Origin of the sequence: Paraburkholderia phenoliruptrix (genome assembly GCF_019511605.1) — a bacterium.
In the GTDB taxonomy this organism is placed as follows: Bacteria; Pseudomonadota; Gammaproteobacteria; order Burkholderiales; family Burkholderiaceae; genus Paraburkholderia; species Paraburkholderia phenoliruptrix_A.
The window spans coordinates 57672-115342 of the sequence record NZ_JAEUAV010000012.1 but is presented as its reverse complement, the minus strand read 5'-3'; the positions used below and the strand labels follow the sequence as shown (position 1 = coordinate 115342).

The 57671-nt window shown below is 63.8% G+C and carries 50 protein-coding genes and 1 pseudogene (2 of these 51 cut by a window edge); 31 read left to right on the top strand and 20 right to left on the bottom strand.

The features are described from left to right. From JNB89_RS17035 to dld, 6 genes are all read left to right on the top strand, one after another. Positions 1-26, top strand: the 3' portion of a protein-coding gene (locus JNB89_RS17035; RefSeq protein ID WP_220363037.1) for a TRAP transporter substrate-binding protein. Its footprint begins 994 nt before the window's first position; the window shows 26 of its 1020 coding nt (coding positions 995-1020); the start codon falls outside the window, past its left edge; it ends in the stop codon at positions 24-26. Between the two features lie 5 nt (positions 27-31). Then, on the top strand, positions 32-1912 hold the full coding sequence (locus JNB89_RS17030) for a TRAP transporter large permease subunit (RefSeq protein ID WP_220363087.1): 1881 nt from the start codon (positions 32-34) through the stop codon (positions 1910-1912). Positions 1913-2036: 124 nt separating this feature from the next. Continuing rightward, positions 2037-2837: an SDR family NAD(P)-dependent oxidoreductase gene (locus JNB89_RS17025; protein WP_218741447.1), complete on the top strand. Its 801-nt coding sequence runs from the start codon at positions 2037-2039 to the stop codon at positions 2835-2837. Positions 2838-3155: 318 nt separating this feature from the next. Further along, entirely contained in the window at positions 3156-3926 is a 771-nt protein-coding gene (gene glcC, locus JNB89_RS17020) for a transcriptional regulator GlcC (protein WP_013343373.1), read from the top strand. Positions 3927-4075: 149 nt separating this feature from the next. Next, positions 4076-5404, top strand: a complete 1329-nt coding sequence (locus JNB89_RS17015; protein WP_220363036.1) for an MFS transporter — start codon at positions 4076-4078, stop codon at positions 5402-5404. A gap of 64 nt (positions 5405-5468) precedes the next feature. Further along, on the top strand, positions 5469-7244 hold the full coding sequence (gene dld / locus JNB89_RS17010) for a D-lactate dehydrogenase (RefSeq protein WP_220363035.1): 1776 nt from the start codon (positions 5469-5471) through the stop codon (positions 7242-7244). A 111-nt stretch (positions 7245-7355) separates the two neighbouring features. Here dld and JNB89_RS17005 read toward each other — a convergent pair whose 3' ends face one another. The 9 genes from JNB89_RS17005 to JNB89_RS16965 all read right to left on the bottom strand — a co-directional run bounded on the left by JNB89_RS17005 (position 7356) and on the right by JNB89_RS16965 (position 18325). Then, positions 7356-8375, bottom strand: coding sequence for an ABC transporter substrate-binding protein (locus tag JNB89_RS17005; RefSeq protein ID WP_220363034.1), 1020 nt, complete (start codon positions 8373-8375; stop codon positions 7356-7358). A 40-nt stretch (positions 8376-8415) separates the two neighbouring features. After that, positions 8416-9324, bottom strand: a complete 909-nt coding sequence (locus JNB89_RS17000) for an SMP-30/gluconolactonase/LRE family protein (RefSeq protein WP_220363033.1) — start codon at positions 9322-9324, stop codon at positions 8416-8418. A gap of 47 nt (positions 9325-9371) precedes the next feature. Further along, the gene (locus JNB89_RS16995; RefSeq protein WP_013343368.1) at positions 9372-10358 is read right to left on the bottom strand and encodes an ABC transporter permease; all 987 of its coding nucleotides are present in this window, start codon (positions 10356-10358) and stop codon (positions 9372-9374) included. Beyond that, positions 10355-11305, bottom strand: a complete 951-nt coding sequence (locus JNB89_RS16990) for an ABC transporter permease (RefSeq protein WP_220363032.1) — start codon at positions 11303-11305, stop codon at positions 10355-10357. The genes JNB89_RS16995 and JNB89_RS16990 overlap by 4 nt, the downstream gene beginning before the upstream one ends. Further along, the gene (locus tag JNB89_RS16985) at positions 11302-12783 is read right to left on the bottom strand and encodes a sugar ABC transporter ATP-binding protein (RefSeq protein ID WP_220363031.1); all 1482 of its coding nucleotides are present in this window, start codon (positions 12781-12783) and stop codon (positions 11302-11304) included. The genes JNB89_RS16990 and JNB89_RS16985 overlap by 4 nt, the downstream gene beginning before the upstream one ends. Positions 12784-12867: 84 nt before the next feature. Further along, positions 12868-13902: an ABC transporter substrate-binding protein gene (locus JNB89_RS16980; RefSeq protein ID WP_220363030.1), complete on the bottom strand. Its 1035-nt coding sequence runs from the start codon at positions 13900-13902 to the stop codon at positions 12868-12870. 249 nt (positions 13903-14151) lie between these two features. After that, a complete protein-coding gene (locus JNB89_RS16975) occupies positions 14152-15387 on the bottom strand; it encodes an alpha-hydroxy acid oxidase (protein WP_220363029.1) in 1236 nt (411 codons plus the stop codon). Between the two features lie 58 nt (positions 15388-15445). Continuing rightward, complete coding sequence (locus tag JNB89_RS16970; RefSeq protein WP_220363028.1) at positions 15446-16993, bottom strand: UxaA family hydrolase; 1548 nt, start codon at positions 16991-16993, stop codon at positions 15446-15448. A gap of 45 nt (positions 16994-17038) precedes the next feature. Beyond that, positions 17039-18325, bottom strand: a complete 1287-nt coding sequence (locus JNB89_RS16965) for an MFS transporter (RefSeq protein ID WP_220363086.1) — start codon at positions 18323-18325, stop codon at positions 17039-17041. Between the two features lie 450 nt (positions 18326-18775). On the opposite strand from JNB89_RS16965, the gene JNB89_RS16960 reads away from it, so the two are divergent. After that, positions 18776-19492, top strand: a complete 717-nt coding sequence (locus JNB89_RS16960) for a FadR/GntR family transcriptional regulator (RefSeq protein ID WP_220363027.1) — start codon at positions 18776-18778, stop codon at positions 19490-19492. Positions 19493-19592: 100 nt separating this feature from the next. On the opposite strand, the gene JNB89_RS16955 is transcribed toward JNB89_RS16960, so the two are convergent. The 3 genes from JNB89_RS16955 to JNB89_RS16945 form a co-directional block, all read right to left on the bottom strand. After that, the gene (locus JNB89_RS16955; protein ID WP_220363026.1) at positions 19593-20783 is read right to left on the bottom strand and encodes a fumarylacetoacetate hydrolase family protein; all 1191 of its coding nucleotides are present in this window, start codon (positions 20781-20783) and stop codon (positions 19593-19595) included. Between the two features lie 23 nt (positions 20784-20806). After that, positions 20807-22591: an IlvD/Edd family dehydratase gene (locus JNB89_RS16950; protein ID WP_218741436.1), complete on the bottom strand. Its 1785-nt coding sequence runs from the start codon at positions 22589-22591 to the stop codon at positions 20807-20809. 247 nt (positions 22592-22838) lie between these two features. After that, positions 22839-23831, bottom strand: a complete 993-nt coding sequence (locus tag JNB89_RS16945; protein ID WP_041729775.1) for a LacI family DNA-binding transcriptional regulator — start codon at positions 23829-23831, stop codon at positions 22839-22841. Between the two features lie 436 nt (positions 23832-24267). Between JNB89_RS16945 and JNB89_RS16940 the strand changes: the two genes are divergently transcribed. From JNB89_RS16940 to JNB89_RS16920, 5 genes are all read left to right on the top strand, one after another. After that, on the top strand, positions 24268-25611 hold the full coding sequence (locus JNB89_RS16940) for an MFS transporter (RefSeq protein WP_220363025.1): 1344 nt from the start codon (positions 24268-24270) through the stop codon (positions 25609-25611). A 606-nt stretch (positions 25612-26217) separates the two neighbouring features. Continuing rightward, positions 26218-26805, top strand: a complete 588-nt coding sequence (locus tag JNB89_RS16935) for an RNA polymerase sigma factor (RefSeq protein ID WP_220363024.1) — start codon at positions 26218-26220, stop codon at positions 26803-26805. A gap of 12 nt (positions 26806-26817) precedes the next feature. After that, on the top strand, positions 26818-27126 hold the full coding sequence (locus JNB89_RS16930; RefSeq protein WP_220363023.1) for a hypothetical protein: 309 nt from the start codon (positions 26818-26820) through the stop codon (positions 27124-27126). Positions 27127-27128: 2 nt separating this feature from the next. Beyond that, positions 27129-27425: a 4Fe-4S dicluster domain-containing protein gene (locus tag JNB89_RS16925; protein ID WP_220363022.1), complete on the top strand. Its 297-nt coding sequence runs from the start codon at positions 27129-27131 to the stop codon at positions 27423-27425. A gap of 104 nt (positions 27426-27529) precedes the next feature. Next, positions 27530-28246 (top strand): O-methyltransferase, encoded by a 717-nt coding sequence (locus tag JNB89_RS16920; protein WP_220363021.1) that lies wholly within the window; start codon positions 27530-27532, stop codon positions 28244-28246. Positions 28247-28295: 49 nt separating this feature from the next. On the opposite strand, the gene JNB89_RS16915 is transcribed toward JNB89_RS16920, so the two are convergent. The 4 genes from JNB89_RS16915 to JNB89_RS16900 form a co-directional block, all read right to left on the bottom strand. After that, positions 28296-29642 (bottom strand): MFS transporter, encoded by a 1347-nt coding sequence (locus JNB89_RS16915; protein WP_220363020.1) that lies wholly within the window; start codon positions 29640-29642, stop codon positions 28296-28298. A gap of 122 nt (positions 29643-29764) precedes the next feature. Then, positions 29765-31393: a methyl-accepting chemotaxis protein gene (locus tag JNB89_RS16910; RefSeq protein WP_220363019.1), complete on the bottom strand. Its 1629-nt coding sequence runs from the start codon at positions 31391-31393 to the stop codon at positions 29765-29767. A 208-nt stretch (positions 31394-31601) separates the two neighbouring features. Continuing rightward, positions 31602-32999, bottom strand: a complete 1398-nt coding sequence (locus tag JNB89_RS16905) for an MFS transporter (protein ID WP_220363018.1) — start codon at positions 32997-32999, stop codon at positions 31602-31604. A 231-nt stretch (positions 33000-33230) separates the two neighbouring features. After that, a complete protein-coding gene (locus tag JNB89_RS16900) occupies positions 33231-34319 on the bottom strand; it encodes a porin (RefSeq protein WP_013343348.1) in 1089 nt (362 codons plus the stop codon). Positions 34320-34614: 295 nt separating this feature from the next. Here JNB89_RS16900 and JNB89_RS16895 point away from each other — a divergent pair, with 295 nt between their 5' ends. The 14 genes and pseudogenes from JNB89_RS16895 to JNB89_RS16830 all read left to right on the top strand — a co-directional run bounded on the left by JNB89_RS16895 (position 34615) and on the right by JNB89_RS16830 (position 50107). Then, positions 34615-35193 (top strand): UbiX family flavin prenyltransferase, encoded by a 579-nt coding sequence (locus JNB89_RS16895; protein ID WP_013343347.1) that lies wholly within the window; start codon positions 34615-34617, stop codon positions 35191-35193. A 183-nt stretch (positions 35194-35376) separates the two neighbouring features. After that, on the top strand, positions 35377-36564 hold the full coding sequence (locus tag JNB89_RS16890; RefSeq protein WP_220363017.1) for an FAD-dependent monooxygenase: 1188 nt from the start codon (positions 35377-35379) through the stop codon (positions 36562-36564). A 39-nt stretch (positions 36565-36603) separates the two neighbouring features. After that, positions 36604-37137 carry a VOC family protein gene (locus JNB89_RS16885; protein WP_013343345.1) on the top strand — a complete coding sequence of 178 codons (534 nt, stop codon included), beginning with the start codon at positions 36604-36606 and terminating at the stop codon, positions 37135-37137. Then, the gene (gene fahA, locus JNB89_RS16880; protein ID WP_220363016.1) at positions 37134-38492 is read left to right on the top strand and encodes a fumarylacetoacetase; all 1359 of its coding nucleotides are present in this window, start codon (positions 37134-37136) and stop codon (positions 38490-38492) included. The genes JNB89_RS16885 and fahA overlap by 4 nt, the downstream gene beginning before the upstream one ends. Beyond that, positions 38489-39256, top strand: a complete 768-nt coding sequence (locus JNB89_RS16875) for an alpha/beta fold hydrolase (RefSeq protein ID WP_220363015.1) — start codon at positions 38489-38491, stop codon at positions 39254-39256. Before fahA ends, JNB89_RS16875 begins: the two co-directional genes overlap by 4 nt. 13 nt (positions 39257-39269) lie before the next feature. Beyond that, entirely contained in the window at positions 39270-40088 is an 819-nt protein-coding gene (locus JNB89_RS16870; RefSeq protein ID WP_220363014.1) for an FAD binding domain-containing protein, read from the top strand. Between the two features lie 29 nt (positions 40089-40117). Continuing rightward, positions 40118-40585: an SRPBCC family protein gene (locus JNB89_RS16865; protein ID WP_220363013.1), complete on the top strand. Its 468-nt coding sequence runs from the start codon at positions 40118-40120 to the stop codon at positions 40583-40585. 67 nt (positions 40586-40652) lie between these two features. Continuing rightward, positions 40653-41174, top strand: a complete 522-nt coding sequence (locus JNB89_RS16860) for a (2Fe-2S)-binding protein (RefSeq protein ID WP_013343340.1) — start codon at positions 40653-40655, stop codon at positions 41172-41174. After that, positions 41171-43507 carry a xanthine dehydrogenase family protein molybdopterin-binding subunit gene (locus JNB89_RS16855; protein WP_220363012.1) on the top strand — a complete coding sequence of 779 codons (2337 nt, stop codon included), beginning with the start codon at positions 41171-41173 and terminating at the stop codon, positions 43505-43507. Before JNB89_RS16860 ends, JNB89_RS16855 begins: the two co-directional genes overlap by 4 nt. Before the next feature lie 40 nt (positions 43508-43547). Next, positions 43548-44273, top strand: a complete 726-nt coding sequence (locus tag JNB89_RS16850) for an enoyl-CoA hydratase/isomerase family protein (RefSeq protein WP_220363011.1) — start codon at positions 43548-43550, stop codon at positions 44271-44273. A 111-nt stretch (positions 44274-44384) separates the two neighbouring features. Beyond that, positions 44385-45905, top strand: coding sequence for a UbiD family decarboxylase (locus JNB89_RS16845; RefSeq protein ID WP_223216789.1), 1521 nt, complete (start codon positions 44385-44387; stop codon positions 45903-45905). Positions 45906-46032: 127 nt separating this feature from the next. Beyond that, the gene (locus tag JNB89_RS16840; protein WP_135894578.1) at positions 46033-46971 is read left to right on the top strand and encodes a LysR family transcriptional regulator; all 939 of its coding nucleotides are present in this window, start codon (positions 46033-46035) and stop codon (positions 46969-46971) included. Next, positions 46955-47290: pseudogene (locus JNB89_RS31375) on the top strand (amino acid permease); the annotation flags it as partial. The gene JNB89_RS16840 and the pseudogene JNB89_RS31375, both read left to right, overlap by 17 nt. 351 nt (positions 47291-47641) lie before the next feature. After that, positions 47642-50107, top strand: a complete 2466-nt coding sequence (locus JNB89_RS16830; protein WP_220363085.1) for a cation-translocating P-type ATPase — start codon at positions 47642-47644, stop codon at positions 50105-50107. A gap of 104 nt (positions 50108-50211) precedes the next feature. Here JNB89_RS16830 and JNB89_RS16825 read toward each other — a convergent pair whose 3' ends face one another. Continuing rightward, positions 50212-50757, bottom strand: coding sequence for a hypothetical protein (locus JNB89_RS16825; RefSeq protein ID WP_223216787.1), 546 nt, complete (start codon positions 50755-50757; stop codon positions 50212-50214). 196 nt (positions 50758-50953) lie between these two features. On the opposite strand from JNB89_RS16825, the gene JNB89_RS16820 reads away from it, so the two are divergent. Both JNB89_RS16820 and JNB89_RS16815 read left to right on the top strand, forming a co-directional pair. Beyond that, complete coding sequence (locus tag JNB89_RS16820) at positions 50954-51181, top strand: hypothetical protein (protein ID WP_220363009.1); 228 nt, start codon at positions 50954-50956, stop codon at positions 51179-51181. A gap of 49 nt (positions 51182-51230) precedes the next feature. Further along, positions 51231-52703 carry an MBL fold metallo-hydrolase RNA specificity domain-containing protein gene (locus JNB89_RS16815; RefSeq protein ID WP_220363008.1) on the top strand — a complete coding sequence of 491 codons (1473 nt, stop codon included), beginning with the start codon at positions 51231-51233 and terminating at the stop codon, positions 52701-52703. 39 nt (positions 52704-52742) lie between these two features. Here the strand turns inward: JNB89_RS16815 and JNB89_RS16810 are convergent, their stop codons facing one another. Continuing rightward, positions 52743-53804: a DMT family transporter gene (locus JNB89_RS16810; RefSeq protein WP_135894575.1), complete on the bottom strand. Its 1062-nt coding sequence runs from the start codon at positions 53802-53804 to the stop codon at positions 52743-52745. A 109-nt stretch (positions 53805-53913) separates the two neighbouring features. On the opposite strand from JNB89_RS16810, the gene JNB89_RS31070 reads away from it, so the two are divergent. The 3 genes from JNB89_RS31070 to JNB89_RS16795 all read left to right on the top strand — a co-directional run bounded on the left by JNB89_RS31070 (position 53914) and on the right by JNB89_RS16795 (position 56414). Next, complete coding sequence (locus JNB89_RS31070) at positions 53914-54192, top strand: metal/formaldehyde-sensitive transcriptional repressor (protein ID WP_013343329.1); 279 nt, start codon at positions 53914-53916, stop codon at positions 54190-54192. Between the two features lie 27 nt (positions 54193-54219). Further along, positions 54220-55140 (top strand): LysR family transcriptional regulator, encoded by a 921-nt coding sequence (locus tag JNB89_RS16800; protein WP_220363007.1) that lies wholly within the window; start codon positions 54220-54222, stop codon positions 55138-55140. Positions 55141-55283: 143 nt separating this feature from the next. After that, complete coding sequence (locus JNB89_RS16795; protein ID WP_220363006.1) at positions 55284-56414, top strand: DSD1 family PLP-dependent enzyme; 1131 nt, start codon at positions 55284-55286, stop codon at positions 56412-56414. A 101-nt stretch (positions 56415-56515) separates the two neighbouring features. Here the strand turns inward: JNB89_RS16795 and JNB89_RS16790 are convergent, their stop codons facing one another. Next, the gene (locus JNB89_RS16790) at positions 56516-57370 is read right to left on the bottom strand and encodes a PA4780 family RIO1-like protein kinase (protein WP_220363005.1); all 855 of its coding nucleotides are present in this window, start codon (positions 57368-57370) and stop codon (positions 56516-56518) included. 279 nt (positions 57371-57649) lie between these two features. Then, a protein-coding gene (locus JNB89_RS16785) for a LysR family transcriptional regulator (RefSeq protein ID WP_220363004.1) crosses the window boundary here: on the bottom strand, positions 57650-57671 show its final stretch. 920 nt of this gene lie beyond the right edge of the window; only the last 22 of its 942 coding nucleotides appear in the window; the start codon falls outside the window, past its right edge; the stop codon is at positions 57650-57652.

Below are 57671 nucleotides of genomic sequence, written 5' to 3'. Positions count from 1 at the left end.
AAAAATACACCGGCAAGCTCGCCTGACGCTCATGCACCTCACCTTGACGAAGAAACTGGAAAACGACGGCTGGCTTCCGCGCGGCGTTGCGCTGGCAGTCGATTGGGTAATGCACGGGGTCGGCGCGGTCGCGGCCTGCCTCGTGGTCGCGGAGACGGTGATCCTGCTGTGCGGCGTGATCTTTCGCTACGGGCTGAACCGGCCTCTCATCTGGTCCGACGAACTCGCGTCAATTCTGTTCAGCTGGCTCGCGATGCTCGGCGCCGTGCTCGCGTTGCACCGCGGCGAACACATGCGGCTCACGGCCATCGTCACGCGCTTGCCCGACAAATGGCGAGGCTGGCTGGAAGCGGTCAGCGCGTTGACGGTGTGCGCGTTCGTCGGTCTCATCATCGCGCCGGCGGTCGAACACATGAACCTGCAGATGCCCGTCAGCACGCCCGCGCTGCAATTGCCGGACGGCTGGCGCTGTGCCGCCCTGCCCGTGGGCGCGGTGCTGATGCTGATGGCCGCAATCGCCCGTATCGCCCGCAATGTGACGCCCGCGCAGTTCGGCGGCGCGCTCCTCGCCGCAGGATCGATCGCCGCTGTGCTGTGGTTCGCGCAGCCGGCCCTGCTCGGGCTCGGCAATCTGAACCTGATCGTGTTCTTTGTCGTGCTGGTGGGTCTGTGCGTGGCGGGCGGCGTGCCAATTGCGTTCAGCTTCGGCACGGCGACGCTTGCGTATCTCGTTCTGATGACGCACGCGCCGCTCGGTATCGTGGTGAGCCGCATGGACGAAGGCATGGCGAATCTCGTGCTGCTGTCCGTGCCGCTTTTCGTGCTGCTCGGCGCGCTGCTGGAGTTGAGCGGACTCGCGCGCTGCCTGATCGATTTCATGGCCGCGTTGCTCGGTCACGTGCGCGGCGGCCTGCAATACGTGCTGCTCGGCGCGATGTTTCTGGTGTCGGGCATTTCCGGCGCGAAAGCGGCGGACATGGCCGCCATCGCGCCCGCGCTCTTTCCCGAGATGCAGCGGCGCGGGGCAAAGCCGGAAGAACTGGTCGCGCTCCTCTCTTCGACCGGCGCAATGACCGAAACGATTCCGCCGAGTCTCGTGCTGATCACCATTGGCGCGGTATGCGGCGTATCGATTACCGCGTTGTTTGTCGGCGGCATCATGCCCGCGGTGGTTGCCACTGTCGCGATCGGCTTCGTGTGCTGGCGCCGCGCGCGGCACGAGCCTGCCGGCAGCACGACACGCGCGCCTCTGCGTACGATTCTGAGGACTTTCGTGATTGCGCTTCCTGCACTCGCGCTGCCTATGCTGATCCGCGCAGTGGTGATCGAAGGCACCGCCACGGCGACCGAAGTGTCCACCATCGGCATTGCATACACGCTGATTGCAGGGGTGATGCTGCATCTGTTCGGACGACGGATCAAATGGCAGCGCCTCTACTCGCTGCTGCTCGATACCGCGAGTCTGTCCGGCGCCATCCTGCTGATCATCGGCCTTGCCACCGCGATGGCATGGGCGCTCACGCAATCGGGTTTCTCCGCGTCGCTCGTGACGGCGATGGAACACATGCCGGGTGGTCCGCACGCGTTTCTCGCCGTGTCGATCGTGGTGTTCGTCGTGCTCGGCAGCGTGCTCGAAGGAATACCCGCGATCGTGCTGTTCGGCCCGCTGCTTTTTCCGGTGGCGCGGGCGCTCGGCATCCATGACGTGCACTACGCGATGGTCGTGATTCTTTCGATGGGACTCGGCCTCTTCGCACCGCCGATGGGCGTCGGTTTCTACGCCGCCTGCGCGATCGGCAAGGTGTCTCCGGACCGAGTCGTGAGCCGCGTGTGGGGCTATCTCGGCGCGCTGCTTATCGCGCTCGTAGTGGTCGCGTTCGTGCCCTGGCTGTCGATCGGGTTCCTGAAGTGAAGCAATAGAGCGCCGACGCGAACGGCAACCAGGCCAACGGTGCCATACAGCGTCGTGTCCGGCGTTCCGATCATCTGTCTTCAGTCATTCCTTTTGTTTCCAATCATTCATTCGAGAGTGCGCAGTGAATCAGAATATCGAAAGCTTCCGCCGTGACCGCTCCCTTCCCGCCCATCCGCGCGTCGCGCTCGTGACCGGCGGCGGCGCCGGCATCGGCGCGGCGATCTCGCAACAACTCGCCGACGCCGGGCACATTGTCTTCGTCGGCGATATCAACACTCATTCGGCGAACGATCTGGCGGGCTCCCTTTGCGCGGCCGGCCGCGAGGCGTACGCGGTGCGGCTCGACGTCTCGGATGCGTCGTCGATCGACGAGGCATTCAGCGCGATTGACGCGCAGTTTGGCCGCTGCGACATTCTCGTGAACAACGCGGGCATTGCGAAGACGTTTCCGTTCATCGATTATCCGGTCGAGCATTGGCGCAAGGTATTCGACGTCAATGTGACCGGGCCCATGCTGTGCGGTCAGCGTGCCGCCCGACTCATGCGCCGGGCCGGTTGGGGACGCATCGTGAACATTGCGTCCGTCAGCGGACTGCGCGCGAGCATGGGGCGTACCGCGTATGGCACGTCGAAAGCAGCGGTAATCGGTCTCACGCGGCAGATGGCCATTGAACTCGCCGAGTACGGCATTACGACCAACGGCATTGCCCCGGGCCCGGTCGACACGCCGATGACGCTCGATCTTCATTCGCAGGTAGCGCGCGACAACTACACGCGCGCAGTGCCCGCCGGACGCTACGGCGTGCCGGACGAGATCGCCTCGGTGGTCGCCTTTCTGTGCTCGGAACGGGCTTCATATGTGAACGGACAGACGCTGCCGGTAGACGGCGGATTTATGGCGGCGGGAGTGTTGGAGATTTGAGCGCTGCGGCGAGCAGGTACTGCACCGTTCGCGCCGCGCGGCTCTGCGCAGGCGGGCGGTGAAGGCGTCGTTGTTGGAACGCCCGCGGCGCACACCTTCTCTCCCGAACCCACGTGAGCGTCGCGCCAAGCGTCCCATTGCAGTCCGGTCGGCGCTTTTACGCAGGACGCGGCGAAGCGGCCGTTACATCGATCCGTGGACGGCGAGCGCCGCCCCCACGCGGACCGGTTTGCCCAAACCTCCTTGCGCCCTGCCTTGCCATCGCGCTTCGTCGCGCGTTAGTATGGCCGGACAGTGGTCCGACCAGTAGAGAGGCGCATGGAAAGGGACGATATGGAATCCGGCTCGCAGGTGGCCGACGTGGTGGCCGGGCGCATCGAAAGTCTGATCGTCGACGGCGTGCTCAAGCCCGGTCAGGCGCTGCCATCCGAGCGCCGGCTGACCGTCAAGCTCGGTGTATCGCGCTCCGCGCTGCGCGAGGGGCTGAAGGTGCTGCGGGCGCGCAAGATTATCGAAACGTCGCACGGGCGCGGCTCGTTCGTCGCGGCGCTCACCTCGCAACCGGCGCTTTCGCCGATGATGCACCTGCTCGGATCGCAGCCGCGCACGCTCTACGACATCTTCGAAGTGCGCGAGATGCTGGAGGCCGAATCCGCACGGCTCGCGGCGCTGCGCGGCACCCAGGCCGACTACGCGCTGATCACCCGGCGCTATGAAGAGATGCTCGCGGCGAACAACAGCCCCGACATCGGCGAAACCAAGCGGGCGCGACTCGACTACGCGTTCCATCTCGCGATCTGCGAGGCCTCGCACAATCCGGTGCTGGTGCATACCCTGACATCCCTTACGGACCTGCTGCTGAGTTCGGTCTTCGCATCGGTCAACAACCTCTACCACCGCACGGCGGAAAAGCGCGTGATCGACCGCCAGCATGCGCGGCTCTACAAGGCCGTGACCGGCAAACAGCCCGAGCAGGCGCGGCGCGCGGCGAGCGCGCACATCGCCACGACCACCGCCTGTCTGCGCGAAATAGACGGAGAAGAGCAGCGTCTCGTGCGGGCCACCCTGCGCCTGAACGGCTGGGAATAGTACTTTCGTCAGTTGTTTGGCAGGCTGGCACGGCAACACAAACTGGTAGGACCAGTGCTTCTGCATATCGACAGTTTCCCGCTGACGCGGAACAATGCGCGACATTCAGTCAGTAGCGGCAACAGGCCGCACGCATCAGGAGACAGTCGATGAACCCGCCCCTCAGCCCGGCATCCTCCGCCGGTTTGGAGAACGCCACGTACGCGAAAGTGACCTGGCGTCTGCTGCCGTTCCTTTTCATCTGCTATGTCGCGGCTTATCTGGACCGCGTCAACGTCGGTTTCGCGAAGCTGCAGATGCTAAGCGACCTCAAGTTCAGCGAGTCCGTGTACGGCTTGGGCGCAGGCATTTTCTTCATCGGCTATTTCGTGTTCGAGGTGCCGAGCAATGTGCTTTTGCATCGCGTGGGCGCGCGGGTGTGGATCAGCCGGATCATGATGACGTGGGCGGTGGTGTCGGCGGCGTCGCTCTTCGTCAAAACACCCGCCATGTTCTATCTCGTGCGCTTTTTGCTGGGCGTGGCGGAAGCGGGTTTCTTCCCCGGCATCGTGCTGTATCTGACCTACTGGTATCCGTCAAGCCGGCGCGGCCGCATGAACGCGCTATTCATGATCGGCATTCCGGTGGCGGGCGTCGTGGGCGGCCCGCTGTCGGGCTGGATCATGCAGGCGTTCAACGGCGTGCATGGCATGTCGAACTGGCAATGGCTCTATCTGATCGAGGCGGCGCCATCGCTCGTGCTCGGCATTCTCGTGCTGTTTTTGCTGCCTAACGGCATTCGGGCTGCATCGTGGCTCGACGAATCGCAGAAGCAGCTACTCGAAGCCAATCTCGCCCGCGATGGCAACGTGAACGCCGATCATTCGCTGAAGGCCGTGGTCTCGAATGCTCGCGTGTGGCACCTGGCGGCGATCTACTTCTGCTGCATGATGGGCCTCTACGGCGTGAGCTTCTATCTGCCGACGCTCGTCAAGGCCGCGGGCGTGAAGGACGCATTCGCTGTCGGGCTGCTCACCGCGGTGCCGTATGCGGTCGCCATCGTGTCGATGGTGCTGGTCGCGAAGAGTTCGGACGAGCGCCGCGAGCGGCGCTGGCATCTGGCGACGGCTGCCATTGCCGCGTCAATCGGCTTCTATGCGAGCACGCTGTACACGGACAACCTCGTGCTGGTGCTGATTACGCTGTCGGCCGCAACCGCCGGCGTCCTTTCGATGATGCCCGTCTTCTGGACCTATCCGAGCAGCGTGCTGTCTGGAACGGCTGCGGCCGCGGGCATCGCAATGATCAACTCAATCGGCAATCTCGCCGGCTTCGTGAGCCCGTCGATCATCGGCTGGATGAAGGATGTCACGCACAGCACGAATGCGGGTCTGGTGTTCGTCGCGTTCGCGCTGTTCATGGGCGCGGTTCTCACGCTGATGCAGCGAGGCGTCGCGCGTTCCGCGCCGCCGACGCCGACGCAGCAAAGCCGCGTTTAGGTTGCCCATAAGTTGCACACAGCCGTATAAGTCGCGTGCGAGTCACCCAAGGTTCGAGGTCATCATGTCCGACACTGCTTTGCTTGCGTCACTGCGTGAGATCGTAGGCGCGAGCCACGTGCTGACCGGCGATGCGCGAACGCGCCGCTATCGCACGGGTTATCGCTTCGGCACGGGGCGCGTGCTGGCCGTGGTTCGTCCGGGCACCTTGTACGAGCAATGGCAGGCGCTGACCGCATGCGTCGCGGCGGGCGTCATTGTCATTACGCAAGCCTCGAATACGGGGCTGACCGGCGGTTCGACGCCCGCAGGAGATGACTACGATCGGGATATCGTCATCGTCAGCACGACTCGCATCAAGCGCATTCATCTGCTCGACGGCGGCAGGCAGGTCGTGTGCATCGGCGGGACGACGCTCGATCAGCTAGAGCGCACGTTAAAGCCGCTCGGGCGCGAGCCGCATTCGGTGATCGGCTCATCATGCATCGGCGCATCGGTGCTGGGCGGTATCAGCAACAACTCGGGCGGCTCGCTCGTGCATCGCGGGCCGGCTTACACGGAGATGGCGCTGTTCGCCGCGGTCGATGCGACGGGCACTGTGCGGCTCGTGAATCATCTCGGCATTGAACTGGGCGAGTCGCCTGAAGACGTGCTGACACGCATCGAAAACGGCACGTTCGCCCCCCGCGACGTCAGCGAGGGCGCAGCAGCTTCCGACCGCGAATACGCGATCCACGTGCGCGATGTCGATGCCTCGACACCCGCGCGCTTCAATGCCGATCCGCGCCGTCTGTTCGAGGCGTCCGGTTCCGCGGGCAAGGTCATGACTTTCGCGGTGCGTCTCGACACGTTCGCTGCGCAAAGCGGCGCCAAGGTTTTCTACATCGGCACGAACGATACGGGCGTGCTCACCGATATTCGCCGCCACGCGCTCGCGAACTTCGAGTATCTGCCCATTGCCGGCGAATACATGCACCGCGATGCATTCGATGTAGCGAAGAAGTACGGCAAGGATCTGTTTGTCATCATTGACCGGTTCGGCACCGAACGGTTGCCGATGTTCTTCAGCCTGAAAACGCGTTGCGACACGTGGTTCGAGCGCCTGAGCTTCATGCCGAAGCATTTCACCGACCGCATGCTGCAATGGCTAAGCGAGTTGCTGCCAGATCATCTGCCTGCGCGCTTGAAGGAGTATCGGGACCGCTACGAGCATCATCTGATGCTTAAAGTGCCGGCTGCGGGCATTGACGAGGCACGCGCCTTTCTCGCCGAACGTTTCGCCGCTGCAAACGGCGCGTATTTCGAATGCACGGACGAAGAAGGCCGAAAAGCGTTCTTGCATCGCTTCGCGGCGGCGAGTGCGGCGGTGCGGTATCGCGCGGTGCATCACCGCGAGGTCGAAGATATCGTTGCGCTGGACATTGCGCTAAGGAGAAACGATCGCGACTGGTTCGAGCGTTTGCCGCAGAAAATCGAACAGGCCATTACGCTGAAGCTGTATTACGGCCACTTTCTGTGTCACGTGTTCCATCAGGACTACATTGTCAGGAAGGGGCACGACTGTGTGGCGCTCGAACACGAAATGCTGGAACTGCTCGACGCTCGCGGCGCCGAATATCCGGCGGAGCATAACGTGGGGCATCTGTACGAGGCGAAGCCCGAGCTTGCCGCGTTCTATCAGAAGCTCGATCCGTGCAATTGCTTCAATCCGGGCATCGGCAAGACCTCGAAGTTCGCGGCTTATCGGGAGCCCGAAGGGGGATCGGGAGGCGGGTCACGAGGCGAGCTGCACGGTAACTCGCAAGGCAACTCACAAGCGGTGCGCGAACCGGTCGCTTAAGTACCTCGCGACCTTGGGCGCGGCCCCTCAGGCGCTACGACCCGCTATTAGCCGGTTCGCGCGACTCACTGTCGCTCACCGCTCGCCCCTCACCTCACGTTCGCCAGGCCCTCACTTCTTCCCATCGACTACCGCGACCACTTCATCGCGCGTGTACTCCTTGTTGGCAAGCGCACCCGCCGGTGTCCTGGCGAGCACGGCATCGAGTTCATCTGCCTTGACCTCGAGCACCGGCATGCGGATATCGTGCGGCACCTTCTTGCCCGCCAGAATCTGCTGCGTGACCCAGAACGCGAACGTCGACGCGCCCGGCGGAATCGTCACCGACATCGTCTCGTAGCCGCTCTTCTTCTGATCGGCCCACCATGCAAGCTCTTCCTGACGGTTGCCGAGAATGATGATCGGCGTCGGCCGTCCGGCAGCCTTGATTGCCTGCGCGGCGCCGAAGCCGTCGCCACCCTGGGTGAGAACGCCGTCGATCTTCGGCAACGTCGGCAAAATGCCCGCCACCTGTTTTTGCGCGACGGTCTGCGTCCAGTCGCCATGTACCGAGCCGACGATCTTCAGCCCCGGATATTTCTTCAGCTGGTCCACGATGCCCTGATGAATCTCGTCGTCCACCGAGACGCCCGCGAGCCCGCGGATCTCCAGCAGGTTGCCCTTGCCGTTCAAACGCTTCGCGAGGTAATCGACCTGCATGCGCCCCATGCCCTGAAAGTCGACCGCGATGCGGTATGCGCAGGGCTCGGTCGCGATCCCGTCGAACGACACGACTGTCACGCCCGCGCCGCACGCCTGCTTGATGACACCGTTGAGCGCGGTGGGCGAGACCGCATCGACTGCAATCGCCTTGTAGCCTTGCAGCACCAGGTTCTGGATCTGCTGGACCTGCTCGGTGGCCTGGCTTTCGGCGGTCGTGAAACTCGGTGCGGCCGCAACGATCTTCTGTTTCACCGCCGGATCCGCGACGTTCGACCAGCTCTTGAGCATCTGCTGCCGCCAGCTGTTGCCCGCATAGTTGTTCGACAGCGCGATCTTCATCGACGACGTATCGCCGGTTGCAACCTGCGCCGAAGCGCCCACCGATGCCGTGGCGACGCACAGCGCCACCGCGATTGCTGTCATCTTCATGTTTCGTCTCCGGATTTTGATGTTGTGATGTTGTGCTGTTTCAGCGCCCCGCGCCGCGCACGCCGACGTGAAGCGAATAGACCGACGAGGTCGCCGCGATAAACAGCCGATTGCGGTTAATGCCGCCAAACGTGAGATTCGCGACCACCTCCGGAATCAGGATCTTGCCGAGCAGAGTCCCGTCCGGCGCATAGCAATGCACGCCGTCTTCGGCGCTCGTCCACACGTTGCCGTGCTCGTCGACGCGCATGCCGTCCGGCACGCCGCTTCGCATCTCGATGAAAAGGCGCCCGTTGCGCAAACGGCCCTCGCCCGCAACGTCGAACACGCGGATATGACGCGGCGCCGTGTCGTCGTGCGACGCGCCGGAATCCGCGATATAGAGGCGCGACTCGTCCGGCGAGAACGCAAGACCGTTGGGCTTCACGAAGTCGTCGGCGACCAGTTCTACCCGCGTGCTGTCCGGTGCAATGCGGTACACGTTGCAGCGGCCAATCTCGCTTTCCGCGCGATACCCTTCGTAGTCGCTGAGAATTCCGTAGTTGGGGTCCGTGAACCAGATGCCGCCGTTCGAATCGACGATCACATCGTTCGGCGAATTCAGTCGCTTGCCCTCGAAGTGCGACGCGAGCACGGTTACGCTGCCGTCGTGTTCGGTGCGCGTTACGCGCCGCCCGCCATGCTCGCAGGTGACGAGCCGGCCTTCGCGATCGCGCGTGTTGCCGTTGCTGTAGTTCGACGGCGCGCGGAATACTCCGACGCCCATTCCCGGCGCCCAGCGCAGCATGCGGTTGTTCGGTATGTCGCTCCAGATCAGCAGGTCTGTTGCCGGAAAATAGACGGGCCCTTCGGCCCACAGGCATTCGTCTGTCAGGCGGCTCAGGAATGCATTGGGCTGAAGCAGCAGCCTGAAACGCGGATCATGCACTTCATAGTCGCTGGATTTCATGTCCCCTCTCGTTCTTCATGTGAATCGGAACTGCGCTCGGCACTTCTTCACCGCACGGTCTTGCCACCGGCCGCAACCGTCACCGCGATAATGAGCACGCCATAGACGATAGAGCGCACGCCTGCATCGGCGCCGAGCGCGTTGAGCGCGGCGTTCGTGAGAAACAGAAACATCGACGCGCCCCACACGCCGACAATCGTCGCCTTGCCGCCGGCGACCAGCGTGCCGCCGATCACCACCACGGCAATCGAAATCAGCATGTACTCCACGCCCATATCGAGCGAGGCGCCGCCCGAGGTCGCCGCGAGCAGAAGTGCGGTGAGCGCGGCGATCATCGAGCACAGCAGGTACGCGACGCAGCGCGTGCGATGCACGTCGACGCCCGCGAGCCACGCCGCCCGCGCGTTCTGTCCGATCGCCGACAGCTTGCGGCCGTACACCGCCCGATGCAGCAACACAGCCAGCGCGGCCGACAGCGCGAATGCAAGAAGCGCGATATACGGCACGTTCAGAAACCGGCTGGTCGCGAAGGCGCCGAGCGCGGGCGGCGGTGGTGGAAGCTGCCGCCCTTGCGTGATAGCGATCGACTGAATGATGAAACTGGAGGACAGCGTCGCGATGATCGGCGGAATGCGCAGCAGTCTGATCAGCATGTAGTTCGCGAGGCCCACCGCGATACCGACGCCAAGCGCGGCGGCGACGCCCAGCACGATCCGCCCGTTCGCTCCGCCCATTACGTGCATGCCGATCACGCCTGCAAGCGCGATGGTCGACGGCACCGACAGGTCGATGTTGCCAACGCCCGACGTAATCACGAGCATCTGCCCAAGCCCGACGAGCACCATGAACACGCCATAGGTGAGCGCCGTCTGTGCGACATTGCTGGCAATGCCGAAGCCGAACACACCGACAATGCCGAACCACACCAGCACCGCGCCGACGAACGACCACGCCCACGGCGCCTGCACGCTGCGCAAGCGCGACCACATGGTTGCGTCTGCACCCATTGCCCTACCGGAAGTTTGCGATTTCATTGGCGCTCCCCGCGTTGCAACAGCACACGCAGCGACAGCACGACGACCAGAATCGCGCCCTGCATGCCGACCTGCCAGTCCGCCGGGATATTGAGGAAGGCGAGGAACGACGCCGCGAGCGTCAGCGTAATGGCACCGAGCACGGCGCCGATCACCGACACGCGCCCGCCGATGAATTCGCCGCCGCCCAATATCACCGCCGCGATGGACAGCAGCGTGTAGCGCAGCGCGAGATTCGCGTCGGCAGAAGTCGTGAGGCCGAGCAGCGACAGACCCGACAGCACGCCGAAAATGCCCGCGATGCCATACAGTGTCGCCTTGCTGCGCACCAGCGACCAGCCGAAGCGGCGCATCGCGCGCGGATTGCCGCCCGCGCCGCGTATCCGCACGCCGGCCGAGGTGCGCATCAGCAGCACGTGCCCGACGATCGCGACCAGCACCGACCACACGATCGGCGCCGCGACGAGCGGCGTCTGATAGTTCATTGCCGTGCCGAGCCAGCCGGGACTCGTGCCGCCGGGCGAAGGCAGCAGCACGATCGCAAGTCCGCTCCATACGAAGGACAGACCGAGCGTGACGACAATCGACGGAATCTGCCGCAGCTCGATCAGCGCGCCGACTGCCGCATAGGCGAGCACGCAGCCGATCAGCGCGAGCACGCCGAGCCACGGCTGCCTGACGAGCAGCGTCGCGCCGATGCACGCCACCAGACTGACGAAGGAACCGATCGACAGGTCGAGGTCGTTCACGGTGATGATTGCGAGCTGCGCGAGCGTCGCAAGCACGATGGGCACCGCCAGGTTGAGCAGCAGACTCGAGCCGAAATAGCTCATCACCGCGGGCTGCATGATGAGAATCGGCACGAGCACCGCGATCAGCGAGATGGCGGGAAGCAACGCGCGCAGGCGAGCCTGCACGCTCTGGATGGACGAGCGCGCGGGCGTCATGCGGCCTGCTCCTCGAAGCTTGCTGCAAGCAGTGCTTCTTCGGTGCATTCGTCGGCCTTGAGCACGCGCGTAACGGCGGCCGAGCGGAATACATAGGTGCGGTCGCAATGTGACAGTTCTTCGTTTTCTGTCGTATACCAGATGAAAGTGCGGCCCTTTTGCGCTTCGTCGTGCACGAGCTGGTAGATGTCGCGCTTCGTGCCGACATCCACGCCGCGCGTGGGATCGTCCATCAGGATCAGCGCTGCGTCCGACGCGAGCGCGCGTGCGAACAGCACTTTCTGCTGATTGCCGCCGGACAGCGACAGAATGCCCGCGCTCATCGGGGCGCCGCGTATGCCGATCTTCGCGCGCCATGCTTCGACGAGCGCGCGCGCGGCCGAGCGATCGACGAGGCCGCGCCGCGACTTCGCTCCGCCGAACAGCCAGCGCACGTCGAGGTTCTGCGCGATAGACCAGACCGGAAACACGCCGTCGCGGCCACGGTCGCCGGCGACGAAAGCGACCTTCGTGCGCCCTGCTCCGTGCCGCGTGGCGGCCTCGTAGATCGACAGCAATGCTTCCGTTTGACCCTGGCCTGCGAGCCCTGCAAAGCCGACAATCTCGCCACGCGACGCTTCGACCAAAGTCCGCTTATGCGGGCCCACATGCCAGCGAAAAGCGCGCTCGTCACCGCTTGCGTCGCGCACGCGCGCGGCAGAAGGCGTCTTCTCAGCTTCGAGCTGCTGACCCATTGCCTGGATGATCGCCGAGCGACTCGCCGCCTCGCGCGGCAGCACGCCGACAATTGCGCCGTCGCGCATGACGACCACGCGATCCGCGACGCGCTCTATTTCACCCAGCATGTGTGTGATCAGCACGCATGTGATTCCGGATTGCGCCGCGCGCCGCACGAATGCGAGCAGTTGCTCGGCTGTATGCGCGTCGAGCGACGAAGTGGGCTCGTCGAGAATCACGAGGCGCACCGGCGCATCGGTCACGGTAAAGCCGCGCGCGATTTCCACCATCTGCTGTTGCGTGAGCGTCAGATCGGAAACCAGTTCGTTGCCCTTGAGTCCATTGCCGGGAAAGATTTCTTCCAGCTTCTCGCGCATCAGCGCGGTTGCCTTGCGGCGCCAGCCGCGCCCGCGCAATTGCGGATGCACGACCGCCATGTTTTCGGCGACCGTCAGGTTCGCGCACAGCGACAACTCCTGGAACACGCACCGCACGCCCGCATCGCGCGCGGCGTTCGCGTCGTAATGCGGCGCCGCTTGTCCGTCCACGGCAATGCGGCCCTGCGTCGGCGCATACACGCCCGCCAGCACCGCCATCAGCGTCGATTTGCCCGCGCCGTTGTGTCCTGCAATGCCGACGCATTCTCCGCGCATGAACGCGAAGTCGACGTCGGTCAGCGCACGTACCCGGCCGAACGTCTTGCCGATGCCTTCAAAGCGAATCAATGCGTCCGGCTGGCCGCTGCTTGATGTTGCGCCCATTCACATGCCTCCATGCGTGGCGTCGTACACGCGCCCGATCGCGCCCGATTGCGCCCGATCGCGCAGGACCGGGCCTGCGCGTGCTTACTTTTTGTCGAGCAAGGCCACGGTCTGCGGCAACGTGTAGGTGACGTCGGCAAGTCCGCCCTTAGGCGTTGCGGCGAGCTTCGCCGGCAACTCCTGCTGCGAGATCGCCAGCAGCGGCACGTTGATGGTCACGTCCTTCGGGATATGCTTGCCCGCGAGCACCTGCTGCGCGACCCAGAACGCGAACGAGACCGCGCCCGGCGGGTTCGACAGCGAGCGCGACTGATAGCCGGTTTTGGCCTGCTCACTCCACCATTCGAGTTCCGGATAGGTGCTGCCGATGATCATGGGCGGCGTGGGACGATTGGCCGCCTTGAACGCCTGCGCGATGCCAAACGACATCTCGCCTTCGGTCGCGACGCCGTCGACTTGCGGCAGCGTCGGAAGAATGCCGGCGACGGCCTTTTGCGCGACCGACTGCGTCCAGTCGCCGTTCACCGACCCGACGAGCTTCAGGCCCGGATGTTTCTTCAGCCCCTCGAGCACGCCTTCATGCATCAGGTTGTCGACAGAAATGCCGGCCACGCCGCGCACTTCGAGAATGTTGCCTTTGCCGTTCAACCGGGTCGCCAGATAATCGACGCCCTGCTCGGCCCAGCCCTTGAAGTCGAAGTTCACGCGATACGCGCACGGTTCGTCGACGACACCGTCGAACGACACGACGACAATGCCCGCCGCACATGCCTTCTTGATCGTACCGTTGAGCGCGGTGGGCGATACGGCGTCGATCACGATCGCGTTATAGCCTTGCAGGATCAGGTTCTGCACCTGCTGCGCCTGTTCGGTAACCTGGTTTTCCGCGGTGGTGAACGCGGGCGCGGCGGCTATCTTCTTGTCGCTCACCGCCTGTTGCGCCACCGCGTTCCAGCTCTTGAGCATCGACTGCCGCCAGGCATTGCCGGCAAAACTGTTCGACAACGCGATCTTCTTTTGCGACGTGTCGCCGGTTGCGACCTGCGCGTGCGCCGCGCTGCCCGCCATGCACGCGGCGAGCGCGACCGCGGCCCTGACCTTCATTCCTTTACGGAACATCCTGTCATCTCCTTTCGTTTTTATTCGCGCGCCGTGACTTGATCGACAACGCGCCGTTTGCCAGTCTGCGTTGATTCGTGCTGCGGTCAGGCCAATCGGTTTTGGTCAGGCCACCGATCGCGGAGCCAGTATAACGACTGGGGCTGGCGTGTGCAATTCGGATTCGTTACCGGTAACGAAAGGGCGCGCGACACGTATTCAGGCAAGCAGGCAGCGTCTTTTCGCCGCCAGCTTGCCATGTGCTCGTCGTCACGCGGCGGTCACCGCATCGTGCGCGCTGCCAGCGTACACGAGCGCTGGCGCGGCGCTCAGCGCGTGCCAGCGCAGATAGCTGCGGTCGAGCGCGGCAATGTCGCTGCACCCGAGCAGACCCAGCCCGCGATCCACTTCCGTCTGCAATATCTGGATCGCGCGCGCGGCGCCTCGCTGGCCGCCCGCGCTCAGGCCATAGGTCGTCGCCCGGCCGAGCAGCACCGCATCGGCGCCGAGCGCCACCGCTTTCAGAATGTCGGAGCCGCGGCGGAATCCGCCGTCGAGCATCACGGCGAGTCGGCCGCGCACCTGATCGACGACTTCCGGGAGTACGTCCATTGCGGACACCGCGCCGTCGAGTTGCCGTCCACCGTGATTCGACAGCACGATCCCGTCGACGCCGGCCTCGACCGCCCGCAGCGCATCGGGCGCACCCAACACGCCCTTCACGACGAGGCGCTTTGGCCACAGATCGCGCAGCCAGCGGATGTCGTCCCACGAGAGCGACGGATCGAGCTGCTGACCCAGCGTGATGGTCGCGCCCTTCACGCTGGTCTGCCCCGGCGGCAACAGATCGCCGAGATTCGCGAAGCGCGGCATGCCGCTTGGCCAGAGCACGTTGCTCATCCAGCGCGGATGGCCCAGCACGTCGAATCTGTTGCGCCAGTCGAGCATCAACGGCTTGATGTAGTTGCGCAGATCCCATTCGCGTTTGCCGAACACCGCGCTGTCCGTCGTCACGACCAGCGCTTCGATGCCGGCCGCCAGCGAGCGTTGTGCAAGCTTCGCGACGAACTCTCGCGTGCGATACATGTAGACCTGCATCCACACGCGGCCGCCCGCGCGTTGCACGACATCTTCAAGCGCGATCGTCGACGCATTGCTCAGCACGAACGGAATGCCGGCCGCCGCAGCCGCGCTCGCAAGCTGCACGTCGCCCTCGCGATACATCAGTCCGCTGTAGCCGGTCGGGCCGATCATGAACGGCGACGCCACGCGTTGACCGAACAGTGTCCTGCTCTGGCTGCGATGTTCGACATTGACGAGCGTGCGCGGCAAGAATGCGATTTCGTCGAACACGTTGCGGTTGCGGCGCAGCGTTGTCTCGTCCTCGGCGCCGCCTTCGATGTATTCGAAACAGAAGTTGGGTAGCCGCCTGCGCGCCATCTCGCGCAGATCGTCGATGCTGTGCGCGCGGTTCACGTCGCGGCCTGAATAAAGACGGCGTTTCAATACGGTTCTCCTGTTCCTTTCCGCTGTACAGCGCGCCTGCGATTCACGGTCGACGTGCTCACGTCACCACGCCAACCTGCCAGGGCACGAACTCGTTTTGCCCGTAGCCATGCAGTTCGCTCTTCGAGCGCGTGCCGGACGCGCAGTCGAGCATCATCTGGAAGATCGCTTCGCCCAGCTCGTCGATGCTCGCGCTTCCGTCGACCACGCCGCCGCAGTTGATGTCGATGTCGTCCTCCTGGCGCTCCCACAGCGCGGTGTTCGTCGCGAGCTTCAGCGAAGGCGACGGCGCGCATCCGTATGCGGAGCCTCGCCCGGTCGTGAAGCAGATCAGGTTGGCGCCCGAGGCGACCTGGCCCGTTGCCGACACGGGGTCGTAGCCGGGCGAGTCCATGAACACGAAGCCCTTTGCGCCGATAGGCTGTGCATACTCGTAGACTTCGACGAGGTTCGTCGTGCCGCCCTTCGCGACCGCCCCGAGCGATTTCTCGAGGATCGTCGTCAAGCCGCCTGCCTTGTTGCCGGCCGACGGGTTGTTGTCCAAGGCCCCGCCGTTGCGTGTGCAGTAATCCTGCCACCACGCAATCCGCGCGAGCAGCCTCTCGCCCACCGCCTGGCTCACGGCGCGGCGGGTCAGCAGGTGCTCGGCACCGTAGACCTCGGGTGTCTCCGAAAGAATCGCGGTACCGCCGTGCCGCACCAGCCGGTCAACCGCGGCGCCGAGCGCGGGATTCGCGGAAATGCCCGAGTAGCCGTCCGAGCCGCCGCACTGCAGACCGACGCACAGAAGCGACGCCGGCACGGGCACGCGTTCAACGCGGTTCGCGTCGGCGAGCATTTCGTTGACCATTGCGATGCCGCGCTCGATCGTCTTGCGGGTCCCGCCGCTGTCCTGGATCGTGAAGCTGCGCAGCTTCGCCGCTTTGCCCGCCGGGCCGGCCGCGTCGAGCACGCCGTCGATCTGGTTGGTCTCGCAGCCGAGTCCGACGAACAGCACCGACGCGAAGTTCGGATGCACCGCGTAGCCGGCCAACGTGCGGCGCAATACGGCAATGCCCTCCCCCTGCATGTCGATTCCGCAGCCGAGTCCATGCGTCAACGCGACGACGCCGTCCACGTTCGGAAACGCGGCAAGCGCTTCCGGGCGCACGTCGCGTCTGAAATGATCGGCGATCGCGCGTGCGACCGTGGCCGAACAGTTCACGCTCGTCAGGATGCCGATGTAATTGCGGGTCGCGACGCGGCCGTCGTCGCGGCGTATGCCCATGAAGTGCGCGGGCTCGGCGACGTACTCGGTTGGATGCGTGTCGACGCCGAACTCATGATCGCGCGCGAACTCGGACATGCCCAGGTTGTGCACGTGAACATGCTGACCGCGCGCGATCGCTTCGCGCGCAACGCCGATGATCTGGTTATAGCGCTTGACCGGCGCGCCTTTCGCAATGTCGCGCGTGGCGACCTTGTGGCCGGGCGGAACGAGCCCTGTCACGACCAGTTGTTCCGCGTCGATGCGCGTGCCGGGCAGAAGCTGCCGGGTCGCGATGATCACGTCGTCGTTTGGATGCAGACGGATCACCTGGGGCGCGCTGCTAGCTTGAGTCAACATAAGAGGGCCTCGAATGAAATAAATTGCGGGCGGCTTCCGACTGCGTCAGATCGCCGAGCGCACACGCGTCGACGCTTCTTCGGTATCCGAACCAACGGACAGCGGTTCGATGCGGCCCACGATCACCAGATAGCTGAACGCGCCGAGAAAGCAGAAGCCGCCGGCCACGACGAGCGGAATCGTGAACGAGCCCTTGGTCATCGCGACCATCACGCCGGTAAACGTCGTGATCACGATGCCGGCCAGGTTCGACGCAAAGTTCTGAATGCCGCCGATCGACGCGACATGGTCCGGCGTCGGCGCGACGTCGCCCGGCAGCGACCAGATGCTCGCCGCCGCGAACGCGAGGCTGCCGTAGGCGATGCCGAAGAACGCGAGCATCAGATAGACATTCGCCGTGAATGCCGACAGCGTGATGACCGACGACAACAGCATGCCGCCGACCATGCAGGTCTTGCGCGCAGCGGTCAGGCTCCAGCCGCTCCGGAACAGCGCATCGGACACGTAGCCGCCGAGCCAGCCGCCCGGAATGGAGATCAGCGCCGGAATCATCCCCAGCGTGCCGAGCGATTTCAGCGAGAAGCCGCGCGTTTGCACGAGGTAGCTCGGAAACCACGTAATGAAGAAATAGATGACGAAATTCAGGCAAAAGAAGCCGAGCATCATTCCCCACAGCGTGCGGTGGCGAAACAGCGAGCCCCACGTGACGCGCTCGCGCTGTCTTGCGACGGCGGGCGCGCTGGCGGCAGCATTCGCGCTGCCTTCATCGAGCGGCGCGGGGTTCCGGTAGATCACGAACCAGCCGAGAATCCACACTGCGCCAAGTGCACCGGTGATGATGAACGCTGCTTTCCAGCCGACCGAACTGATGATCAGCGCGACGACCGGAATGGACAGCGCGGAGCCGACCCGCGAGCCGCTGTCGAAGATGCTGGTCGCAAGCGCGCGCTCCTTCACGGGGAACCACTGGCTCACGAGCTTCGCGCACGACGGATACGCGCCCGCCTCGCCGACGCCGAGCAGCAAGCGGCAGCCGAACATGCCCGCAACGCTGCTGGTTGCCGCGGTCAGCGCGGTGAACACAGACCACCAGCCAACGGCGAGCGGCAACGCGATACGTGCGCCAACGCGATCGACGAACCAGCCGAACGGCATTTGCATCAACGCGTAGGTCCAGAAAAAGCCGCTCAGAATGAAACCCATCTGCGCCGGTCCGATGCCCAGCGCCTTTTCGATTTCCGGCGCCGCGACGGCGAGGTTCGCGCGATCGATGTAGTTCACCGCGATCGCGAGAAAGCTCAGAAAAATCACCACCCAACGCATTTTGCGCATCACACGTCTCCTCCTTTATCGAATATGGGACCGGTTCCGCAGTCTCACGCACCGCGCTCAAAGCGCGCGAAGCGCGCCGTGCAGGCGATGCGGACAGTCCGGCGACTGGGGCGCGCAGCGCATCGCCAGTGCTGGGCAACCGTTCACACGGCAGCCGCGTCGATCGGCTTGGGCGCCTTGGCGCCCGCACTGCCGTGCGACGGGCCTTGCCGTGAAGCCATGCGGCACCCGCACCGAACGCCAGAATTAATCTGGCCTTACCAGAAGCGACAAATTAAAATGCCACCGGACCATTGGTCAAGCCAATTTCGTGGAAAATCCGGGTAATCCCCGGGTCGGGCCAAACGCCGTGGCTGCGCCGCGTTGCCTGTTTTGCCGGTAGTACGCTTCGATCTACAATCGGCGCTCGCCTTAACGGCGCGTGCCCGCGCCACCTTGCCAGGAAAGCTTGTGACAGACAAACCCGCCGACCCCCGCCGTCTTTATCTGCAGATCGCGGAGAAGCTGCGCGCTCTGATCGCCGAGCCGGACTTCGCGCCCAACGGCCGCCTGCCTTCGGAGCGCGCACTCGCGGCAACGCTTGCGGTGTCGCGCCCGTCGGTGCGCGAGGCGCTGGTTGCACTGGAGCTGGAGGGGCTGGTCGAGATTCGCATGGGTTCGGGCGTGTACGTGTGCGCAACGCCGCAGACGCACAGCAAGGAGCCGTTGTCGCGCGCCGAACTGGGCGACAGCCTGCTCGACATCATGGGGGCACGCTGCGTGATCGAAGGCTCGATCGCGGCGAGCGTCGCACCGTTTTGCAAAGCGAAGGAGCTGAAGCACCTGCGCGAGCTGTACGACGAAATGCAGCGCGAGGTCTCTGCGGGACGGATTCCGGTTGCCGCCGACCGCGCATTTCACCTCGCCATCGCGCAGATGACCGGCAACGAGGTGCTCGTGCGCACCGTCAGTTCGCTGTTCGATGCGCGGCACAGTCCGCTGTCCGAAAAGCTGCGCGGCCATTTCGAAAACGAGAGCACATGGGGCGCGGTGCCCGACGAGCACCGCGTGATACTCGAGGCGCTCGAAGCGCATGATCCGATCCAGGCTCAAGCCAGCATGCAGCGTCACCTGAAGATGTCGCTGGAACGGGTGATCGCCGGGCAGCCGAACGGACAGCGGCGCTGAAAGCAACGCTCGCCGCGCATCCGCAAGCGCATCCCGCAGAAAGCGCCGCGCGGCGCGGCAAATGCGGACATCGCGCCACGCCCCGCGGCCTTCGGCAGACTCAGATCAGTTCGCGTTGCGCGAGATTGCGGTAAAGCGCGCGCACCCCAAAGGTCCACGGCGCCACTTCCGTACTCAGCCGCACCGTGTTGACGAGCGCACCCAGTTCCGGCGCGGAGATGGTCACCACGTCGCCCAAGTGATGCGTGAATCCGCCGCCGGGGGCGTCGCGGTCCTTGATGGGCGAGAACATGGTGCCGAGAAACAGCATGAAGCCATCCGGATACTGGTGATGCCGGCCCCACGTCTGCGCAACGAGATCCTGCGGATCGCGGCTTATTTCGCTCATGTGGCTCACGCCTTCGAGCACGAAGCCGTCGTCTGCCCCTTCCACGCGCAGGCCGACGCTGGTGCTGCGCACCGTGTCGAGATCGAACGCGTCGTCGAACAGGCGCACGAACGGGCCAATGGCACACGACGCGTTGTTGTCCTTGCACTTGCCGAGCAGCAGCGCCGAGCGCCCTTCTATATCGCGCAGATTCACATCGTTGCCGAGCGTTGCGCCGACAATCTCGCCGCGGCTGTTCACGGCCAGCACGATCTCGGGCTCAGGGTTGTTCCAGTGCGATGCCGCGAGCAAGCCAACGTCGGCGCCAAGGCCGACTGCCGACATCGGCTGGGATTTCGAAAACACTTCCGCATCGGGACCAATGCCGACCTCCATGTACTGCGACCACGCCCCGCGCCGCTCGAGTTCGGCCTTCAGCTTCATCGCCGCCTCGGAGCCCGGCTTGATCTTCGACAGATCGGTGCCGATGGTGGCCGCAATGGTGGCGCGCACTTCCTGAGCCTTCGCCGGATCGCCGCCCGCCTGCTCCTCGATCACACGCTCGATGAGACTCACAGCAAAAGTGACGCCGCACGCCTTGATCGCCTGCAGATCGTTTGGCGCGAGCAGTCGCACGTCGTCCGTCGGCCCGGCATGCAGCGCGGCTTCTATCAGCTTGTCCACGGGACCGAGCGACTCGCCCGACACCGTGCGCGCGAACGCGACCAGGTCTCGCCGATCGAAAAGGTCTGAAGTGGTCGGCGCGCTTGCCGTGATGTCCAACACCTCGCCGTTGCGCACGAGCACGACACAGGGCCCCGCCAGATCGCCGGCCGGCGAACTGAGTTTGCGCCACACCCGGCCGACGAGCAGCGCCTGCCCGACATCGTGTGGAAGAATGGATGCTGCGGAAATGTCCTTCATTCGTGATGTCTCCTGGTGGTCTGTCAGTGCGAGTGACGCGGATTGCCGCGCTTTTCGATGACGTTCAGATACAGCGTAGCGGGTTCGAGGCAGCCGCCCGTCGACAGTTGCCCGACCGTCTTGCGGTACAGCTCCTGCCACGGCGTCTGTGCTGCGGGAATCGCGAAGCTCGCCGTTTCGCGCCGGCGCGCCAGCTCGGCCTCGTCGACCAGTACGTCGACCTTGCGGGCGTTCAGATCGACGCGAATCCGGTCACCGGTTTGCAGCAATGCGAGCCCGCCGCCGACGGCTGCCTCCGGCGACATGTTCAGAATCGAGGGGCTTGCGGAGGTGCCGCTCTGGCGTCCGTCTCCGAGCGTCGGCAACGATGTGATGCCCTGCCGTATCAGTTCGGCGGGCGGCGCCATGTTGACGACTTCCGCGCTGCCCGGATAACCCACCGTGCCTGCCCCGCGAATCACGAGAATGCAGTGCTGGTCGATTTCGAGCGCCGGGTCGTTGATGCGGGCGTGATAATCCTCGGGACCATCGAACACGATAGCGCGCGCCTCGAAGGTGTTTTCCGCGCCGGGCTCGCTCAGATAGGTTTGCCGGAACGCCTCGCCGACCACCGACATCTTCATGATGGCACTGTCGAAGAAGTTGCCCGACAGCACCATGAACCCCGCCCCGTGCTTGAGCGGCTCGGCGGCTGTCTTGATGACCTCGCGGTCAGGTTCGGCGGTGCTGTCCGCGATTGCACCAATGGTCCGGCCGGAAACGGTCAGGCAGTCGCGGTGCAACAGCGCCGCCTTGTCCAGTTCGCGCAGCACGCCCGGCACGCCGCCTGCCCGATGGAAGCTCTCCCCCAGATATTCGCCCGCAGGCATGCAGTTCACGATGAGCGGCACCTGCTCGCCCACGCGCTGCCAGTCGGCGAGGCTGAGGTCCACGCCGACGTGCCGGGCAATCGCGATCAGATGCGGCGGACAGTTGGTCGATGCGCCAAGCGCCGACGCAACCACGATGGCGTTTTCGAACGCTTCCCTCGTCATGATGTGCGAAGGCCGCACGTCGTCGCGCACGAGCTGGACGATGCGCTTGCCCGACGCGTAAGCCATCTGGCCGCGCTCGCGATACGCCGCGGGAATGCTGGCGCAGCCCGGCAGCGACATGCCCAGGGCCTCCGCGAGACTGTTCATCGAGAGCGCCGTTCCCATCGTATTGCAGTGGCCGATGGACGGCGACGAGGCCGTCGTCAGCTCCATGAACCCTTCGTAATCGATCTCGCCTGCCGCGAGCAGATTGCGCGCATGCCAGATGACCGTGCCCGAGCCGACGCGTTTTCCCTGATGCCAGCCGTCGAGCATCGGGCCGCCGGACAGCACGATGGCCGGCATATCGACGGTTGCCGCGGCCATCAGACAGGCAGGCGTGGTTTTGTCGCAGCCGGTGGTGAGCACCACGCCGTCGAGCGGAAAGCCATGCAGGATTTCCACGAGCCCGAGATAGGCGAGATTGCGGTCGAGCGCGGCCGTCGGCCTGCGGCTTTGCTCCGCGAGCGGATGGACGGGAAACTCCATCGGAATGCCGCCGGCGTCGCGAATTCCCGCTTTGGTGCGCTCGGCCAGTTGGATGTGGTGACGATTGCACGGCGCGAGATCGCTGCCCGTTTGTGCAATGCCGATGATCGGACGGCCCGACTGCAATTCTTCGCGTGTGAGCCCGTAGTTCATGAAGCGCTCGACGTAGAGCGCGGTCATGTCGGCGTGCGAGGGATCGTCGAACCACTCCTGGCTGCGCAGGCGGCGTGTATTGGATGAGGTCATGCCGTACTCCTTGATGGTGGCCTGCGGGGCTAACGTCAGGCGCGAAGCGTCTCTTGTGTGCTCAGCCGGACCGGCTGCCGGCCCTCGCCGCGCTCGGCAGGAGCGTCGGTCTGGCTGCTCGCACTGTCGTTATGTTATCGGTAACATGTTTTTATCTTAGCACGCGCTAACCGGCTGCGCATCTTAAAGCCTGCGACTTAGCGGGCAACTAAGTAAGCAACTTAGCAAGCAACTTAGCGGGCGACAACTAGGCGCTCTCGCGCGGCACGACAGCGTAGTTGATGACGACCTTGCGCTGTGCGCGTGCGGAATCGAGCTGGCCGGCTTGCGCGGCGAGCAGCAATTCGCCCGTGCGCTGGCCGATGCCGTAGGCGTCCACCGATACGGTCGTGATGGTCGGGTTGCTGCAAACCGCCACTTCGAAATTGCCGAAGCCCGCCACCGCAATGTCGTTCGGCACGCTCAACCCGCGACGCTGACACTGCATGATGGCACCGAACGCGGACATATCGCTCACGCACATAACGGCGTCCGTATCGGGCCAGCGGTCGAGCAGCGCATCGAGCGCCGGCGCGCCGTGAGTCATGGTGATGGGCGATTCGCCGAGGCGCACGACGCGAGGCTCGCCGAGGCCCTGCGCCTTCATCTCCTGCAGATAGCCCTTGAGACGCTCGAGGCCGCGGCGGTCGAGGTCGCTCGCCCCGCACAGGAAGCCGATCTTGCGGTAGCCCTTGTCCTTCAGATAGCGCACCATCTCGCGGGCGGCGCGCACGTTCGAAAACCCGACCGCCATGTCGATTGGCTTCGCCGGCAGGTCCCACATTTCGACGACGGGTATTTGCGCGCGCTCCAGCAGCCGCCGCGTACCGTCCGTGTGCTGCGAGCCCGTCAGGGCGACGCATCGCGGCTGGTACCGCAACATGGAGCGCACGATACGCTCCTCCCGCTCGAGGCCGTAGTCGGTATCGCCCAGCAGCAGTTGCAGACCTTCCGGTTCGAGAACGGACGTGAGTCCACGCACCGTATCCGAGAAATTCGAACTCGCGAGCGAAGGCACGAGGACCGCCACGAAATCGGACCGGCCGGACGACAGTGCGCCCGCCGCCGCGTCGGCCACATAGCCGAGCTGCGCAATGGCTTGCTCGACACGTTCGCGCGTTGCGGGCGCAACGCTGTGTCTCGCCAGCACGCGCGATACGGTCATCTTGCTGACCTTGGCGATACGCGCCACGTCCGCCATACGCGGCGGGCTGGCGGACTCCGATTGGCTGCCGCGCTCAGCCCCGCGCTGCGTTGTGCGCGCCGGCCGCGCGGTTCTCGGCAAACGGTTGGTGGTGCTCATCGGGCTCCGGTGTGCTTGTTGCGAATGGCGAGGCTTCAGGCCGAACCTGTGCCCCACGACGATTCGCGATGATAGATGCAACAGCCGCGCGCCTAGGTAAATACCCCTGGCTAGCGTTTTCGGCTTTGCGTTTCTGGCCAGGCGCATGCTACCTTCGTTACCGATAACATACCAATCGACAGAAAAACTGCAAGCCGGATTGTTATCGGTAACATTGCCGGTTCCCTTCGGCAAAGCCGATTGGCGTGAAGGCTTGCACGCAGGCGAACGCTGTGTCGATGTGCGCGACCCGCGCCGCCCTACCGCTCAAGATATGCACAAAGGAGACAAAGCCATGCCAGGCATCGCTCAGACGGCTGATTCGTCCGTCGCGGTCGACCAGACCGAAGAACTGCTGTACCGCAAGGTCCTGAAGCGGATCTTGCCGCTACTGCTGCTGTGTTACGTCGTGGCATATCTGGACCGCGTAAACGTCGGCTTCGCCAAGTTGCAGATGCTCGACTCGTTGGGCCTGAGCGACGCCGTCTATGCGTTCGGCGCGAGCATCTTCTTCTGGGGATACTTCATCTTCGAGGTGCCGAGCAACCTGCTCCTGCACCGGTATGGCGCGCGGTTCTGGATCGCACGCATCATGGTGTCATGGGGTGTGGTCTCTTCGTCGCTCGCTTTCATTGCGCCGCTTGCAAGTTTTTTCCACGTCCAGACATCCACGATGTTTTACGCCCTGCGCTTTCTGCTGGGCGTCTGTGAGGCAGGGTTCTTTCCCGGCATCATTCTCTACATGAACTACTGGTTCCCTGCGCGGCGCCAAAGTGTCGCCATGTCCGGGTTCCTTATCGCGATTCCTGTGAGCCTGACGCTTGGCGGCGTGGTTTCCGGGTGGCTGATGGAAAACACACACGGCGCGTTGGGTCTGGACGGCTGGCAGTGGATGCTGCTGGTGGAAGGCATCCCGTCGATTCTCGTTGCATTCCTCGTGCTCTTTCGCATGGGCGACGGTATTCAGTCGGCGAAATGGCTGAGCGCCTCCGAGAAGGCAGTGCTGCAAAAGAACCTCGTGCAGGAGAGCTCGAAGAAGACGCACAGCATGGGCGCGGCGCTAAAGAGCCCCCGCGTGTGGCTGCTCACGTTCATCCTGCTGACGTTCAACACCGGGTTCTACGGTCTGGCGTTCTGGCTGCCGTCCATCATCAAGGCATCCGGTGTGAAAAGCGCGCTCAATATCGGTTTGCTGACCGCCATCCCGTACCTGAGCGCTGTTGTCGCGATGATCTGGAATGCCCGGCACTCGCGCAAGACAGGCGAGCGCCGGCTGCACGCGGCGATTCCCGCGTTTATCGGCGGTGTCGGGCTGATTCTCAGCGCCAGCTTCGCGAACAACGTGCCGCTTTCCATTGTCTTCCTGACAATCGCGACTTGCGCAATTCTCGGCCTGATGCCGATTTTCTGGACCTTCCCGGGCCAGATCCTTTCAGGAACGGCAGCGGCGGCAGGCATCGCGCTGATCAATTCAGTAGGCAATCTCAGCGGCTTTACCGGTTCGATGATTACGAGCGTGGCGAAGGACCTGACGGGCAACATCAACAACGGCACTTACGCACTGGGTGCGTGTCTGCTCATTAGTTGCGCCCTCATCCTTTTGATCCCGAAGACCATGTTGAACAACGACCGGAGCTGACGAGCCAGGCTGGCTTGCATCGGCCGGTTGGCGGGGCGACGGGGTTGTCGCCCCGTTTTGTTCTATTTTCTGGGAACGCGGCCCTTCTATCTCGCAACGGTGCCAGAAGATAGCGTCAGCGGATGCTGAATGCTCGGCACCACCTTCATTGATGTCTGCGCAGACATCCTCACCTCAGCGAGAATCAACGGGCAACTCCAGTTAGCGTTGAATACATGCCGAAGGCAACCCATGTATTCAACCGACAACTGCCCCTACCCATCTCATCAGCATGCAAAATAGCGTCGAAGCATGGCCGGTCCCAGCTTCGCGCGTTTGATGCGATTCCGTACCTTGGATCGCCCCGCAGCCTGACCTGGACGCAAGGCGCCCGCCTCCACGCCGTTGCACATGTCGGCCTTGCGACATGACATTGCGCGCTTGCCGTGTTTGCTCCTTGCTTGGCCTCTGCAGACGTGCATCCGTCACCGCGGGCTAGCGCCCTCACTTCTTCGCCAAATCTCCGTCACAATCCCCTACCCGCTGCCGCAGCGGGTCCAGCAATCGCTGCAAAAAAATTTTTTGCGCCCTCCACAATATCCGCGCTTCTGAAACGTCTTCAGGCACATGGAACGACCACCCACCTCACGCCCGATGACCGAGAGCGATAGCCACATCACAGCGACCGTGGCGCGCGAGCGCACGAGGCTCGTCAATTTCATCCGGCGTCGAATCCGCGACCCGGATGATGCGGAGGACATCCTGCAGGACGTGTTCCACGAATTCGTGCGGGCTTACAGGCTGCCCGCGCCGATTGAACAGGCGAGTGCGTGGCTTTTTCGCGCCGCTCGCAACCGCATTGTCGATCGCTTTCGCAAGAAAAAAGAGTTGCAACTGACGGGTCCGTTGGAGGCCGAGTCTGAGGACGACGCCGGCAGTGAATATCGTCTCGATCTCACCATGCCTGCCCACGATGCGGGTCCAGAGGCGCTTTACGCTCGCGCTTTGCTGCTCACGGCCTTGCAGGATGCACTCGATGAGTTGCCGCCGAATCAGCGCGAGGTTTTCATCGCTCACGAACTGGAGGGGTGGTCCTTCAAGGACATGGTGGCACAAAGCGGTGTACCGCTTAACACGCTGCTCGCGCGCAAACGCTATGCGGTCCAGCATTTGCGCGCCAGACTGCTGCCCGTTTATGACGAACTGGACATTTAAAGGAGTCGATGGATGAATTTTCGAATCAGATATGTCGGTAAGGCGCTGCTGGCACTCTGCGCCATAGGCGTGCTTGGTTGGGTGGTGATGGCGCTGTGGAATTGGGTGATGCCGGCGCTCTTCGTCGGGGCCAAGCCGATCGACTTCGCGCATGCGTTGGGCTTGCTGGTGCTAAGCCGCATTCTGTTTGGCGGATTTCGCGGACACGGCGGCTGGCGCGAGCGGCGTCATTGGCGCAAGTGGGAAGCGATGACGCCCGAGGAACGCGAGCAGTTTCAGACGGCGTGGCGTTCGCGCCATGCGCGGCGTGCGGAGGATTGAACATGCGCGAGAACCCGATTCGCGACTGCAAGCAGGAGCCGGGCGTGATTGCACCAGTCGTCGACCTGAAACGTTGTGAAGGCAAAGGCGATTGCCTGCGGGTCTGCCCGGAGAACGTGTTTGAAATACGGCGTGTCGACGACGCGGACTACGTCGGTCTCGACTGGATGCACCGCCTCAAGCTGCGCGTGCATGGAATGAAAGTCGCCTATACGCCGAACGCGCAGGCCTGCCGGTCCTGCGGCCTTTGTGTGACAGCATGCCCTGAACGCGCGATCAAGCTCGTCAGGACGACATAACGTTTCATCTTTCACCGGTGGCAAAAGGCTGACGTAGACCCTCTCGTGCGGCAGTCATTCGCTGTAAATGTCACCGGCATTCGCGATCTTCTCAAGGAGCGCACATGACACCAACAACCGCATTGCTATTGCGACAGCTCCACGAACAGAGCGAGGCTGAGATAACCGCGCGAGCACGCGGGCAGTTTCAGGGGTCGAGCGAAGAGTTTCTGGATCTCGCGGACGAATACGACACGCTCGCGCCCAGACTGCGTGGACGCTTTCTCGAAACACTCGGGCTGTCCAGCGAGGACTTCGAGTCGTCTCAAGGCACGCCTTTGTCGTTAGCCGTGTCGGCGGAGACTGGAAGGTTCCTGCGCAACATGGTGTTGGCACACAAACCGTCCCGAGTCCTCGAACTCGGCAGTTCGTGCGGTGTGTCCACGTTGTACATTGCCGAGGCTCTCCGCAACTCAGGCAGTGGTATCGTCGTCGCGACCGAACTGGATGCGCTCAAGTGTGCACGCCTTCGGGCCAACATCGAAACGGCGGGCCTGGACGCGTATGTCGATCTGCGGGAAGGCGATGTATTGCAGACCGTCGCCGAACTCGACGACGTGTTCGACATGGTATTCATCGACGTATGGGCCGACATCTACCTCGAAGTATTCAAACGGATCGAACACCTGCTGCGGCCTGGATCTATCGTTCTCGCCGACAACATGTACACAGCCGAACACGCCGTCCGGCCATACAAGCAATACCTCGACGGCGATGCGCGCTTCGCGACCACGACGCTGAACTTCGAATCAGGACTCGAGTTCACGGTCGTCGTTCAGTAAATGCATCCGAAGCGCCTCGGTTTGGGTACATGAATGCCTTCGCGACACCTCATTCCACCGCACCCCGAACCCGGGCTCCGCTCGCCGCGCGGCGCGTGCCACGCTGCACGACGCCAAACCATGCGGCGAGCAGCGCAATCGCCACGAGCACCGTAGCCACGAACGAGAAAAGCGCCCCGATCGAGAGCTGCAAAGAAAGCAGCACACCGCCGAGCACAGTCCCGGCCACCGAGCCGAGTTTGCCGACGCCGATCGCCGAGCCCACACCGGTGGAGCGAAGGCGCGTCGGATAGATCATGCCCGAGACCGCATACAACGCGAACTGACTGCCGATCACGCATACGCCACTGGCAAACACGGCAGCAAAGAGTGCAACAGGCGACATCGGCATGCCGAGCGAGGCCGCGATCGGGCAGCCGGTCACGGCAAGAAACAGCAGCACGCGAACGCCGTAACGATCGACGAAACGGCTCAATAGCAGCGCGCCCACCGTTCCGCCGACGGGAAACATCATCGCCGCCTGCGCGGCGCGCACGGGTTCCAGCGTGCCCATGCTGAACAGAATCGGCAGCCAGTTCTGCAGAAAGTGCAGCGCGAGCGAGTTGAGAACGAATAGCGCCCACAGCAGCGGTGTAACGCGAGCGAGACCCTGCTGGAATAGCGCGCTCGGCCGCGCGCGCACGTTGGGCTCGTCGTCGATCACATAACGCGCGGCCTCCTCTGCGTCGCTTGCGCCAAGGCGCACCGCAATCCGGCGTATGTCGCGCGCGTCACGTCCGTTCATGATCAGAAAGCGTATTGACTCCGGCAGCACCGCGAATGAGGCAAGCGCGATTGCCACGGCAGCCGCCCCGCCCACCGTGAACAGCACGGGCCAGCCGTAACGCGGCAGCAACCATGACGCGACCGCCCCACCGCCGCCCGCGCCAATCGAAAACCCCGAGAACATCAGCGTGATCCAGGTGGCGCGCCGTGCCGCCGGCGCATATTCGGAAACGAGCGCGACCGTGTTGGGCACCACCCCGCCCATGCCGATGCCTGCCAGAAAGCGCAGTAGCGTAAGCTGCTCGAGCGAGCTCGCGTAGCTGCACAGCCACGTCAGAACACCGAACCAGAGCGAGCCGTAGATAATGGTTTTGCGTCTGCCGAAGCGGTCTCCGGCGAAACCGAGCAGCAGCGAGCCCACGAGCACACCCGCGAGTCCCACGCCGAAGACGCGCCCGAAACCAGCCGCGTTCGTATGCCACGCACGCATCAGCGCGGGCGCGGCATACGCGGCCGCCACCTGGTCGTAGCCGTCGATCAGCACGATCAGGAAACACCAGACAATCAGCAACAGCGCAAAGCCATGAAGCCGCTGCCGCTCGATCAGGGCCGAGACGTCGATGGTATTCATCGGCGGCCTCCGCATGCTTTGTATGGCTGGTCCAGTGCGCGCGCGTGTCGATGCATGTCGTGTCTCCATTCGTGTTTTTGTAGTGATGCGTTTGAACGACTGCCAGCCGCTAGTCCGAAAGGCTAGTCCGAAGGCGTGACGCGGAAACTCGCCACCTGCCGCTCCAGTTCACGCGATTGCTCATTGAGCGCCTGCGCAGCGGCGCTCGCCTCCTCCACCAGCGCGGCGTTCTGCTGGGTGATGGAATCCATCAGCGTGATTGCGGCGTCGATCTGTTCGATACCGGCGCGCTGTTCTTCCGCGGACGAGACGATGCTGCCCATCATGTCCGCGAAACGCCGCGCGGCCTCGAGAATATTGCCAATCGACTGTTCGGCCTGACCGACCATCGCGGTGCCGTCCGCAGCCGCGGCCACCGCATCGCTCACCAGCTCGCCAATTTCCTTTGCCGCCGTCGACGCGTGCTGCGCGAGCGAACGCACCTCGGCGGCAACCACGGCAAAGCCTCGCCCGTGCGTGCCGGCACGCGCCGCCTCCACCGCTGCGTTGAGCGCCAGAATATTGGTCTGAAAAGCGATGCCTTCGATAATGCCGGTGATGTCTGCGATTTTCCGCGCGCTCGATTCGATGCGCGCCATCGTGTCGCTCACGCGCCCGATGGCGCCGTTGCCGTCGTTCGCCGCAGCAGACGCCTCGCCGGCAATGGTGTGCGCCTGCTGTGCGCGGGTCGCGTTCTGCCGTACCGTGCCGGTCAGTTCGGTCATGCTTGCAGCGGTTTGTTCGAGCGAGGCGGCCTGCTCCTCCGTGCGCGACGACAGATCCAGAGTGCCCGCTGCGATTTCCGCGGTCGCGGCGCTAATCGACTGGCTGCTCGCTCGCACTGCGCTGACGGTCTGCGCGAGGCGCGCCTGCATATCGCGCAGGCCGTCGAGCAGTTGCCCCATCTCGTCGTTGCGCAGATGCGCGATGTCACGTTGCAGGTCGCCCGCGGCTATCGCTTCGAAGTGCGTCAACGCATCGTTCAGCGGCGTCATGATCGCGCGTCGCAGCGAGATCCAGCTCCATCCCGCCGCCGCGACGCCGAACGCGATCATCGCGGCCGATGCGGCAAAGAACCGGTAGAAATAGCGCTCGGCGTCTTCGTAGCTGCGTTTGGCGTTTGCATAAAGCGTGCGCTTTAACTCGTCGTTTGCGCTGCTCATGGCGTTAAAGAGCGGGCTCAGTTGCACCGTGCCGATGCGTTGCGCGGCCTCGCGGTCCTGAGCCTTGAGCGCGTCGATAAACGCGCGCATCGCCACGCGCATCGAGGCGCGCCGCTGGCTCGCGGCTTCGATCAACGGCGCTTCGCCAGGCTCGTGCGGCTGGTTGACGAAAGCGCGCCATTCGTCGTCGGAACGCTGGAAGAAGTCGCTCGCGTGGGCGATCTGCTCCTGCGCGCGCGGGCCCTCCGGCTGCGCCGTTGCACCGCCGAGCACGAGCCGTGTGCGTCCAATCAGCAGTTCCGCGTTGCCGATATGCACAGCCGCGGTGAGCTTGTTCTCGTAGGTGTCCCGGCTCGCGCGATTGGCGTGCCACGCTCCCGCCAGGCCTAGCGCTCCGATGCCGCACATCAGAGCCGCGAGTAGCGCGATTGTCAGCGCGAGTCGCGCCTGAAGAGACATCGCTCTGGCACGCTTGACGCGCGCCACGGCCTGCCGCGCCAAAGCAGTGTTACGGGAATCGGGCATGGTCGAAACGAATTGAGGCGTCATGGCGTGGGCCTGAAAGCATGGTCGGGAGCAAGGACAAAAGCATGCGGTGCGACTAACGTAAGGTATCCGAACTAAATGGCGAGGCCGCGTTCCGGTTCGGCGTGACTGCCGCGCTTCACTGGTGGCGACGGCGGCGGCAGCAGCAGCAGCAGCAGCAGCGGCAGCAGCAGCAGCAGCAGCAGCAGCAGGAAACGATAGACGCTCTCTACTACGAGTCGTGAAGCATGGAGCGCCGCAGCGCGTCAGCGGACGGTTCCGGCGCCGCGACCTGCGCATGGGCGTCGCCGAAGCGGGCTCGATAAAGCAGCGCGAGCACCGTCGAGAATACGGCGGCAATGACGAACAGCAGCGAAGCCGCGTAAAAAAGCTGCGTGATCGGCAGATGCATGGAGAGCAGTAGCCCGCCGATCACCGGCCCCGATACGGAGCCGATCTTGCCGACCGATATGGCGCTGCCCACGCCCGCCGAGCGGAACGAGGTCGGATAGATCATGCCGGCCACCGCATACAGCCCGTATTGCGCGCCAACCACGCAAAAACCCGCGGCAAATACGGCGAGCATGAGCCACGTTTGCGAGGAGCCGTGACCGAGCAGCGCGACAACGGGAAAACCGATAACGGGTAGCGAAATGATGGCGAGTACGCCATGCCGGTCCACAAAGCGGCACAGGATCAGACCGCCGAGCACTCCACCTACCGAGAACATCATCGTGATGAGCCCTGCGCCGCGCGGATCGACGCCCATGCCTTCCATCAGGATGGGCAACCAGTTCTGCAGGAAATAGAGCGCCATGGAATTCGCAATGAACACGATCCACAGCAACGGCGTAATGGCGGCGAGGCCGTCGGAGAAAATCAGTTTCAGCACGAAGCGCTGCTTGTCACGCACCTCGCCCGCAACGAACTGCGCGTTAGCGGGAAGGTTCAGATCTGGGCGCAGACGCGTCATGAGACGGTGCAGCATGTGCGGATCGCGCTGACGTATCACGAGCAGCTTGGCGGATTCCGGCAACGTGAAGATCAGCAGCACTGCGACGAGCAGCGAGCCGCAGCCGCCCACCACGAACATCACAGGCCAGCCGAAGCGGTGGATGAGCGCCGATGAAACCAGCCCGCCCGAGCCCGCGCCAATCGAAAATCCGGAAAACATCAGCGTGACCCACGTCGCGCGCAGCCGCTTCGGTGCGTATTCGGCAACCAGTGCAACCGAGTTCGGCACCACGCCGCCCATGCCGATGCCGGCGAGAAAACGCAGCAGCATCAGTTGCTGTAGCGAGGTCGCCCACACCGAAGCGTAGGTCAGCACGCCGAAAAACAGACTGCCGATGACGATGGCTTTCTTGCGCCCGAGCCGGTCGCCCAGATAGCCAAAAATGAACGAGCCGATCAGCGTGCCGAACAGGCCCGCGCCGAACACCGGCCCGAAGCCGCCGCGCGCCACATGCCAGTCCTTGATGATGGCGGGCGCCGCGAACGAAACGGCGGTTTGATCGTAGCCGTCCATCAGCATGATCAGGAAACACCAGAACAGCAGGCCGACGGCAAAGCGTCCCGTCTTCTGCTCTTCTACCAGTGTCGCGATGTTGAAAGTCCGGTCTGCTTGCATGTGTATCCCATTGACCCCGCGTGCACGAGCCCGCCACCGTGGCGCGCCCGCTCGCGCTGTTGCTCCTCGATATCATTCACGGCGGCGCCACGGCCGGAGCCACAATATAAGAGGCGGCCCCGCGCGGCTCAATCAAAAAATTGCGATGAAGAGATCGAAATAGCTGAACAATCCGTTTGCTTTCGCTGCTTTACATTCTCATTTCATCGCGCACATGGCACCTCCGTTTGCTCAGAACATATGATTGACGCCCACACGCGCGACCGTCTGGCTGCCGCTCGAAGAAGGCTGATAGCCAAACTGCGCGGCACGTGCACCGTTTCCGCCGGCGCGCTGCAGCCCGACACCCGCGTAGACCTGCGTGCTCTTCGAGAGGTAATCGGTTAGAAACAGGTTGTACTGGTTGATCGTCAGGCCCTGAAAGAGCGAGTGATCCCACGAAAGGCCGAGCACGTAGAAACCCTTGCCGCCCAGATTGATATTCACGCCGGCCTGATAATTGTTGAGCGTCGCCGCGCCCTTGCTGTTCTCGAACTTCACGCCGGAATATGTGGCGTGCGGCGTGAAGTCTCCAATCTGAACGGAACCGCCCGCGGCGAGTGTGCTGTAGCGGTCCGCGTTGAACATGGTGCCCTGTCTGAGCGGCTGGCCGAGCAGCGAGCGCAAGCTGAAGGTGCCGAAAATGTCCGCCGTGCGATTGTGCGACATGGTGTACGCAATGCCGAACCGCACGGGCCCGCCCGCGTACTGCGCGCCCAGGCTGTACTGGCGGCCCGCGCTGAAATTGCCCGGCTGATTGCCGAACGAGTCCATCACGCCTGCCTGGATGCCGTGAAAGTTGGCCGTTTCGTACTTCACCGAGCTGTTCAGCGCGTGGTTGTTCGCGAGACCGTCGAGATTGCCTGGCGTGTAGAACGACGAGATGCCGGGAATCGAATTGTTCAGGCGGCCTATGTACTGGTAGACATAGTCGTTGATGTTGCCAAAGCTAAGCGAGCCCCAGCGGTCGTTTGCGAGCCCCACGTACGCCTCCCGGTTAAAGAAGCTAGTCGGATTGATCTGCGCGCCCGTGTTGGTGACGAAGCCCGATTCGAGTCGCGCGAACGCCGTGTTGCCGCCGCCCAGGTTCTCCTTGATCAACAGGCCCCAGCGATCGGGCTGACGCTTGCCCGACGACTCCTGGATCAGATGCTTGCCCTGGGTGTTCGAGACGAAGTCGACGCCCACGTCGATACTGCCATACAGCGTCACAGACGACTGCGCCACCGCCGGGCCAGCTAGGATCGCGGCGCAACCGCCGACGAGCAAACGAGTTTTCAACGCATGTCTCCAGTTTTTTTGTCGTTGGCCGGTCGCTCGCGGCGCCGGCTTCGTGCATCGCGCTGCCTGTGCGGCCCGTTCTTCGACGTTCCACGAGTGCGATGCCGACAGAGTTTAACCACTTCAATTCGCGCTTTGAATCGCGATTTTTTTATCAATCGATCGAACATTCCGAATACTGGATCAGGGTATTTACCCATTAATCGCAGAAATGCCGATAACTTATTCGAAAGCCGGAATTCGCGTGCTAACATCCGCCACGTCAAAATCCATTACGTTTAAACGGAGACCACGAATGCATTTCAGCGCAGTCCGGCCCCGGCGCATGATCGTGGGCATCAGCGGCGCTTCGGGCGTCGTTTATGGCGTTCGGCTGCTGCAGTTGCTCAGACAGCTCGACATCGAGTCGCATCTCGTGATGAGCCGCTCCGCGCAGGTTACGCTCGCGCACGAGTCGCAGCATAGCGTGGCCGAGGTGCGCGCGCTCGCCACCGTGAGTTACCCGAATACGGACATTGGCGCAGCCATTTCAAGCGGATCGTTCCCCGTAATGGGCATGATCGTCGCGCCCTGCTCCATTCGCACGCTCTCGGAAATCGCCACCGGCGTGACGGGCGGGCTGCTCTCGCGCGCGGCCGACGTCACGCTCAAGGAGCGCCGCCGTCTCGTGCTGATGGTGCGCGAAACGCCACTGCACCTGGGCCACCTGCGCAGCATGACGAGCGTGACAGAAGCCGGTGCGATCGTCTACCCGCCGGTGCCGGCGTTCTACGCGAACCCCGAATCGCTCGATGACATGGTCGATCACACGCTCGGGCGCGTGCTCGATCTGTTCGATATCGACTCTCCGGTGGTGCACCGCTGGGGCATGTAAGATTAATCCGCGTATTAATAAAATACCCTGATAAACCATTCGGATTCTTTTGCTTCTATAGAAACTGACGTTGCTTTAAAGTGGTTCCGTTCGACAGCAGAACCCTATTAAAAAGATTTATCGATCAATTGATAAATCTTCTCGATAAGAGAAACGTCATTACGAAAGAGGTCGAAAGATCGAATGAAAATCGTCATTGCAGGGGCCGGAATCGGCGGCCTGACGGCGGGCGCCGCGTTGCTCAGACAAGGCTTCGACGTCACCATTCTTGAACAGGCAAAAGCGCTCGGGGAGATCGGCGCCGGCGTGCAGTTGAGCCCGAACGCCACGCGCGTGCTGTACCGCATCGGCGTGGGCAAGCGCCTGGAAGGCCTTGCGTGCGAGCCGCCCGGCAAGCGCGTGCGACTCTGGAACAGCGGTCAAACGTGGCCGCTCTTCGATCTCGGCGCGGCATCGCGCGAAGTGTTCGGCTTTCCCTATCTGACCGTGCATCGTGCGGACCTTCACCAGGCGCTCGTCGACGCAGTGCGCGCCTTTCGCGCTGACGCGATCAGGCTCGATCACAAGGTCGAGTCGATCGTGCAGAAGGACGGCAAGGTCGAGGTGCAGACCACTTCCGGCGCGACCTTCGAAGCGGACCTGCTGATCGGCGCAGACGGCGTGCACTCGCGCGTGCGGCGTGCTCTGTTCGGCGCGGACGAGCCTGTTTATTCGGGCGTGATGGCCTGGCGCGGCGTGATCGACGCCAGCAGATTGCCCGAGCACATGCGTACCGCCTACGGCACCAACTGGGTCGGCCCCGGCGCGCACGTGATCCATTATCCGCTGCGCGGCCACCAGCTGATCAACTTCGTCGGTGCAGTAGAGCGCGACGGCTGGCAGGTCGAATCATGGTCCGAGCGCGGCACCATCGAAGAATGCCTCGCCGATTTCGAGGGCTGGCACGAAGACGTACGCACGATGATCTCCGCGATCGACGTGCCGTACAAATGGGCGCTCATGATCCGCGAGCCGATGGCGCGCTGGAGCTCGGGCAACGCCACGCTGCTCGGCGACGCTTGCCACCCCACGCTGCCGTTCCTCGCGCAAGGCGCAGGCATGGCGCTCGAAGACGGCTATCTGATCGCGCGCTGCCTTGCGCGTTACGAGAACGACATCCCGCGCGCCCTTGAACGTTACGAGGCGCTGCGACTCGAGCGCACCGCGCGCATCGTGCGCGGCTCGGCGGCCAATACCCAACGCTTTCACAATCCCGCGCTCGCGCACGCAGAAGGCGCAGCCGAATACGTCGATCGGGAGTGGAACGAAGAGCGCGTCAAAGAGCGCTACAACTGGCTGTTCGAATACGACGTCGACGCAGTCGAAATCTGAGCGCCAGCCCGATCCGCTCGCGCATCAAGGAGACACAGCATGTCCGAAACCCTGCCGCCGGTGCTCGGCCTGCACCACTTCGCGTGGCGCTGCCGCAATGCCGAAGAAACGCGCCATTTCTACGAAGACATTCTCGGTTTGCCGCTCGTCCATGTGATCCGCCTCGACCGCGTGCCGAGCACGGGCGAATATTGTCCGTACGTGCACCTGTTCTTCGAAATGGCCGACGGCTCCTACATTGCCTTTTTCGATCTCGGCGACGACACCGCCGCAGAGCCTTCGCCGAACACGCCGTCGTGGGTCAACCATATCGCGTTGCGCGTCGCCAGCGTGGACGCGCTGGAAACGATGAAACAGCGTCTGGTCGATCACGGCGTCGAAGTGCTTGGCGTCACCGATCATCATTTCGTGCGCTCCATCTACTTCTTCGACCCCAACGGCTTCCGCCTCGAATTGACCGTTCCGGTCGCGCCGGCACAAACGCTCGCCACGTACAGAAAAGAGGCGCGTGCGCTGCTCGACGCCTGGACCGAAACGCGCCGTCACGCGGGCAAGGAGACGCCCGTCGTATGAGCACGCTCAACCCTACTCACGACCCCGCGCGTCGCAGCTGGATCGAATCGGCGAACCAGCCGGATACGGACTTCCCGATCCAGAACCTGCCGTTTGGGGTGTTCGAGCGAGACGGCGTTGCGCGCGGCGCCGTCGCAATCGGCGAACACGCCGTCGATCTGCGCTTGCTGCACGAGAGCGGCCTGATCGCCGCTGGCAGCGATGCGGCGCTCGCCTGCGAAGCGGCTGCGGCAGGCACGCTCGAGCGGCTAATGGCGCTGCCGGCGCGCTATGCCAGCGCGCTGCGAGCCGCGCTGTCCGACCTGCTGAAAAGCGACGCGCCGCAACGCGCCCGCGTGCAGCAGATGGCCGAGGCGCTGCTGCCGCGCATCGACACGCTCGAGCTGCGCATGCCTTGCAATGTCGGCGACTACACCGACTTTCTGACCTCGCTTCATCACACCGAGCGCCACGGCCGCTACAAGGGCCTCGCCGATCCGCTGCCGCCGGCGTTCAAGTCGCTGCCGATCGCGTATCACGGCCGCGCGTCGTCGCTGTGTGTGAGCGGCGGCGAAGTGCGCCGCCCGCACGGCCAGTATCGCGACGCGGGCGGTCAGATCGTGTTCGGCCCCGCACCTGCGCTCGACTTCGAACTGGAACTCGCGGCGTGGATCGGCTTGGGCAATCGGCTCACGCAGCCTATCGCCGTGGACGACGCCCACGCGCACATCTTCGGTTACTCGCTGCTCAACGACTGGTCCGCAAAAAGCATTCAGTGGTTCGAGCAGGTGCTGGGACCGTTTCTCGGCAAGAGCTTTCATTCAAGCGTGTCGCCGTGGATAGTGACTGCCGAAGCGCTCGCGCCCTTCCGCAAGGCGCCGGTTGCGCGCGCCGCGGACGATCCACCGCTGATGCCGCATCTGCACGGCTTGCGCGATCAGCGCGAAGGCGGCCTGCATCTGGAGCTGTACGCGCATCTGTCGACTCAGGCACTGCGCGAGAGCGGCGCCGGCGCAGTACGCATCACGCACACGCATCTGGACAATCTGTACTGGACCTTCGCGCAGATGGTCGCGCATCACACGAGCAACGGCTGCAATCTGCGTACCGGCGATCTGCTCGGCAGCGGCACCATCTCCGGCGCAGACGATGCGGCGCGCGCGTGCATTACCGAGCTGACGAACGCCGGCCGCGATCCGCTTCGCCTGCCCAACGGTGAAACCCGCACGGCACTGGAAGACGGCGACGAGATCACGCTGAGCGCGCGTGCAACGAAAACGGGTGCGGTGCCGATCGGCTTTGGCGAATGTCGTGCGCGCATTGCCCCGGCGCTCGAGTTGGCGTTCGGGCCGCACGAAACGGAGGCGGCAGCATGACTCAGGCGCTCAACGGTTACGTGCAGGTCGGCGCAGGCCCGCGCAAGGTGCTCGCGATGAACGGCTGGTTCGGCAGCGCCGACGACTGGCACGCGCTCGTTCCCATGCTGGACACCGACAGCTTCACCTACGGGTTCTTCGACTATCGCGGCTACGGCCGCTCGCGAGAGCGCGACGGCGCGTTCACTTTCGAAGAAGCCGCTCACGACGTGCTCGCGCTTGCCGACTATCTCGGCTGGGAGCGCTTCAGCCTGATCGGTCATTCAATGGGCGGCGTGGCGATCCAGCGCGTGCTGCTCGCCGCGCCCGCACGCATCGAACGCATGGCCGGCGTATGCGCGGTGCCCGCGTGCGGCTCGCGGATGGACGACGCGCGGCTTGCCGGATTCCGCGCAGCCGTGGACGACGTCGAGCGGCGTGCCGCGATCATATCCTTCTCGACCGGCAATCGTCTCGTGCCTCGCTTCAGCGCGCATCTCGCGCGCGAGTCGCAAAGGCTCTCGCGTGCCGATGCTTTTGCAAGCTTCCTGCCGCAATGGGCCGCGAACGACTTTTCGGCGCAGGTCGAGGGCAACACGACGCCGGTCAGGCTTTTCGTCGGCGAGCACGATCCAACCATCACCGCGGAGTTGATGAAACGCACGTGGCTGGCGTGGTATCCGAATGCGACGCTCGAGACGCTCGCGAACGCGGGCCACTACCCGATGCACGAAACGCCGGCTGCGCTCGCGACGTCGCTGGAAAACTGGCTGAACGACGCCTGACTCACGAGACATCATGTACGAGACTCTCTACCTTCGGGCGTCCTCACTCGACGAGGCGCTCGCGTGGCTGCGCGAACACGCGGACGCGCGCCCGCTTTCCGGCGGCATGACGCTGATCCCCACGCTCAAGCAGCGGCTTGCCGCGCCATCGCACCTGATCGACCTCACGCGTATCGAGGCGATGCGCGGCATCAGCGTGCAAGGCGACCTGCTGCACGTGGGCGCGCTGACGAGACATGCGGAAGTGGCCGCGTCGCCGGTGGTCGAAGCGGCGATCCCGGCGCTCGCACGGCTTGCCAATGTGATCGCCGATCCACAGGTGCGCAACCGCGGCACGATGGGCGGCTCGGTCGCGAACAACGACCCCGCCGCCGATTACCCGAGCGCCGTGCTCGCGCTCGGCGCGCAGATCGTCACCTCGCAACGCCGCATTGCCGCCGACGACTATTTCGTCGATACCTTCCAGACCGCGCTCGAGCCGGACGAGCTCGTCATCGGCTTCGAGTATCCCATTCCGCTGCGCGCGGCGTACGCGAAGTTGCGCCAGCCGGCCTCGGGCTATGCGGTTGTCGGCGTGTTCGTCGCGCAATTCGCCGATTCGATTCGCGTGGCCGTGACCGGCGCGGGCGCCTCGGTGTTTCGCTGGTTCGACGCCGAAGCCGCACTGCACGCCAACCTCTCGGAGGCCGCGCTCGCCTGCCTGAAGATGGACAGCGGTTCGCTGCCCGACGACGACAACGGCTCGGCCGCCTATCGCGCGCATCTGATCGAAACCTACACACGCCGCGCCGTACAGGCGCTGCTCGGGCAGCCGCTGCGCCGGCCCGCTTAATCCGCTTCACGTTTTCAGGAGACACAAGAATGGAGTTCACCGGATCGCAGACCATCGCCGCCACGCGCGAACAGGTGTGGAAAGGCTTGAACGATGCCGCCGTGCTGCAGGCATGCGTGCCGGGTTGCGAAGAGTTCGTCGCGCAGAACGACGACGAGTACAAGGCCGTCGTGGTGGCCTCGGTCGGCCCCGTGAAGGCACGCTTCAGGGGCACGTTGCAGCTTTCCGAGCGCGACGGCCCCAACGGTTACCGAATCGTCGGCTCGGGCGAAGGCGGCGTCGCGGGCTTCGGCAAGATGGCTGCAACCGTCACGCTTGCCGACGCCGAAGAAGGCGGCACGCTCCTCACTTACGTCGCCGACGCGCAGGTGGGCGGCAAGCTCGCGCAGATCGGCTCGCGGCTCGTCACGTCGGTCGCCAACAAGCTCGCGGCGGAGTTCTTCAAGCGCTTCAACGCGACGATGAGCGCGCAGGCGAGCGCCGGCGTGGCCGACTGAGCGCGGCGAGGCGCTCGATCCAGCAGGTCCGGCAGGTCGGGCAATTCCAGCAACAACAGGGTGAATCATGGTTGAAGTTCAATTGCGGGTGAACGGCGCCGACGTGCGGCGCGAGGTTCCCGACCAGATGCTGCTCGTCGAATTTCTGCGCGAGACGCTGCGCCTCACGGGCACGCACGTCGGTTGCGATACGAGCCAGTGCGGCGCGTGCACCGTGCATCTCGACGGCGTTTCGGTGAAGTCGTGCACGGTGCTCGCCGCGCAGGCAAGCGGCGGCACGGTTACAACCATCGAAGGTCTGTGCGGCACACACAGCGAAGCTGCGGACGCACCACTGCATCCGGTGCAGAACGCGTTCGTGCAGTGCCACGGCTTGCAGTGCGGCTTCTGCACGCCGGGCATGATCATGTCGGTCGGCTTCTATCTGCGCGAAGCGCCGCGGCTCGACGAAGCGAGCATCTGCCACGCGCTCGAAGGCAACATCTGCCGTTGCACCGGCTATGTGAACATTATCGAGGCGGTGCGCCATGCGGCGCGCGAGATGTACCCGGCGCTGGCCGCGCCCGCTACGGAGGGTGTCAAGCCATGATCGGCCAACCACTTGCGCGCCTCGAAGACCGCCGCTTCGTCACCGGCAATGGCCGCTATACCGACGACTTCCGACTGGACGGCCAGGTGCACGCGGCCTTTCTGCGCTCGCCGCACGCCCACGCCGTGCTGCGCTCGGTAGACGTGAGCGCCGCGCGTGAGGCGCCCGGCGTGATCGCGGTGCTGGTCGGCCAGGACTATCTGGACGACGGCTATCAGGGCGTGGACCACGTGCCTAACCCGGTGGATGCCATCGACGCCACGAAGAAGGCATTTCTCACCTCGCTCACCGGCGAGATCTTCAACCAGTTGCACGTTCCGCTGCCGATTGATCGTGTGCGCTACGTGGGCGAGCCGGTCGCGATGGTGATCGCGGACACGCCGCTCGCCGCGCGCAACGCGAGCGAAATGATCGAGGTCGACTACGAGGTGCTCGACGCAGTCGTCAACGCCGCCGACGCCATGCAGGACAGCGCGCCTCAGTTGTGGGAAGGCGCGCCGCGCAATCTGTGCTTTCAGACGCAGTTGGGCGAGCGCGAGCAAGCGCGCCGCGTCATCGCAAATGCAGCGCTCGTGCTCACGCGCGAGTTTCATCACAGCCGCGTCGTCAATTGCCAGATGGAGCCGCGCAGTGCGATTGGCGTGTTCGACCACGAAAGCGGCCTGTACACGCTGATTTCCGGCAGTCAGGGCGCGGTGCGGCAAAAGCTTTGCCTCGCAGCAGCGCTCAAGGTGCCGCCGGGCCAGGTGCGCGTGGTGTGCCCCGATACGGGCGGCGGCTTCGGCCCGCGCTCGTTCATCTACGTCGAGCAGTTGGCCGTGGTGTGGGCCGCGCGCCGCATCGGCCGGCCCGTCAAGTGGACGAGCGATCGCAGCGAGGCGTTTCTCTCCGACTATCAGGGCCGCGACCAGATCGTGCGTGCGACCTTCGGCTTCGCGCCCGACGGCCGCATTCTCGCGATCGACAACGAATGGATCGGCAATATCGGCGCGCATACGGTTTCGTATGTGCCCATGTCGAACGGCACGCGCATCATGACGACCGTCTACGACGTGCCGGTGGCCGCCGTGCATATCAGCGCGGTCCTGACCAACACCGTGCCGACCGCGCCCTACCGCGGCGCGGGCCGCCCGGAGGCAACGCACGTGATCGAGCGCATGCTCGACCTCGCCGCCGCGCAATTGAAGCTGGACCGCGCCGAGATCCGCCGCCGCAATCTGATCGCGCATGACAGGCTGCCTTATCGCAGCCCGATGGGTCTCACCTACGACAGCGGCGAATTCGCGCGCAACATGGCGCGAGCGCTGGAGCTCGCGCAATGGGACAGCTTTGAAGCGCGCCGCGCGGCCTCGCTCGAAAAAGGCCTGCTGCGCGGCATCGGCGTAGCGAACTATATCGAGTCGCCGGTGGGCGCGCCGCGCGAGCGCATCGAATTGACGGTGCTGCCCGAAGGCCGCATCGACATCGTGGCGGGCACGCAATCCACCGGCCAGGGTCACGAGACCACCTTCGCGCAAGTGATCGCGCAACACCTGGGCGTGCCGATCCGTTCCGTCACGCTTCGCACCGGCGACACGGCATTTGTGAGCGTGGGCGGCGGCAGTCATTCGGACCGCTCGATGCGTCTGGGCGGGATGTTGCTGGTCGACGCGTCCGCTCAGATCGTAGCGCTTGGCAAACGCGTGGCCGCCGCACAGTTCGGTGTCTCGCCCGAACAGGTGACGTTTGAAAACGGCCTGTTCCGCGATACCGCTGCGTCGCGCGAGCTGGGCCTTTTCGAAGTGGCGGCGCAGGTCGCGCGCGACGGCCTGCCGGGCGAACCCGCCACGCGCAAGCTCTACGCCGAAGCGGAGGTGAACGCGCGGGTGCCCGCGCATCCCACGGGCGCAGCGGTTTGCGAGCTCGAGGTCGACCCCGACACCGGCGTGGTGACGCTCGTGAACTACACCTCCGTGGACGACGTGGGCCAGCCCATCAATCCGCTGATCGTGGAAGGCCAGGTGCACGGCGGTCTTGCGCAGGGCATCGGCCAGGCGCTCTCGGAGACCTGTTACGTGGACCGCGAGACCGGTCAGGTACTGACCGGTTCGTACATGGACTACGGCATGCCGCGCGCGGGCGTGATTCCCACGCTGAACCTCGAACTCACCGAGGACCCGACCAAGGGCAATCCGCTGCGCGTGAAAGGCGGCGGCGAAAGCGGCATTACGCCGGCCACGGCGACCATTTTCAACGCGCTTGCCGACGCACTCAAGGTGTTCGGCACCGACGAACTTGCGATGCCGGCCACGCCGAAAGTGGTGTGGGAATACATTCACCGCGACATGGCGTAAGCGGTTGCACGAACACATCACAATGAACCAGGAGATCCGCATGTCCAGCCCCTATGTTGCGATAGAGCGCAACGGCCCGCTCGTGGACGTCGTGCTCGACCGTGCCGGAAACGGCAACCTGATCGACGCGGGCATGAGCGAAGCCATTATCGACACTGTCACGACACTCGATGACGACGTGAAGCTCGTGCGCATCCGTTCGCGACTCGCGGACTTTTGCAAAGGCCGCCAGTCGCCGATGCCGCCGAAGGACGCGAAGCCCTCAGCCGAAACCTTGCGCCGCGTGGTCGCGGCGCCGCCGCTCGCGCTCTACGACGCGCTCAAGGCCGTGCGCGTGCCGCTCGTTTCTGTCGTGCGCGGCGAGGCGCTCGGCGTAGGCTGCGCGCTCGCCGCTGTATGCGACATCGCACTGGCCGCCGACGACGCCGTGTTCCAGATTCCCGAGATGGAGCGCGACATTCCGCCGACGCTCGTCATGTCCGCGCTGATCGGACGCGTGCCGCTGAAAACCGTCGCGCACATGGTGCTGAGCCGCGTCAGGCTGTCCGCCGGCGAAGCATTGCACGCGGGGCTCGTGAGCCGCGTGGTGGCCGCTGCCGAGCTGGACGCCGAAGCCGATGCGCTTGCCGACACGCTGCTCGGCTGCAGTGCGGGGACGCTGCGCGCGGTCAAGCAGTTCCTGCATCTCGCCCCTGAAATGCCGGCGAGCGGCGCGAGCGGTTTCGCCGCGCATCTTGCAGCCACTGCCCTGTCCGCACGGTTCTGACAAAGGCGCGAGGCGTGCCCATCCGAACTTGAAGAACATTGCGCACTAGATGCGCGAGGAACCCAATTGAGACCGAAGACTGCTATTCCCCGCACCGCCGACGGCAGCGCCATGCCCGACCTTGAACGCTTTCGCCTGCGCCGCTTCCTCGAATCGCTCGACGAAACGGAACTGGAACGCCATGAAGAGAGCGTCGATCTCGCCGACATCGCCGCGATCATGGAAGGCAATCCGCGCGCGGTGTGGTTCGCGCGTCCTTCCGGCGGCGCAATCCCGCTCGCGGGCAGCGTGACGGCGAGCCGCACGCGCCTTGCGCGTGCGTTCGACACCACCCCGCTGCGCCTGCTCGAAACTGTGCGCGAACGCCTGCGCGTGAAAGGCCAGCTGGTGGAAGTGAGCCGCGCAGAAGCGCCGGTGCAGCAGGTGGTGCTGACCGGCGACGAGTGCGATTTCACCGCGCTGCCCGTTCATTTGCAGCACGACCAGGACGGCGCACCGTACATTTCCGCGTCGATCGACTTTGCGGTCGACCCGGATACGGGCTGGACCAATGTCGGCATCCGCCGGCTGATGCTGCGCGGCCGGCGCACCGCCGGGGTCGACCTCGTCGCGCCTTCGGACTTGCGCGCGATTGCAATCGGTCACGCCAAACGCGGCGAGCGCACGCCGATAGCGTTCGCGGTGGGCACGCATCCGGTCGATCATGTCGGCGCGACCATGCGCATTCCTGCCGACGAGCTCGAACTGGTGGCCGCGCTGCGCGGGCAGACAATGGGCGTGGTCAAGTGCGTGACAAACGACCTGCTCGTGCCCGCCGACGCCGAGTTCATTCTGGAAGGCTATCTCGACGAGCGCGGCCACGCCGAGCCGGAAGGCCCGTACGGAGAATTTCTCGGCTACTACGGCGGCGTCAAGACCAACCCCGTGTTTCACCTCAGCGCGATCACGCACCGGCACGACGCCGTCTTTCAGACCTGCACGATCGGCGGCAGCTCGATGGCGCGCACCGATACCGCGCAACTCGCTGCGCTGCGCACCGAGGTCACGGTATGGCGCGCGCTCGAGACCGCCGTGCGCGATGTCAAAGCCGTCTACGCGAATCCCGCCACGGGCGGCATGTTCAACGTGCGCATCGCGATGCAGCAACGCGTGCCGGGCGAAGCGCGCAACGCAATTGCGGCCGTGTTCGCGTCGCTCGCAAACGTCAAGCATGTGTTCGTAGTGGACCCGGACATCGACGTGTTCTCTGACGAGCAGATGGACTGGGCGCTCGCCACGCGCTTCCAGGCCGACCGCGATCTGTTGTGCGTGGACGGTCTGCGCGCCATGCCGCTCGATCCATCGCTTCTTGGCACGCGAACCACCGCGAAAGCCGGCTTCGACCTCACGCTGCCGCTCCTCGCGCCTGGCGCCGAACGTGACCTCGAACACCGGGTGCCGACGCCGCCCGCCTATCGCGGTGCGCGTTTCGACTCGCTCGAAGCGGCGCTCGAACACGGACCGAAGCGCTTCTCCGAGCTAATGGCTGCAACCGGCACTCGCGACGGCCGCGAGGTGGTGCGCTGGCTCGAAGACGTGCAACAGCGCCGCAGAATTGCGCGCGACGCCGAAGGCCGCTACGTGTTCGCGTGACGCTGCATGCCGGATAAGCTGAAGCACAGGCGGCTGCCGCGCGTGCAAACAGCGGCGCAGCCGCCGCCGCGGCAGACGGGATAGAATCGGGCTTGCCTCAAGCCCGATCCACGAAGAGCTGTCGTCGATGAACCTGTCCCTCAAACAACTCAAAGTCTTTCTCGGCGTCGCGAACGCATCGAGCTTCACGAAGACGGCGCAGAGCATGCATCTGAGCCAGGCGGCGCTGTCGGCGATCATCCGCGAACTCGAAACGCAACTGAATTGCCGGTTGCTCGAACGCACCACGCGCACGGTGTCGCTTACCGATGCCGGGCGCGTGTTTTATCCCACGGCTATGGCGATCGTCGAGACGCTCGAAAAGTCGGTGATCGAACTCAACGAACTGGGCCGGCAGAAGCAGTCGTCGCTGCTGCTCGGCTGCACGCCGATGATCGCGGCGAGCCTCATGCCACCCGTACTCGCGCGTTTCGCGCAGGTCTATCCGGCCTCGCATATCGAACTCGTCGACCGCAATCCGACCGAGCTCCTGCAGATGGTCGAGGAAGGTCATCTCGATGCGGCCTTCGGCGTGTTCTTCTCGCAGCTTTCCGGCATCGACCGTGTGCCGCTCTTTCCGACGCGCCTCGTTGCCGTGTCCAGTACGGACGAAGGCTCGCCGCGGCGCGGCTCGGGCATCCGCTGGACTGCGCTCGAAGATCAGCCGCTCATCACGCTGCCGAAGGACAATCCGCTGCAACGCCTGATCGAAGCGACGCTTTCAAAAGAAGAAGTGACGGTGAGCCGGCGCATTGTGGTCGGGCATTTACAGACGGCCATTGCAATGGCGCAGGAAGGACTCGGCACCGCGGTCATGCCGCAATTCTGCGAGCACATCTGCTACCGGTATCGCGTGCGCATCGACGCGATTCGCCCGGAAGTGCCGCTCTCGTTTTACCGCATCACGCGCACGGGGCGCGACACGATGAATACGCTTGACCAGTTCACCGCGCTGTTTACCGAAGCGGCAACGGGAAATCCCGCCGGGATCATCGATATAGACGAAGACAATCGCATGCGCTCATGAGAAAACCGCAAAACATGGGCCGGCAGCAATCCTGTCATACATCGTGGGCGGCATCATAGTCACGCTGGTCATGTTCATGCTCGGCGAGTTGGCGTCCCGCAATACCGACAGCGACTCGTTTTCCACGTATGCCAGCGCCTATCTCGGCGAGTGGGCAGGCCATGCGGTGGGCTGACTGTACTGGTTCAAGTCCATGATGACGATTACGCTCGAAGCGATTCTGTGCGGCGCTATCCTGCACGATTTCCTGCCCTGGCTGCCGAGCTGGGGCGGCGCGCCCTTCATGCTGATGACGCTGGTCGCAAGCAACGTCTTGTCCCACTCTTGCCTCACGTTAGCGGATGCAAGCGATTGCCGCGGTGGACTGGCCGCTTGATTCAGGTCAACGCCCTTCTGCCCGCCCGGCGTCATTCTGGCACTGGAACGTCACTGGAACGTAATAGAAACCCTCAACATCCCGTGCCCTCACGCAGCACGCCGAATTGCGGTCTGAATAGAACAAGGCCGGGATAGCCCCTTTGCACCTGCCGGTGCGGGTAGCGCCCTCCCGTCATCAGCCGCCCGGCGCGGCGCAGAACGCGCCATAGCAAGCGACCCCAGCATGGAAACCGATCACCTGGACCCGCACACGAACTCTCGGCGCAGTGACCCGCAAGCAGAATCGTCGGTTATGCAGGGCTGGCGCGCGGGCGGGCTCACGAGCGCGGAGGTGGATGCTCAGCGAGCCCGCTTCGGCCGCAACGTCGTTGACTCGGCGCAACGGCCCGGCTGGTGGCGCACGGTCGCCGAGGTGCTGCGCGAACCCATGTTTCTGCTGCTGCTTGCAGCAGCCTCTATTTACCTGCTGGTAGGAGACGCTTCTGAAGCACTGATGCTGCTCGCGTTCGTGATGGCGGTCGTCTTCCTCACTGTTTTCCAGAGTCATCGAACCGGGCGCGTGCTCGACTCTCTTCGTGAGCTTTCGGCCCCTGCGGCTCAGGTGCTGCGGGACGGGCAGCGGCAACAGGTCGGTGCGGCCGAACTCGTTCCAGGCGACGTGGTTTTCGTGGACGAAGGCGCACGTGTGCCGGCCGACGGTATCTTGACAGAGGCTCATGAACTGAGCGTCGACGAGTCGCTGCTGAGCGGCGAGTCCGTCGCGGTGGCCAAGGCTGCGGCGCCGCCAGGCACGCGGCCTGACCTCGCGGACGGTGCCAACCCCGACACCATGCTGTTTTTCGGCTCGATGGTAGTCCAAGGTCAGGGGCGCATGGTGGTGACGGCCACGGCGCACAATACGACGCTCGGGCGCATTGGCAAGTCGCTTACCGGCATCGCCGAAGCGCCGTCGCCGTTGCAGGTGGAAACGGGAGCATTCGTCCGCCGTTTCGCGCTGATTGCGATCGCGCTCTGTCTGCTGCTGATCGTGGCTTACCGTTGGCGATACGGTGAATGGATCTCCGGTGTACTCGGGGCAATCACGCTCGCAATGGGCATTCTTCCCGAAGAGATCCCGGTGATCCTCACCGTGTTCATGGCACTGGGCGCGCGCCGCATTGCGAACGAAGGCGTGCTGACCCGGCGGATGAACGCCATCGAGACGCTCGGCCAGACCTCGGTGCTCTGTGTCGATAAGACCGGCACGCTGACGCAGAACCGGATGTCGGTGCGAGTGCTTTTCGCGCAAGGAAAACGGCAATCCGTCGACGAATCGACGCAAAGAATCGACGAGGCGTATCACGAACTCATCGAGTATCTGGTGCTCGCGAGCGAGATCGAGCCGGTCGATCCAATGGAACTCGCGTTTCACCAGACGGGGCGCGCGGAACTGGCCGGCACCGGACGCATCCACGAAGACTGGTCGCTGGTTCATGAATACGCGTTGACGCCTGAACTGCCTGCGATGTCGCACGCGTGGCATACGCCTCTACTCGACCATCATCCGGTCGCGTGCAAAGGCGCGCCCGAAGCGGTCTGCCAGTTGTGCCGCCTCGGCGAGGGACAGACCCACAGCATTCTCCAGGAGGCCGCGCAGATGGCGTCGGCAGGCTTGCGCGTGCTTGGCGTCGCGAAAGCGCGCCACTCGCACGCTGTCTGGCCGGACAATCAGCACGACTTCGAGTTTTCGTTCGTGGGACTCGTAGGTCTGCTGGACCCGGTCCGCCCCGAAGTCGCAGGCGCTATCGCACAGTGCCAGGCAGCAGGCATCCGCGTAGTGATGATCACCGGCGATTATCCCTCGACGGCGCAGGCCATAGCGGCCGAAGTGGGAATCCGCAGCGGGCGTGTGGTGACCGGCAACGAAATCGCCGAGCTGGACGACACGCAACTCGGCGAAATCACGAGGACTGTCGACACGTTTGCCCGCGTCAAGCCGGAGCAGAAGTTACGGCTTGTCAATGCGTTTCGCGAAAGCGGCCATGTCGTCGCGATGACCGGCGACGGCGTGAACGACGCGCCGGCGCTGAAGGCCGCACACATCGGCATTGCAATGGGCTTGCGCGGCGCCGAAGTGGCGCGCGAAGTGGCTTCTCTGGTACTGCTTCGCGAAGACTTCACGCCGATCGTGTCGGCTATTCGCCTCGGCAGACACATCTATGCCAATCTCGTGCAGGCAATCAGCTACACCGTTGCCGTGCATGTCCCAATGATTGCGGCAAGCCTGATTCCCGTTCTGGCAGGTTGGCCGCCGCTGCTCGCGCCCGCCCACGTCGTGTTTCTTGAGCTGATCATCAATCCGGTCTGCTCGGTGGTGTTCGAGAACGAACCGGAGCGCGAGGATCTGATGCATCGGCCGCCGCGCCGCACCGGCACGCGGCTTCTATCGACTCAGGCTCTCGCTCGCAATGCCGCCGTAGGCGCTCTCGTTGCCGCGCTGGTCATCGGCATCTATATGGTTTTGCTAAGCCATGCTTATCAAGCTTCAGTGGCCAGGACACTTGCATTTGTGTCGCTCGTCGTGGGCAACGTTGCGCTGATCTTTGCGATTCGGGCCTTGACGTTGTCCGATAGCCGCGCGCTCTTCCGCATGCGCAACCGCTACCTGTGGATCGTGTTGACCTTGACGGGCATAGCCCTGCTGCTTCTGTTGACGATTCCCGCCCTCGCCCGGCTTTTTGGCCAGGTCGCCTTGCTCGATTTCCGATCAGGCCTTTAGCCGTGAAGTCAGACCATGGTCGCCGCCGTACAGGCGTTGTGGTGGGTCGCGGCGCTCGGCCTCGGCCGCGCCGGCGCGCACCTTTCTCTTTCATACCGCCGTGTTCACGACGCCGCCCCTATAAACGGCCGGAAATCCGTTTCGACCGCGCGAATCTGTTCAGCACAGCTGTCGTACAGCAAACCCGGCGTGCCGTTCGCCCGATACATCCCGCGGCACATGCCCTTGATCTGAATGGTCGAAATGCCGTTGGCGTCGGTCGTTCGCGTCGCCCATACATAAAGGGCGCCGAATGTGTGCGGCTCCGCTGTTTCGATCGCCCTGTCATCCGACCGACGGATCGGCGTTGCCGAGCGTTGTGCCACATACAACCCCGTGCGGCGCCATAAACGATCGCAATCGGCTGCGGTCGAACAAGCCACGCGCGCCAGGTCACGCGCGTTGGCAAGCGCGATTTCGGTGTCGCGGCATGCCGCTATGCGCCCTTGCGTACTGCATGCGGCCAGCAAGGCCATCAGCAGACCAGGAACTATCATCCGCACGTTTTTCATATCCACTCCGCCCATCGTCGGTGTGCGGTCGGTGCACCGCACAAACCACTCCCTCAAAAGGTATGAGGAGGACGGCACTATGCATTTGACCTGGATCATCGACTGTCTTAAGAGCGATCCGCGCGAACCCAGAACTTTCCCTGACATCCCTTGCGCGCAAACGTGTAGGGAAGCGCTGACACCCGCGCAGAAATGCTGACTCCAGTCTCAGCGGGACCTGATTTTTTCGGGCAGGTCAATGGCCTTTACTGAACTTACCGGAAACGGAAATAGCAAGGCTCATCAGGAGACCATCATGTCGAACGCCGCGTTCCATGCCGCCCAAACCCCGGCCGACAGCCCTCTGCCGCTTGCCGCCGATACCTGCGACGACTTCAGCCGCATTCTCACTCTCGCCCGTGACGCCGGCATGCTCGTCACGCTCGACGGCCAGATTGGCCGCGAAAAGTACCAGAGCATTGCGGGCTCGCTGCAGGCGTTTCGACGCTTCGCGCAAGCACTGTGCGATACCGCCGCGCGCTGAAACCACCCGTCGCAATGCGATGCACTCGCCTGATCGGGAGATATGACAAATGAAACTGACGTTTCTCGGTGCGGCCGAAACCGTAACCGGTTCCAGATATCTGCTCGAAGGCGCTGGCCTGCGGATTCTCATCGACTGCGGTCTGTTCCAGGGCACGAAGAATCTGCGCCTGCGCAACTGGAATCCGTTTCCAGTCGATATCGGCACGCTGGACGCCGTGATACTCACCCACGCGCATCTTGATCACAGCGGCTATCTGCCGGTGCTCGCGCGCATGGGCTACCGTGGACCGGTGTACTGCACGCGCGGCACTCGCGATCTGTGCGAGATCATGTTGCGCGACAGCGCGCGGCTGCAGGAAGAAGAGGCGGCGTACGCGAACCGGCACGGTCTGTCGAAGCATCATCCCGCCCTGCCGCTTTACACGATTGAAGACGCCGAGCAAGCGCTCGAACGACTCGTTGCACTCGACTTCGACGTGCCGAAACAACTGAACGAGCATGCATGCTTCCGGCTGCTTCCCGCCGGACACATCCTCGGCGCAGCGAGCGTCGTGCTGTGCGTGGAAGGCAAGGTGATTGCTTTTTCGGGCGACATCGGCCGGCCCGACGATCCCATCATGCGCCCGCCGATGCCGCTTGCGCACGCAGACTACCTGGTCGTCGAATCGACCTACGGCGACCGGCTTCACACGAAAACCGATCCGGCCACCGAACTCGCGGAAATCTTCGCGGCGACGTTCCGGCGTGGCGGCGTCGTGGTCATTCCATGCTTTGCGGTGGGACGGGCGCAGACCATTCTGCACTACATCGCGCAACTGAAAGCGACTGGCCGCATGGCGAATGTCCCCGTGTTTCTCGACAGTCCGATGGCAACCAGCGTCACGCAGCTTTACCGGCACCATGTAGGCGAACATCGCGTGAGTTCCACCGAGGCCAACGCGATCAGCCACGCCGCGCAAATGGTGCGCACCGTCGACGAATCGAAGGCTATTCTCGGACGGCGTGGCCCAATGGTCATCATTGCCGGTAGCGGCATGGCGACAGGCGGGCGGGTCCTGCATCATCTGAAAGCGTTTGCTCCGGATCACCGCAACACGATTGCACTGGTCGGCTTTCAGGCTGCGGGCACGCGCGGCGCTGCCCTTGCTTCAGGTGCGCCTGACATCAGGATTCATGGCGAGGATGTGCGAGTGCGGGCGTCGGTGGTGTGTCTCTCGTCGCTCTCAGCCCACGCCGACTATGGCGAGCTGCTCTCGTGGCTCAGTTCGATAGCCGAGCCACCGCAACGCACTTTTGTCACGCACGGCGAGCCGGCTGCCGCCGACGCAATGCGACGTCACATCGAACAAACATATCACTGGCCGTGTGAGGTGCCGATCTATCAGCAAACCGTCGTTTTGCCGACAGCCGCGGACGAGCGTGCCGCGAACACCAGGGTTGGCGTCGCCGGCTGCGCACCGGCAGCCGGCTGGGCACCGGCTGCGCCTTCTCGACCCGCACCAGGCTCAAGCTCCGCCTGACGCCGCCACGCCCCGCGACGGCGTGGGCCGGAGAACGCGTCAATGAGAATGACGGTGGTGAATGTCCGGAAAATGTGCGTGCGTATGAGTAATCGGCATATGAACATGCGGATGGGTATGCGGCTCGGTTCCGTCCCACTCGAAATCGTGCTCGTGCTGATGGTGCTCGTCGTGACGATGCCGGTGCGTGTGCGCCAACCGTTCATGCGTGTGACGGTGTTCGTGGCGTTCGCGCAAATGCAGCCAGACGCCAATGCCCATGAGTAAAGCGGCGCACCAGAACAGCACGGTGGGCATTTGCGGCCACAAGGCTAGCGACAGCGCAACCCCAAAAAGCGGCGCGACAGAAAAATACGCGCCGGTTCTGGCGGTGCCCAGATTGCGCAGCGCGATCACGAAGAGCACGAGGCTAACGCCATACCCGGCGAATCCCGTGACCATTGCGGACACCGTGCGCAACGCGTCCGGAAAGCGGTCGCCCATCAGGTAAGCGATAACCAGATTGACAACGCCTGCTACCAGCCCCTTCAAACATGCAATGACGGTCGCATCGTTGGCCGAGACCTTGCGCGTGAGGTTGTTGTCGATTGCCCAGCACAGGCAGGCGCCGGCAACCAGCATGGCGCCGGCGGGAATACCGCTCGCGCCCGGTTGCCAGGAAAGCAGCACCGCACCTGCCACGATAGCGACCATGCCGAGGAACACCTGGTAGTCGACGTTTTCGCGGAAAACCACCCACGCAATCACGGCGGTAAACACGCCCTCCAGGTTCAGCAGCAGCGAACTCGTTGCCGCAGGCGTACTTGCCAGACCCAACATGAGCAAAGCCGGGCCCGCCACGCCACCCGCGACAATCGCGCCGGCCAGCCACGGCACTTCGGCCATCTGAATGCGGCCCTGGTCTTTGCGCGCCTGTGCGCTGCGGCGAACACGCTGCACCAGCAGCGTCAGCGCAAGCCCGATCCCACTGCCGAGGTAGAACAGCCCCGCCACGGTAAAGGGAGACAGCGTTCCCAACAGAATCTTGGCAAGCGGCGTAGTGGCGCCGAACAGCGCGGCGGCAGCGAGCGCGGTCAAAGCTGCATTCAAACGAGCGGTCATGAGAAATTCCGGCAAGAAACGGCTCAACTTCAACAATAGGCGACACCTGGGAAAACGGGTGCACTTTCATGTTAGCATACCCCCCTACCCTATATTGCCGGAGACATGCGTGAGTCATACCATCCGCGAGAAGCAGAAGCTGCTCAATCGTGTGCGGCGCATCAAAGGCCAGGTGGAAGCGATCGAGCGCGCGCTCGAAGGGGAAAACGGCTGCAACGACGTGTTGCAATTGATCACGAGCTGCCGCGGAGCGATGAACGGTCTGCTGGCCGTGGTACTGGAAGATCACATCCGCACCCATCTCGTCGACGCCGGCAACGTGAGTTCCCATGACGAAGCAAGCGCAACGGAGCAGCTCATTCAGGTCGTGCACAGCTACTTCAAGTGACAACCCACCGCCATTAACGAGCCCTTAATGCTGCAACTCGAGGACATGCAACTGCTTCGCGCGCTCGACGGATCGCGCTCGCTTGCCGCCGCTGCAAGGCTGCTGGATTTGACCCCGCCGGCGGTCACAGTACGGCTTCAGCGCATAGAACAACGCATGGGAATGCAACTGGCCACGCGCGCGGCGAGAGGCATCTCCCTCACCGACGAAGGTCAGCGCATCGTTCAGGAAGCGATCGAAATACTGGAGCGGATCGAGTCCATTGCGTCGCGCGTCTCGGGCGAGTCGAGCGGTGCCAGTGGCCATTTACGCGTGGTCGCACCGTTTGGCTTCGGGCGCGAATATGTCGCGCCGCTCGTGCGCGACCTGCGTCGCTCACATCCCAATCTCGCCATTTCTCTCGTGCTGGTCGAGAGCCCGCTCGCTGCGGCCTCGGGCGCTGACGCGGTCATTTCTATCGGCCGCGCCAAAGGGTCGTCGTGGGTCGGCCATTTTCTCGCGCCCAACGAACGCTTTCTTTGCGCAAGTCCTGCCCTCGCACGGAGCCTCTCGAGGCTCAAGCATCCCTCTGAACTGAACCGGTGCGAATATCTGGCATTACGCGAGAACGACGAAGACGTGACGCGCCTGCGTTTTACTCAACGCGACGCCGCAGGCAAACGGCCAACCCGATCGGTCACGATACGCCTCGACAGTGCCCTGTCTTCGAACGACGGCACCGTCGTCAGGGACTGGGCGGTCGACGGACTCGGAGTCGTCGCGCGTTCCGAATGGGATTGCGCGAGGCTTATCGCCGAGGGAAAACTGCGCCGCGTGTTGCCCGCATGGCGCCTCGAACCTGCACCGATCATGGCCCTCACGCCCACGCGTCAAAACCTGACTATCCGTCAACGCGTGTTTCTGGAAGCCGCGAAGCGAGCCTTCGATCCAGTGCCCTGGCGCAACTAGACCAACCGTTAAACCACGTTTAATGGTGGGTTTGCGAGCCGTTAATCACAACGCCGTCGCGAGCGCCTATAGTGGCGGCTTCCCGCGCAATGGCCGAGCTTGAACCGCACGCCGGTTGCGCGAAACACAGGCAGGAGCCAGCCATGAACTTGGAGTCGTTGAACACCCCGGCAGCATTGATCGACGTAGCGCGCATGAACCGCAACATCGAGCGAATGCAGCAACGCATGAACACGCTCGGCGTGAGCTTTCGCCCGCACGTAAAAACGACGAAATGCGAGCAGGTGGTCAGAGCGCAACTTGCTGCCGGCGCACGCGGCATAACGGTGTCCACGCTGAAAGAAGCCGAGCAGTTCTTTGCCACTGGCATTCGCGACATTGTCTACGCTGTCGGCATGGCGCCGACCAAGCTCCCGCAGGCGCTCGCATTGCGGCGGCAAGGCTGCGATCTGAAAATCGTCGCCGATAGCGTTGCGTGCGCCGAGGCCATCGTCGCCTTCGGCAGACAACACGACGAAGCGTTCGAAGTGTGGATCGAGATCGACGTGGACGGCCACCGTTCGGGCATCGCGCCGGAAGACGACCTGCTCATCACTGTCGCCGCCACGCTATCGAACGGAGGCATGTACGTCGGCGGAGTACTCGCACACGCGGGTTCCAGCTACGACTACGACACGCACGACGAACTCGCCCGCATCGCCGAACAGGAGCGCTCGGGCTGCGTGCATGCGGCCGAGCGCATTCGGGCTGCGGGCCTGCCGTGCGAGGTGATCAGCATCGGGTCGACGCCGACAGCGCTCGCCGCCGGGCAGTTGCACGGCGTAACGGAAGTTCGTGCAGGCGTGTACGTCATGTTCGACCTTGTCATGCATAACGTCGGCGTGAACGAACTCTCCGACATTGCCTTAAGCGTATTGACGACCGTGATCGGTCATCAAAAAGAAAAAGGCTGGGCCATAGTGGATGCGGGCTGGATGGCCATGAGCCGCGACCGCGGGACGCAACGGCAGAAACACGATTTTGGTTATGGACTGGTTTGCCTGGAAAACGGCGAGGTGCTGAGCAAGTATGTGATGAGCGCCGCGAACCAGGAGCACGGCATCATTTCGCGAGCGGGCACTCCGGACCACGAGATAGAAAAGCGCCTGCCGATCGGCACGCGCCTGCGCATCCTCCCCAACCATGCGTGTGCGACAGGCGCGCAGCACCCCGCCTATCAGGCCGTGCGTGCTGACGGCAGTCTCGAAACGTGGCCGCGCTTTTATGGCTGGTGAGGCGAACTCAGGGGTGCCTGCTTAAGCGTTGGCACTGAAGCGGGGGGAGTGCCACGAGGTTTCCGCTTCAGTGCCGTTTCGTAGGACATTGGATACGGCTTCTAGTCCGAACTCAGTTCCTGCTGTCGCCGCAATCGCTCGTTCTCTTCAAGGCGAGTCGCTTCAATTTCCTGCAGCACACCGTCCAGATCGACGGGTCGCGTGTCGGTCTCTATGCGGCCCGTCAATTCCACATCGACACGTAGCTGCCCCGCTTCGAACAGTGTCCAGATTTCGGCGCCATAACGGGAGTTGAGTAGTTGCGGAGCGAACCGTCCGAAATACGCGGCGAGGTTGCCGACGTCACGTTCCAGCATCGCGGCAGCCTCGTTGTTGCCGGCTGCGTCGACAGCCTGAGGCAAGTCGATAATCACCGGCCCGTCTGCTGCCAGCAGAATGTTGTACTCCGACAGGTCACCGTGAACCACGCCGGCGCAGAGCATCCGGACCACCTGGTTGAGCAGCAGCGCGTGCAGTTGCAGCGCGCGTTCTTCAGTCAGATCGACGTCGTTCAGGCGCGGCGCGACATCGCCCATCGCGTCCACGACGAGTTCCATCAGCAGCACGCCGTCAGTGCAGATATAGGGCTGCGGCACGCGCACGCCTGCGTTGGCGAGCCGGAACAGCGCGTCCACTTCCGCGTTCTGCCATGACGCTTCCTGCATCTGGCGGCCGTAGCGCGTGCCCTTTTCCATCGCACGCGCCTGCCGGCTATTCTTGACCTTGCGGCCGTCGCGATACGACGCAGCCTGGCGAAAGCTGCGCTGCCGGGCGTCTTTATAGACCTTTGCGCAACGCGTGGAGTCGCCGCTGCGCACGACATAGACCGTGGCTTCCTTGCCGCTCATCAACTGACCGACAACCTCGTCGATGAGTCCCTCTTCGAGCAGCGGCGCGAGCCGTTTAGGTATTTTCATGCAACCGCCAGTTGCGGCTCGTGGTGCGTAGATTCCGCGTGTGTGGACAGCGCATGGCTCGCTGACACAGGGCAGAACGACGAACCGATGGTAAAGGCGCCCGATGACGCGGCGGGGAATCTTGCTGCGGTGGCAACGAATGAAGTCATGCGGGATTATAAGGTAAGCGAGGATGCGCAGCGGACCAGCTCTATTGTGTCAGCGCACGTGTCGCCAACCTGGAAGCCGATAGCCGGCTCACTGAGCGACGAAACCGCGCTTGGCCGCGCCGCCTGCTTACTAGTTGCAGGTGGCTCCCAGC

Excerpts from the sequence above, each read along its gene's own strand:
- JNB89_RS16850 (WP_220363011.1), top strand. The coding sequence starts at position 43,548 with ATGTCCAGCCCCTATGTTGCGATAGAGCGCAACGGCCCGCTCGTGGAC.
- JNB89_RS16980 (WP_220363030.1), bottom strand. The coding sequence starts at position 13,902 with ATGTTCCGTAAAGGAATGAAGGTCAGGGCCGCGGTCGCGCTCGCCGCG.
- JNB89_RS16890 (WP_220363017.1), top strand. The coding sequence starts at position 35,377 with ATGAAAATCGTCATTGCAGGGGCCGGAATCGGCGGCCTGACGGCGGGC.
- JNB89_RS16870 (WP_220363014.1), top strand. The coding sequence starts at position 39,270 with ATGTACGAGACTCTCTACCTTCGGGCGTCCTCACTCGACGAGGCGCTC.
- JNB89_RS16815 (WP_220363008.1), top strand. The coding sequence starts at position 51,231 with ATGAAACTGACGTTTCTCGGTGCGGCCGAAACCGTAACCGGTTCCAGA.
- JNB89_RS16895 (WP_013343347.1), top strand. The coding sequence starts at position 34,615 with ATGCATTTCAGCGCAGTCCGGCCCCGGCGCATGATCGTGGGCATCAGC.
- JNB89_RS16865 (WP_220363013.1), top strand. The coding sequence starts at position 40,118 with ATGGAGTTCACCGGATCGCAGACCATCGCCGCCACGCGCGAACAGGTG.
- JNB89_RS16965 (WP_220363086.1), bottom strand. The coding sequence starts at position 18,325 with ATGCGCAAAATGCGTTGGGTGGTGATTTTTCTGAGCTTTCTCGCGATC.
- JNB89_RS16840 (WP_135894578.1), top strand. The coding sequence starts at position 46,033 with ATGAACCTGTCCCTCAAACAACTCAAAGTCTTTCTCGGCGTCGCGAAC.
- JNB89_RS16970 (WP_220363028.1), bottom strand. The coding sequence starts at position 16,993 with ATGTTGACTCAAGCTAGCAGCGCGCCCCAGGTGATCCGTCTGCATCCA.
- JNB89_RS16885 (WP_013343345.1), top strand. The coding sequence starts at position 36,604 with ATGTCCGAAACCCTGCCGCCGGTGCTCGGCCTGCACCACTTCGCGTGG.
- JNB89_RS16930 (WP_220363023.1), top strand. The coding sequence starts at position 26,818 with ATGAATTTTCGAATCAGATATGTCGGTAAGGCGCTGCTGGCACTCTGC.
- JNB89_RS16995 (WP_013343368.1), bottom strand. The coding sequence starts at position 10,358 with ATGAAATCGCAAACTTCCGGTAGGGCAATGGGTGCAGACGCAACCATG.
- glcC (WP_013343373.1), top strand. The coding sequence starts at position 3,156 with ATGGAAAGGGACGATATGGAATCCGGCTCGCAGGTGGCCGACGTGGTG.
- JNB89_RS16920 (WP_220363021.1), top strand. The coding sequence starts at position 27,530 with ATGACACCAACAACCGCATTGCTATTGCGACAGCTCCACGAACAGAGC.
- JNB89_RS17005 (WP_220363034.1), bottom strand. The coding sequence starts at position 8,375 with ATGAAGATGACAGCAATCGCGGTGGCGCTGTGCGTCGCCACGGCATCG.
- JNB89_RS16925 (WP_220363022.1), top strand. The coding sequence starts at position 27,129 with ATGCGCGAGAACCCGATTCGCGACTGCAAGCAGGAGCCGGGCGTGATT.
- JNB89_RS16845 (WP_223216789.1), top strand. The coding sequence starts at position 44,385 with ATGCCCGACCTTGAACGCTTTCGCCTGCGCCGCTTCCTCGAATCGCTC.
- JNB89_RS16945 (WP_041729775.1), bottom strand. The coding sequence starts at position 23,831 with ATGGCGGACGTGGCGCGTATCGCCAAGGTCAGCAAGATGACCGTATCG.
- dld (WP_220363035.1), top strand. The coding sequence starts at position 5,469 with ATGTCCGACACTGCTTTGCTTGCGTCACTGCGTGAGATCGTAGGCGCG.
- JNB89_RS16910 (WP_220363019.1), bottom strand. The coding sequence starts at position 31,393 with ATGACGCCTCAATTCGTTTCGACCATGCCCGATTCCCGTAACACTGCT.
- JNB89_RS16875 (WP_220363015.1), top strand. The coding sequence starts at position 38,489 with ATGACTCAGGCGCTCAACGGTTACGTGCAGGTCGGCGCAGGCCCGCGC.
- JNB89_RS16905 (WP_220363018.1), bottom strand. The coding sequence starts at position 32,999 with ATGCAAGCAGACCGGACTTTCAACATCGCGACACTGGTAGAAGAGCAG.
- JNB89_RS16800 (WP_220363007.1), top strand. The coding sequence starts at position 54,220 with ATGCTGCAACTCGAGGACATGCAACTGCTTCGCGCGCTCGACGGATCG.
- JNB89_RS16915 (WP_220363020.1), bottom strand. The coding sequence starts at position 29,642 with ATGAATACCATCGACGTCTCGGCCCTGATCGAGCGGCAGCGGCTTCAT.
- JNB89_RS16955 (WP_220363026.1), bottom strand. The coding sequence starts at position 20,783 with ATGAAGGACATTTCCGCAGCATCCATTCTTCCACACGATGTCGGGCAG.
- JNB89_RS16825 (WP_223216787.1), bottom strand. The coding sequence starts at position 50,757 with ATGATCCAGGTCAAATGCATAGTGCCGTCCTCCTCATACCTTTTGAGG.
- JNB89_RS16820 (WP_220363009.1), top strand. The coding sequence starts at position 50,954 with ATGTCGAACGCCGCGTTCCATGCCGCCCAAACCCCGGCCGACAGCCCT.
- JNB89_RS16940 (WP_220363025.1), top strand. The coding sequence starts at position 24,268 with ATGCCAGGCATCGCTCAGACGGCTGATTCGTCCGTCGCGGTCGACCAG.
- JNB89_RS16810 (WP_135894575.1), bottom strand. The coding sequence starts at position 53,804 with ATGACCGCTCGTTTGAATGCAGCTTTGACCGCGCTCGCTGCCGCCGCG.
- JNB89_RS16795 (WP_220363006.1), top strand. The coding sequence starts at position 55,284 with ATGAACTTGGAGTCGTTGAACACCCCGGCAGCATTGATCGACGTAGCG.
- JNB89_RS17030 (WP_220363087.1), top strand. The coding sequence starts at position 32 with ATGCACCTCACCTTGACGAAGAAACTGGAAAACGACGGCTGGCTTCCG.
- JNB89_RS17015 (WP_220363036.1), top strand. The coding sequence starts at position 4,076 with ATGAACCCGCCCCTCAGCCCGGCATCCTCCGCCGGTTTGGAGAACGCC.
- JNB89_RS16790 (WP_220363005.1), bottom strand. The coding sequence starts at position 57,370 with ATGAAAATACCTAAACGGCTCGCGCCGCTGCTCGAAGAGGGACTCATC.
- JNB89_RS16860 (WP_013343340.1), top strand. The coding sequence starts at position 40,653 with ATGGTTGAAGTTCAATTGCGGGTGAACGGCGCCGACGTGCGGCGCGAG.
- JNB89_RS16830 (WP_220363085.1), top strand. The coding sequence starts at position 47,642 with ATGCAGGGCTGGCGCGCGGGCGGGCTCACGAGCGCGGAGGTGGATGCT.
- JNB89_RS16935 (WP_220363024.1), top strand. The coding sequence starts at position 26,218 with ATGGAACGACCACCCACCTCACGCCCGATGACCGAGAGCGATAGCCAC.
- JNB89_RS17000 (WP_220363033.1), bottom strand. The coding sequence starts at position 9,324 with ATGAAATCCAGCGACTATGAAGTGCATGATCCGCGTTTCAGGCTGCTG.
- fahA (WP_220363016.1), top strand. The coding sequence starts at position 37,134 with ATGAGCACGCTCAACCCTACTCACGACCCCGCGCGTCGCAGCTGGATC.
- JNB89_RS16985 (WP_220363031.1), bottom strand. The coding sequence starts at position 12,783 with ATGGGCGCAACATCAAGCAGCGGCCAGCCGGACGCATTGATTCGCTTT.
- JNB89_RS16990 (WP_220363032.1), bottom strand. The coding sequence starts at position 11,305 with ATGACGCCCGCGCGCTCGTCCATCCAGAGCGTGCAGGCTCGCCTGCGC.
- JNB89_RS16855 (WP_220363012.1), top strand. The coding sequence starts at position 41,171 with ATGATCGGCCAACCACTTGCGCGCCTCGAAGACCGCCGCTTCGTCACC.
- JNB89_RS16950 (WP_218741436.1), bottom strand. The coding sequence starts at position 22,591 with ATGACCTCATCCAATACACGCCGCCTGCGCAGCCAGGAGTGGTTCGAC.